The sequence below is a fragment of the Shewanella sp. 10N.286.48.B5 genome (assembly GCF_002874355.2).
Classification (GTDB): domain Bacteria; phylum Pseudomonadota; class Gammaproteobacteria; order Enterobacterales; family Shewanellaceae; genus Shewanella.
The window spans coordinates 230,686-288,356 of the sequence record NZ_MCVG02000004.1; the positions used below are offsets into that span (position 1 = coordinate 230,686).

At 42.0% G+C, this 57,671-nt stretch carries 55 protein-coding genes and 1 riboswitch (2 of these 56 only partly in view); of the genes, 15 read left to right on the top strand and 40 right to left on the bottom strand.

All coding sequences use genetic code 11. From position 1 onward, the window contains the following. Positions 1-271, bottom strand: the 5' portion of a protein-coding gene (locus BCU57_RS19945) for a DUF2937 family protein (RefSeq protein WP_102439408.1). The gene continues 269 nt to the left of window position 1, outside the view; 271 of the gene's 540 nt are visible here — the first part of the coding sequence; the start codon lies at positions 269-271; its stop codon lies beyond the left edge, outside the window. Positions 272-772: 501 nt separating this feature from the next. On the opposite strand from BCU57_RS19945, the gene BCU57_RS19950 reads away from it, so the two are divergent. Both BCU57_RS19950 and BCU57_RS19955 read left to right on the top strand, forming a co-directional pair. Then, on the top strand, positions 773-1,297 hold the full coding sequence (locus tag BCU57_RS19950; RefSeq protein ID WP_076538443.1) for a lactoylglutathione lyase family protein: 525 nt from the start codon (positions 773-775) through the stop codon (positions 1,295-1,297). A gap of 432 nt (positions 1,298-1,729) precedes the next feature. Further along, positions 1,730-3,601 carry a methyl-accepting chemotaxis protein gene (locus BCU57_RS19955; RefSeq protein ID WP_102439407.1) on the top strand — a complete coding sequence of 624 codons (1,872 nt, stop codon included), beginning with the start codon at positions 1,730-1,732 and terminating at the stop codon, positions 3,599-3,601. 85 nt (positions 3,602-3,686) lie between these two features. On the opposite strand, the gene BCU57_RS19960 is transcribed toward BCU57_RS19955, so the two are convergent. Then, the gene (locus BCU57_RS19960; RefSeq protein WP_102439406.1) at positions 3,687-4,592 is read right to left on the bottom strand and encodes a LysR family transcriptional regulator; all 906 of its coding nucleotides are present in this window, start codon (positions 4,590-4,592) and stop codon (positions 3,687-3,689) included. Between the two features lie 246 nt (positions 4,593-4,838). Here BCU57_RS19960 and BCU57_RS19965 point away from each other — a divergent pair, with 246 nt between their 5' ends. After that, on the top strand, positions 4,839-5,378 hold the full coding sequence (locus BCU57_RS19965) for an NADPH-dependent FMN reductase (RefSeq protein ID WP_102439405.1): 540 nt from the start codon (positions 4,839-4,841) through the stop codon (positions 5,376-5,378). A 7-nt stretch (positions 5,379-5,385) separates the two neighbouring features. Here BCU57_RS19965 and BCU57_RS19970 read toward each other — a convergent pair whose 3' ends face one another. From BCU57_RS19970 to BCU57_RS19980, 3 genes are all read right to left on the bottom strand, one after another. Next, positions 5,386-5,919 carry a GNAT family N-acetyltransferase gene (locus BCU57_RS19970; RefSeq protein ID WP_102439404.1) on the bottom strand — a complete coding sequence of 178 codons (534 nt, stop codon included), beginning with the start codon at positions 5,917-5,919 and terminating at the stop codon, positions 5,386-5,388. A 73-nt stretch (positions 5,920-5,992) separates the two neighbouring features. Further along, complete coding sequence (locus BCU57_RS19975) at positions 5,993-6,649, bottom strand: Bax inhibitor-1 family protein (protein ID WP_372002147.1); 657 nt, start codon at positions 6,647-6,649, stop codon at positions 5,993-5,995. Positions 6,650-6,715: 66 nt separating this feature from the next. After that, positions 6,716-7,066 carry a DUF4870 domain-containing protein gene (locus BCU57_RS19980; RefSeq protein WP_102439402.1) on the bottom strand — a complete coding sequence of 117 codons (351 nt, stop codon included), beginning with the start codon at positions 7,064-7,066 and terminating at the stop codon, positions 6,716-6,718. Between the two features lie 607 nt (positions 7,067-7,673). Here BCU57_RS19980 and BCU57_RS19985 point away from each other — a divergent pair. Then, positions 7,674-8,954, top strand: a complete 1,281-nt coding sequence (locus BCU57_RS19985; RefSeq protein ID WP_347230803.1) for a sensor histidine kinase — start codon at positions 7,674-7,676, stop codon at positions 8,952-8,954. 11 nt (positions 8,955-8,965) lie between these two features. Next, positions 8,966-9,502 carry a response regulator transcription factor gene (locus BCU57_RS19990; protein ID WP_102439401.1) on the top strand — a complete coding sequence of 179 codons (537 nt, stop codon included), beginning with the start codon at positions 8,966-8,968 and terminating at the stop codon, positions 9,500-9,502. Positions 9,503-9,577: 75 nt separating this feature from the next. Here BCU57_RS19990 and BCU57_RS19995 read toward each other — a convergent pair whose 3' ends face one another. After that, positions 9,578-9,919, bottom strand: a complete 342-nt coding sequence (locus tag BCU57_RS19995; protein ID WP_102439400.1) for a DUF4870 domain-containing protein — start codon at positions 9,917-9,919, stop codon at positions 9,578-9,580. A 578-nt stretch (positions 9,920-10,497) separates the two neighbouring features. Between BCU57_RS19995 and BCU57_RS20000 the strand changes: the two genes are divergently transcribed. Continuing rightward, complete coding sequence (locus BCU57_RS20000; protein ID WP_102439399.1) at positions 10,498-11,949, top strand: methyl-accepting chemotaxis protein; 1,452 nt, start codon at positions 10,498-10,500, stop codon at positions 11,947-11,949. 109 nt (positions 11,950-12,058) lie between these two features. Here the strand turns inward: BCU57_RS20000 and BCU57_RS20005 are convergent, their stop codons facing one another. From BCU57_RS20005 to BCU57_RS20035, 7 genes are all read right to left on the bottom strand, one after another. Beyond that, the gene (locus BCU57_RS20005; protein WP_102439445.1) at positions 12,059-13,801 is read right to left on the bottom strand and encodes a sugar phosphorylase; all 1,743 of its coding nucleotides are present in this window, start codon (positions 13,799-13,801) and stop codon (positions 12,059-12,061) included. 62 nt (positions 13,802-13,863) lie between these two features. Then, the gene (locus BCU57_RS20010; RefSeq protein WP_076538328.1) at positions 13,864-15,084 is read right to left on the bottom strand and encodes a glycosyl transferase; all 1,221 of its coding nucleotides are present in this window, start codon (positions 15,082-15,084) and stop codon (positions 13,864-13,866) included. 1 nt (position 15,085) lies between these two features. Continuing rightward, a complete protein-coding gene (locus BCU57_RS20015; RefSeq protein ID WP_102439398.1) occupies positions 15,086-15,937 on the bottom strand; it encodes an HAD-IIB family hydrolase in 852 nt (283 codons plus the stop codon). Positions 15,938-16,233: 296 nt separating this feature from the next. Beyond that, positions 16,234-18,069, bottom strand: coding sequence for a GGDEF domain-containing protein (locus BCU57_RS20020; protein ID WP_102439397.1), 1,836 nt, complete (start codon positions 18,067-18,069; stop codon positions 16,234-16,236). A gap of 383 nt (positions 18,070-18,452) precedes the next feature. Beyond that, positions 18,453-19,319 (bottom strand): hypothetical protein, encoded by an 867-nt coding sequence (locus BCU57_RS20025; RefSeq protein ID WP_347232000.1) that lies wholly within the window; start codon positions 19,317-19,319, stop codon positions 18,453-18,455. 32 nt (positions 19,320-19,351) lie between these two features. Beyond that, a complete protein-coding gene (locus tag BCU57_RS20030; protein WP_102439396.1) occupies positions 19,352-20,506 on the bottom strand; it encodes a BamA/TamA family outer membrane protein in 1,155 nt (384 codons plus the stop codon). A gap of 176 nt (positions 20,507-20,682) precedes the next feature. Then, a complete protein-coding gene (locus BCU57_RS20035) occupies positions 20,683-21,189 on the bottom strand; it encodes a VF530 family DNA-binding protein (protein ID WP_102439395.1) in 507 nt (168 codons plus the stop codon). A gap of 354 nt (positions 21,190-21,543) precedes the next feature. Between BCU57_RS20035 and BCU57_RS20040 the strand changes: the two genes are divergently transcribed. Next, on the top strand, positions 21,544-21,858 hold the full coding sequence (locus BCU57_RS20040) for a glutaredoxin family protein (protein ID WP_198589948.1): 315 nt from the start codon (positions 21,544-21,546) through the stop codon (positions 21,856-21,858). Between the two features lie 483 nt (positions 21,859-22,341). On the opposite strand, the gene BCU57_RS20045 is transcribed toward BCU57_RS20040, so the two are convergent. From BCU57_RS20045 to BCU57_RS20070, 6 genes are all read right to left on the bottom strand, one after another. Then, positions 22,342-22,692 carry a glutaredoxin domain-containing protein gene (locus tag BCU57_RS20045; RefSeq protein ID WP_102439393.1) on the bottom strand — a complete coding sequence of 117 codons (351 nt, stop codon included), beginning with the start codon at positions 22,690-22,692 and terminating at the stop codon, positions 22,342-22,344. A 29-nt stretch (positions 22,693-22,721) separates the two neighbouring features. Continuing rightward, positions 22,722-23,438 (bottom strand): Imm43 family immunity protein, encoded by a 717-nt coding sequence (locus BCU57_RS20050; protein WP_102439392.1) that lies wholly within the window; start codon positions 23,436-23,438, stop codon positions 22,722-22,724. Beyond that, the gene (locus tag BCU57_RS20055; RefSeq protein ID WP_102439391.1) at positions 23,438-23,764 is read right to left on the bottom strand and encodes an AHH domain-containing protein; all 327 of its coding nucleotides are present in this window, start codon (positions 23,762-23,764) and stop codon (positions 23,438-23,440) included. Before BCU57_RS20055 ends, BCU57_RS20050 begins: the two co-directional genes overlap by 1 nt. Then, complete coding sequence (locus BCU57_RS20060; protein ID WP_241903542.1) at positions 23,725-23,988, bottom strand: hypothetical protein; 264 nt, start codon at positions 23,986-23,988, stop codon at positions 23,725-23,727. Before BCU57_RS20060 ends, BCU57_RS20055 begins: the two co-directional genes overlap by 40 nt. Positions 23,989-24,101: 113 nt before the next feature. Beyond that, complete coding sequence (locus BCU57_RS20065) at positions 24,102-24,614, bottom strand: Tn7 transposase TnsA N-terminal domain-containing protein (RefSeq protein ID WP_241903541.1); 513 nt, start codon at positions 24,612-24,614, stop codon at positions 24,102-24,104. 247 nt (positions 24,615-24,861) lie between these two features. Beyond that, positions 24,862-25,629, bottom strand: coding sequence for a class I SAM-dependent methyltransferase (locus BCU57_RS20070; RefSeq protein ID WP_198589950.1), 768 nt, complete (start codon positions 25,627-25,629; stop codon positions 24,862-24,864). Positions 25,630-25,763: 134 nt separating this feature from the next. Between BCU57_RS20070 and BCU57_RS20075 the strand changes: the two genes are divergently transcribed. Beyond that, positions 25,764-26,606 (top strand): 23S rRNA (adenine(2030)-N(6))-methyltransferase RlmJ, encoded by an 843-nt coding sequence (locus BCU57_RS20075; protein ID WP_102439389.1) that lies wholly within the window; start codon positions 25,764-25,766, stop codon positions 26,604-26,606. Between the two features lie 91 nt (positions 26,607-26,697). Here the strand turns inward: BCU57_RS20075 and BCU57_RS20080 are convergent, their stop codons facing one another. The 3 genes from BCU57_RS20080 to BCU57_RS20090 are packed head-to-tail and all read right to left on the bottom strand — an operon-like array spanning position 26,698 to position 29,164. Next, complete coding sequence (locus BCU57_RS20080; protein ID WP_102439388.1) at positions 26,698-26,967, bottom strand: hypothetical protein; 270 nt, start codon at positions 26,965-26,967, stop codon at positions 26,698-26,700. Between the two features lie 24 nt (positions 26,968-26,991). Continuing rightward, the gene (locus BCU57_RS20085) at positions 26,992-28,398 is read right to left on the bottom strand and encodes a M28 family peptidase (protein WP_102439387.1); all 1,407 of its coding nucleotides are present in this window, start codon (positions 28,396-28,398) and stop codon (positions 26,992-26,994) included. Positions 28,399-28,423: 25 nt separating this feature from the next. After that, entirely contained in the window at positions 28,424-29,164 is a 741-nt protein-coding gene (locus tag BCU57_RS20090) for a lytic transglycosylase domain-containing protein (protein ID WP_102439443.1), read from the bottom strand. Between the two features lie 1,135 nt (positions 29,165-30,299). Between BCU57_RS20090 and BCU57_RS20095 the strand changes: the two genes are divergently transcribed. Next, positions 30,300-31,910 (top strand): AbgT family transporter, encoded by a 1,611-nt coding sequence (locus tag BCU57_RS20095; RefSeq protein ID WP_102439386.1) that lies wholly within the window; start codon positions 30,300-30,302, stop codon positions 31,908-31,910. A 488-nt stretch (positions 31,911-32,398) separates the two neighbouring features. Here the strand turns inward: BCU57_RS20095 and BCU57_RS20100 are convergent, their stop codons facing one another. Next, the gene (locus BCU57_RS20100; RefSeq protein ID WP_102439385.1) at positions 32,399-35,548 is read right to left on the bottom strand and encodes an efflux RND transporter permease subunit; all 3,150 of its coding nucleotides are present in this window, start codon (positions 35,546-35,548) and stop codon (positions 32,399-32,401) included. Between the two features lie 9 nt (positions 35,549-35,557). After that, complete coding sequence (locus tag BCU57_RS20105) at positions 35,558-36,703, bottom strand: efflux RND transporter periplasmic adaptor subunit (protein WP_102439384.1); 1,146 nt, start codon at positions 36,701-36,703, stop codon at positions 35,558-35,560. A 1,005-nt stretch (positions 36,704-37,708) separates the two neighbouring features. Here BCU57_RS20105 and BCU57_RS20110 point away from each other — a divergent pair. Continuing rightward, positions 37,709-38,320 carry a TetR/AcrR family transcriptional regulator gene (locus BCU57_RS20110; protein WP_102439383.1) on the top strand — a complete coding sequence of 204 codons (612 nt, stop codon included), beginning with the start codon at positions 37,709-37,711 and terminating at the stop codon, positions 38,318-38,320. Here the strand turns inward: BCU57_RS20110 and BCU57_RS20115 are convergent. Together BCU57_RS20115 and BCU57_RS20120 are read right to left on the bottom strand one after the other, a co-directional pair. Beyond that, the gene (locus BCU57_RS20115) at positions 38,317-39,006 is read right to left on the bottom strand and encodes a DNA-3-methyladenine glycosylase I (protein ID WP_102439382.1); all 690 of its coding nucleotides are present in this window, start codon (positions 39,004-39,006) and stop codon (positions 38,317-38,319) included. The genes BCU57_RS20110 and BCU57_RS20115 overlap by 4 nt on opposite strands. A 34-nt stretch (positions 39,007-39,040) precedes the next feature. Continuing rightward, on the bottom strand, positions 39,041-39,595 hold the full coding sequence (locus BCU57_RS20120) for a thioesterase family protein (RefSeq protein WP_102439381.1): 555 nt from the start codon (positions 39,593-39,595) through the stop codon (positions 39,041-39,043). A gap of 201 nt (positions 39,596-39,796) precedes the next feature. Next, positions 39,797-39,986: riboswitch (FMN riboswitch) on the top strand. Between the two features lie 90 nt (positions 39,987-40,076). On the opposite strand from BCU57_RS20120, the gene ribB reads away from it, so the two are divergent. Continuing rightward, entirely contained in the window at positions 40,077-40,733 is a 657-nt protein-coding gene (ribB, locus tag BCU57_RS20125; RefSeq protein ID WP_102439380.1) for a 3,4-dihydroxy-2-butanone-4-phosphate synthase, read from the top strand. A gap of 91 nt (positions 40,734-40,824) precedes the next feature. Here the strand turns inward: ribB and BCU57_RS20130 are convergent, their stop codons facing one another. From BCU57_RS20130 to prlC, 5 genes are all read right to left on the bottom strand, one after another. Further along, positions 40,825-41,685, bottom strand: coding sequence for an alpha/beta hydrolase (locus BCU57_RS20130; RefSeq protein WP_102439379.1), 861 nt, complete (start codon positions 41,683-41,685; stop codon positions 40,825-40,827). 25 nt (positions 41,686-41,710) lie between these two features. Next, positions 41,711-41,920, bottom strand: a complete 210-nt coding sequence (locus BCU57_RS20135; protein ID WP_102439378.1) for a helix-turn-helix domain-containing protein — start codon at positions 41,918-41,920, stop codon at positions 41,711-41,713. Continuing rightward, on the bottom strand, positions 41,920-42,495 hold the full coding sequence (locus BCU57_RS20140; RefSeq protein ID WP_102439377.1) for a DUF2975 domain-containing protein: 576 nt from the start codon (positions 42,493-42,495) through the stop codon (positions 41,920-41,922). The genes BCU57_RS20135 and BCU57_RS20140 overlap by 1 nt, the downstream gene beginning before the upstream one ends. A gap of 184 nt (positions 42,496-42,679) precedes the next feature. Next, positions 42,680-43,342 (bottom strand): flagellar brake protein, encoded by a 663-nt coding sequence (locus tag BCU57_RS20145; protein WP_241903540.1) that lies wholly within the window; start codon positions 43,340-43,342, stop codon positions 42,680-42,682. Between the two features lie 162 nt (positions 43,343-43,504). Beyond that, positions 43,505-45,544: an oligopeptidase A gene (gene prlC / locus BCU57_RS20150; RefSeq protein ID WP_102439376.1), complete on the bottom strand. Its 2,040-nt coding sequence runs from the start codon at positions 45,542-45,544 to the stop codon at positions 43,505-43,507. Between the two features lie 342 nt (positions 45,545-45,886). On the opposite strand from prlC, the gene BCU57_RS20155 reads away from it, so the two are divergent. The 3 genes from BCU57_RS20155 to gorA all read left to right on the top strand — a co-directional run bounded on the left by BCU57_RS20155 (position 45,887) and on the right by gorA (position 48,831). Next, positions 45,887-46,609: a hypothetical protein gene (locus BCU57_RS20155; protein WP_102439375.1), complete on the top strand. Its 723-nt coding sequence runs from the start codon at positions 45,887-45,889 to the stop codon at positions 46,607-46,609. Between the two features lie 123 nt (positions 46,610-46,732). Beyond that, entirely contained in the window at positions 46,733-47,287 is a 555-nt protein-coding gene (locus BCU57_RS20160) for a hypothetical protein (protein ID WP_102439374.1), read from the top strand. 188 nt (positions 47,288-47,475) lie between these two features. Further along, on the top strand, positions 47,476-48,831 hold the full coding sequence (gene gorA, locus BCU57_RS20165; RefSeq protein WP_102439373.1) for a glutathione-disulfide reductase: 1,356 nt from the start codon (positions 47,476-47,478) through the stop codon (positions 48,829-48,831). Positions 48,832-48,931: 100 nt separating this feature from the next. On the opposite strand, the gene BCU57_RS20170 is transcribed toward gorA, so the two are convergent. Further along, positions 48,932-49,573 carry a TetR/AcrR family transcriptional regulator gene (locus tag BCU57_RS20170; protein ID WP_102439372.1) on the bottom strand — a complete coding sequence of 214 codons (642 nt, stop codon included), beginning with the start codon at positions 49,571-49,573 and terminating at the stop codon, positions 48,932-48,934. Between the two features lie 121 nt (positions 49,574-49,694). Here BCU57_RS20170 and BCU57_RS20175 point away from each other — a divergent pair, with 121 nt between their 5' ends. After that, positions 49,695-50,561: a LysR family transcriptional regulator gene (locus BCU57_RS20175; RefSeq protein WP_102439371.1), complete on the top strand. Its 867-nt coding sequence runs from the start codon at positions 49,695-49,697 to the stop codon at positions 50,559-50,561. A gap of 103 nt (positions 50,562-50,664) precedes the next feature. Here BCU57_RS20175 and BCU57_RS20180 read toward each other — a convergent pair whose 3' ends face one another. The 8 genes from BCU57_RS20180 to BCU57_RS20215 form a co-directional block, all read right to left on the bottom strand. After that, positions 50,665-51,018 carry a cytochrome c3 family protein gene (locus tag BCU57_RS20180; protein WP_102439441.1) on the bottom strand — a complete coding sequence of 118 codons (354 nt, stop codon included), beginning with the start codon at positions 51,016-51,018 and terminating at the stop codon, positions 50,665-50,667. Positions 51,019-51,046: 28 nt separating this feature from the next. Then, positions 51,047-52,567: a flavocytochrome c gene (locus BCU57_RS20185; protein ID WP_102439370.1), complete on the bottom strand. Its 1,521-nt coding sequence runs from the start codon at positions 52,565-52,567 to the stop codon at positions 51,047-51,049. Between the two features lie 256 nt (positions 52,568-52,823). After that, complete coding sequence (locus BCU57_RS20190) at positions 52,824-53,042, bottom strand: hypothetical protein (RefSeq protein ID WP_102439369.1); 219 nt, start codon at positions 53,040-53,042, stop codon at positions 52,824-52,826. Positions 53,043-53,091: 49 nt separating this feature from the next. Further along, positions 53,092-53,850 (bottom strand): DNA-binding protein, encoded by a 759-nt coding sequence (locus BCU57_RS20195; protein ID WP_102439368.1) that lies wholly within the window; start codon positions 53,848-53,850, stop codon positions 53,092-53,094. Positions 53,851-53,895: 45 nt separating this feature from the next. Then, positions 53,896-54,441: a core component of ECF transporter gene (locus tag BCU57_RS20200; protein ID WP_102439367.1), complete on the bottom strand. Its 546-nt coding sequence runs from the start codon at positions 54,439-54,441 to the stop codon at positions 53,896-53,898. After that, entirely contained in the window at positions 54,438-55,118 is a 681-nt protein-coding gene (locus tag BCU57_RS20205; protein ID WP_102439366.1) for an energy-coupling factor transporter transmembrane component T, read from the bottom strand. The genes BCU57_RS20200 and BCU57_RS20205 overlap by 4 nt, the downstream gene beginning before the upstream one ends. Continuing rightward, positions 55,108-56,481 carry an ATP-binding cassette domain-containing protein gene (locus tag BCU57_RS20210; protein WP_102439365.1) on the bottom strand — a complete coding sequence of 458 codons (1,374 nt, stop codon included), beginning with the start codon at positions 56,479-56,481 and terminating at the stop codon, positions 55,108-55,110. The genes BCU57_RS20205 and BCU57_RS20210 overlap by 11 nt, the downstream gene beginning before the upstream one ends. Before the next feature lie 17 nt (positions 56,482-56,498). Further along, positions 56,499-57,671 carry the 3' portion of a TonB-dependent receptor plug domain-containing protein gene (locus BCU57_RS20215; protein WP_102439364.1) on the bottom strand. The gene runs 861 nt beyond the window's last position, so 1,173 of the gene's 2,034 nt are visible here — the last part of the coding sequence; its start codon lies off the right edge, out of view — the gene reads right to left on this strand; its stop codon occupies positions 56,499-56,501.

Here is a 57,671-nt window from a genome sequence, read left to right on the forward strand (position 1 = left end):
ACTGATAACGTTGATAAATGGCTTGAATACTGTCGCCACCAGCACTAAACACTTGGTCAGGGTTATGCTGATAATGGGCTATGAGCTGTTGAATATCACCAGCAAAAAATCGATCTGCATCTTGCTCAAACTCGGCTAAACTCAATTTTGCTTCTTGGGTATGAGCTTGCAATCGCTGACCATACTGATCAACAAAAGCAGGCACTTGCACCCCAAGTAATACCCCAGAAACAAATAATATTAAGCGTAAATAATCGAATACAGATTTCATAATGGGGCATGACCTTTAAATGAGTATGACGGCTAAAACACTACAGTAAGCCGTTCGCGCTTCTATGTCGCAAACAGTAAGCTAAAAACTATATCTACCAGATTAGCCACAAATAGAAAGCGCTTTATCATTAAAAGCAGTTAACAGCCGCAAGCTTACCCATGAAGGCACCTGCTCATGATCTTTATTTAACCCATAGGGTTAATACGTCACTCAAAGCAAACCAACATTACATAATTTTATTGTTTCTATAATTATTGATAATTTTTCATTAAAACCTTGTCTGTATACAATGCGCGCATCAAATTTACACCAGTTAATGAGAAATGCACTATGAGCAACCACGATGACAGCAGCAATGCTAAAAGTAACGACTTAAACCTAGGCCGCAGAAACATACTAAAAACAATGGGCGCGGGTGTTGCAGCAGCGATTGCAGCCAGCACTGCCGCCTCTGTTATGGCAGCCACTGGCACTGAGCCAACCAAGGTTGCTGGCGCAATGGGTAATGATAAATTCAATACCAATAATCCATACCCACGTACTTTTTCTCATATCGGGGTGTCAGTACCTAATCTAGAGGAAGCGGTTAAGTTTTATAGTGAAGTCCTCGGCTGGTACGTGATCATGGAGCCTACCGAAGTAAAAGAAGATGACAGTGCAATCGGGGTTATGTGTACCGACGTATTTGGCGCAGGCTGGGAACGCTTCAGAATCGCTCACATGTCTACGGGCGATCGCATTGGCCTTGAACTGTTTGAATTTAAAAATCAGCAAAACCCTGAAGATAATTTTGAATATTGGAAAACTGGTATTTTCCACTTTTCAGTTCAAGATCCAAACGTTGAAGAATTAGCGGAAAAAATTGTTGCTGCTGGCGGTAAAAAACGTATGAAAGCACCACGTTATTACTTCCCGGGTGAAAAGCCATACCGCATGATTTATATGGAAGATCCATTCGGAAATATCATCGAAATTTATAGCCACAGCTATGAACTACAATATTCTAGCGGTGCTTATAGCTAAATCGAGCTAAAAGCCAAAGCTCGGTAAAGGCTAAATCTAGGTAAAAGACATGGTTTTTACTGTATACTCAATATCGCCTCCTTTTTTGATTTTTAGCTCACCGCTAAAGCTTAGCTTAACAACAAGCCTGACTGTGACGATGAAAATCGATTACAGAAAACAGCATTTTGGTAGCTTTACTTTAAGTAAGCTTACTCGTGCTTTAAGCAATGCTCTATGGCTTTACCCATGGTTGACATTATGCAGTACAAATGAGCACCCCTAGTGACAGCAATGTTAACCATTAGATTGTGTCGATGTTTTTATAGTCAAGCAATTGCGTAACCTTGTAGCAATATCACACCTTTAGCAGCCCCATTGGCTAATTAACACCTTAATTTAGTTTAATAATACTAATGCCTGCCCACTTTTACTTTAATAACAACGACCCCTATGAAATCTTATTCATTAAAGCACAAAATACTTATACCTGTACTAATCGCATTATCGATGGTGATAACGCTGCTATCTTGGCTTAGTTACTCCAATCAAAAAACCATGCTTATGCAGACTAATCTTGAGCAAGTTCAGCGCTTAAGTGCTCAGCAAGCCCAAAGGATCAGTGAGTGGTTAGACAGCAGAAAAGATATCGTCAATGCGATGGGCGACAAAGCCAACAGCAACACACTTGATGCTTTGCTTCAGGCGAAGCAATCTGGTCGTTTTGAATCAACCTACTTCGGTAAAGCTTCAGGCGAAATGATAGATTCAGATCAAAGTATTGATTTCAGCGATTACGACCCACGTCAACGCCCTTGGTATCAGCAAGCTAACTCAGAACAACAATTAATAATAACCACGCCTTACCTTGATGCTTTTTATAATACTTTGGTTGTAACCCTTGCCACACCAACGATCAATGGTGTGGTAGCTGGGGATCTATCCATTAATGACTTGGTTAATGATGTCAAGCAAATGAAACTACCTTCGAACGGTTTTGCCATCATGATCCACCGAGACGGTACGGTTATCGCCTATAAAGACTCAAGTAAAACCATGGGCCATATCCGCGCCATTGATAACGACCTTGATTACAGCCTTTTGCAGCAAAATCGTCGCGCAAATGAACTCATGTCGATTCACTTCGCTCCTGAAGACAAAGATAAACTTATCTGGCTAGAAGCAATCCCTAATACTGACTGGGAACTTATCCTCGTACTTGACCAAGCAACCTTGGAAGCGCCACTTAAATCATTACTCCTGACCCAGCTCGGTATTGCTGCCATTATTTTACTGGTAAGCATGGTGTCTATTTCTTTGATGATGAGTCGCTTACTTGCGCCTTTATCAAAAGTGTCACAAGCATTAGCCCACATAGCTCAAGGCAATGGCGACTTAACCCAGCGTATTGAAATTGAGAGTAAAGATGAAGTAGGAACACTGGCTGAAAATTTCAACTTATTTGTACATAGTCAGCATCAGCTGATTACTCAAATCCGTCAGGTAGCTCATGAACTTGACCAAAAAGCGGATCAAAGCTTGGGCAATTCACATGAAGCAGCAAAAGAGCTACAAGTGCAGCAACAAGAAGTCACTATGGTTGCCACTGCCGTAACCCAAATGGCCAGTGCCACCAACGAAATTGCTTCAAATGCGGAAAATACTGCAGCTGCAGCGCAGCAATCAAGCACAAGTAGTTTACAAGGGCAAAGTTTGGTTGATAACACTCGCCAGTCAATCAATTTGCTGGCAGATGAAGTCACTCAAGCCACTGATGTGATTGGCGATTTAAGCCGCCATGCTCATTCAATTTCAAGTATTTTGTCGACGATTCAAGGCATTGCTGAACAAACAAACTTACTGGCATTAAATGCCGCCATTGAAGCTGCCCGTGCAGGCGAACAAGGCCGAGGCTTTGCAGTGGTGGCTGATGAGGTCAGAGTACTATCTCGACGAACCCAAGATTCAACCCAAGAGATACATCAAACTATTGAAACCTTGCAAAAAACCACTTCAAGAGCAGTAAGCTTGATGCAAACCAGTCAATCCTTAGCCGCTAACAGTGTTACCGATGTTAATGAGGCCACCAACGCGATTGGTGAGATCACCCAAGCAGTAGCGTTAATTTCAGACATGGCCAGTCAGATTGCCACTGCTGCTGAAGAGCAAACCCAAGTCACCAATGAAATCACCCAAAATACGGTAGCGATTAAAGACGTCACCGATGAAATTAGCCTTGCTGCTGCAGAAAGCTTACAGCAAGCGCAAGATTTGAAGCTGCAAGCAAAGTCGTTAAATAATTTGGTGGCAACATTCATCCTGTAACAAGCCATTTGAGGATTAACACCAATACCTATAATGCTTGGTTATAGGTATTGGTCGGCGCCAATATTGGAGGCATTGATAAGTGTTACTGACTAGGCATATGCTCCACCAGCAAGTCGATAAAGCGGCGAACTTTTGGGGATAAATGCTTACGGCTTGGATAAACCGCATATATGTCGATTTGAGGTTGAATGTAATCTTCAAACAGTATGCTGAGCTGCTGTTTTTCAAGCGCTACAGTTAAGTAAAATGAGGGTAAGCGGCAAATACCGTGATGATCGAGCACCATCGCCAGTTCCATATTTGCATTATTACAACCAATCACTTGCGCCACAGTTACCGTTTCTGAGCGACCATCAGCATGTTCAAACAGCCAGCGACCTGGCTGCTTTAAATTGCTATAGCAAATACATTGGTGCTCAGTTAACTCGCTGGGTACTTGCGGGGTTCCGTGTGTGGCAAGGTATTGCGGCGTTGCCACAACATGCGCATGAAATTGACCAATACGTTTACAGATTAAACTCGAATCAGTTAATTGTCCGGTGGCTCGAATCGCTAAATCATAGCCCTCTTGCACTAAGTCCACATGGCGATCGCTAAAATCAATGTCTAGCTTTACCTCGGGATACATGCGCATATACAAAGACAAAATGGGTTGTAAATATTGCAAGCCAAAGGTCACTGGGCAGCTAATCTTTAGAGTGCCGTTGGGGGTCATTAAGCTGCTATCGATCATATTGATTGCCGCTTGGGCATCGGCGACCATTTGCTGACATTGCTGATAAAACAGCTTGCCCTCTGCGGTTAAACTCAGCGAACGCGTGCTGCGATGCAATAATCGAGTATGAAGCCGCTGCTCTAATTTTGTGACAGTTTTACTGACATAAGAAGTGGAATGGCCGGTTTTTTCTGCCGCTAACGAAAAGCTCCCAAGCTCGATCACTTGGGTAAAAATCACCACACCATCAAATAGCTTTGTATCTTGATCCATCACGCTCGGCCATTGTTACTGCATTTGAGCCACTATAACGGCGTTATTCATTCCAATAAAGATTAAAATAGCTTAAAAAACCACTATTGCGAGTTATATGGAAACAATAAATATCCAACAACTAACTTAATCAATCCGCAAAAAAGCCGTACAGTAGCTGCATAAGTTAATAGCAAACACACTTTAGTCATCCACCGCTTTGGTTTTAGGTGTTTACAATATCAGCGATTTAAATAAGGCAATAACATGAAAATATTAGCATTTGCAGCAAGCAGTAGTCGTCATTCAATCAACAAAACCTTGGCACATTATGCCGCTAACTTAGCCGCTAACTTAGTCGATGGCGCGGAAGTAGAATTGTTAGATATTAACGATTATGAAATAGCATTATTTAGCGAAGATAGAGAAAAAGAGTTAGGCAAGCCTGCATTGGCACAAGCCTTTTTTGATAAAATCACCCAGGCAGATGCTTTAGTCATTTCTTTTGCAGAGCATAATGGCTCTTACACTGCAGCCTACAAAAACCTGTTTGACTGGACATCACGTATTGATCAAAAACTGTTTCAAAATAAACCAACGCTATTATTAGCCACCTCACCAGGCCCTGGCGGTGCTAACACGGTATTAACCGCCGCAACCACATCAGCGCCCTACTTTGCCGCTGATGTAAAAGGCACTTTGTCGGTACCCAGCTTTTATCAAAATTTTGATGTAGAAACAGGTACATTAACGAACCCAGAACTTGCCGAAAAACTCACTCAAGCCGTCAGCCAGCTCGCGAGTTAACTCTAATTCAAGATACTCGATAGCGCTGTATTATTGCCGCAGCGTTATCTTGCTGATTTTTCTCATTGCTTTGAGTATCTAATTCAATTTCAGAATCAAGCACCCCACCATTGGCGATGATCATTTTTGCCGAGGCAAGATTGTGCTTATAACAATGAATATGCAGCTCATTGATGCCTTTACCCTTTGCCAATGCGATAGTTTGCGCCAGCAATTCAACCCCTAAGCCTTTACCTCGAAAACGCGGTCGAATACCGAGTCCAATATGGCCGCCACAATAACGAATATTATCATTGAGAGTTAAGCGTAAATTGGCGACACCTAAGAGCTCATCACCCTCCACTAACCAATAAGTTTCACTGGCCACATAACCTGCAGGTAAATTCTGCCCGCGGGCAAAGTCACTGATTTTTTCGAGCATTGCGCCAAAATCACTGTGGTCAAAATCAAGCGGAAACGGGTAGCGCTCTTCATCCTCTAGCTCGGTAATATAATCAATATAGCTTTGCTGGTAGTAGCCACTTGGCTTTACGAGTTGCAACAGGCTTCTCCTTGGATGATCTGACTGACACCAACAGCGCCTTATGGCTCTGTTGGTGTCGCCTTACTCGATTTTACTTACGACCCAGAATACGCAAAATTCTAAGGAACAAGTTAATGATATCCATATACAGGGCTGCAGCACTATCAATAGCATTATCTACTGTTTTCGGAATTTGATTGGCACGGCCCCAGTCATAGCCTATGTAGCCACAAAAAATCAGCACCACAATCCAATCTAATATGCCGTGATGAATACCAAACACGTATATTTCAATCAGCTCAACGACAATCACTAACAATAAAGCAATGGTTAGCGCACCAGCGATTTTGCTAAAAAACGCCGGAAATAACGTTCCTAGACACATCATGCCGATAGTCACTAGCCCTGTAATCCGAATGGCTTCTGATACTAATGCGGCATCATATTGGCTCACCACTAAATTAATAATGAAGCCAAATGGCACCACCACAAAGTTGTAGCCAGCAAAACTAACAATGGGTTTATCAGATGAGGAAAATAGATAAACACCCAAAAAGCATGACGCAAAATACCCGATAAAAAACACCCACGAATTAATATCTGCAATTGCTTGCGGTGAAATATTTGTCACCATCCACCAATTAACGCCAAAGCCCCAGCAGAGTGTTAAGCCAATAACAAGATTATAAAAAGTGGGACTGATCAGGGTGTCGTCTGTATTGCGACGGTCAAAAACATTACTTTCCACAACAATATCCTTTCGTTGTTAATAGACGTTATTGAGCCATTAATGGCTCAATAACTGACAGCAGATTTACTTAATTAATCGCAAAGTATATGGCACGCGAAAGTTATCACCTTTTGATGTGGCAATCGCGCCCATAATGCAAAAGACCAAATGACAAACGCCCAATACCAAGGTAAATAACACCCCAATTAAAATGAAAGTAAGAATGAACGAAATGAAATAACCAATGGTGGCAGTAATTGACCAGTTCAGCGCCTCTTTAGACTGCTCTCTAAGGTATGCATCATCTTCTTTGACTAGATACAACACCAACGAGGGGATAAACCCAAAAAAGATGGTACCAATCCAGCACAACAGCGCCATATTTTTACTATCTTGTGAAATTTCATTTATCACTACGTCGGTATTTTCGCTCATTATTCATTCCTTTATAGACACCCAATGAACCCACTAAAACTGGGTGCAAGACTTTAGCGGTATTTAGTATTTAGTTCGTAGCAAATAGAAAAAGTAATAAACACTATCCAGCAGATCTGAAAGGATATGATTGATATCCATATCAGGGCTTAAAATAGTTGTCCTTTACTATCTATATTGATACTTAATGCCCAATAACAGCTTGATTAAAGCATCACAGTGGCACTCAAGGTTTAAAATATAACCACGATTGATATTAGCAAGTCAAATTAACCTTTTAAAACAGAACGATATAAACCATATTATCGCTTTATGAGTTAATAATTTCAGCCTAGGTCATCGATACTGGGTAATTGATACTGGGCATTTAATACTACTGGGCATTGGATAACAGCATCATAGTTTGGCTTTTTACTATAAAAAGCTGGCGAAAAAGATAAATATATTTCATTGATGCAAAAGGGAATACCGCCTAAAACGCTTGCTTTGCTCCTCCGCACAAAATAAACAAGATGTGATGTTAAAGTCTGCATAATTCAATTAATGTATCATCACTTATACCAAGTTATTTACCCCACTAAAAATAAAAAAGGTAAACAATAACAACGTGACCAATAATCAAATCAATAATAATAAAATCCACAATAATAACGTCGCAAAATCAGCGGCTTTAATGGGCACGCCAACAGCACAACTATCCGCATTACGGCTCATTTATTGGCTATTAAAAATAGGCTTGATCTTATTTGCGACTCAGTTATTTGGCTTAACCGCCCCACCAATGGAACTCAACTTTATTCTTGCTGTTGAAGCTGTCTATGTCGCTATTGGCTTTCGCGTTCGTTACGCCATTAACCAAAACCAATTATTGTTTGCCACCTTATTGCTAGATACCCTATTTTGGATTATATGGCTGTATTGTACTGGTGGCTCAGCTAATGCCTTTATTTCATTGCTTTTATTGCCTATCGCCATCGCTGCTGTCATGTTGCCACAATGGGCCCCTTGGTGTTTGGCGCTTATTTCTACCGCCGCCTACAGTGCGATGATTTTTACTCAACCCGATCACAGCATGCACCATGGTATGGACATGAGTTCCCACTACTTAGGCATGTGGTTTAACTTTGTTATTTCAGCATTAGTACTCACCACCACGGTGGCGTTTATTGCTAAAAAAATTCGCCAAAAAAACGCCCAATTACATTACTTGCGCGAAGCGCAAATGCGCCAAGAAAAGCTATTGGCGCTGGGCACAGTATCAGCACAAATGGCTCACCAATTGGCTACGCCACTGGCCACTTTAAGGCTATTATTAGAAGAGCTTGGCGAAGATAATCAAGCGGGTCACTTACAGCTTGAAATGAATAAGGCGCTGAATCGCTGCGAGAAAAGCCTAACAGATTTAAGGCAGGCCACCGAGTCTATTCGATCGGAAAAAATGCACTCGCAAACCGTGAATAATTTAACCAGTAGCCTGCAAGAGCAAGTTAATTTACTCATGCCTGAAATTCAGCTGTCTTTAACCCTGGCTGACAACGCTGACCGAGTAGAAATTCTCACCGATATGAGTCTATTACCGGCATTATTGGCATTAATTGAAAATGCCGCCAGAGCCAGTCAGGAAAATATTCAAACCCAAAAAGTAGCGATAAAAATCACCTTAGATAAACAAGTTGGGCTAAGCATTGGCATTTACGATTTTGGTGAAGGTATGTCTGAAAGTTTGCTGGAAAAACTTGGCCATAAAATGATTGAAAGTCCCAAAGGCTTAGGGATTGCAGTGTTATTAAGCCATGCCAGTTTTGAGCGCTTAGGCGGCAAACTAACCCTACAACCCAACCCAGAGCAAGGCATGATTGCCACTGTAACCTTACCCATAGAAAAATAGGCTTATTAGGTATGAATAACTTACTCATTATTGAAGATGATAGCGCCTTAGCCGCCGTGCTCGCCAGCCGCTTAAGCCGTCATGGATTTAACTGCGTGCAATGTAACAGTGCGGAGCAAAGCTTATTAAAAGCCCGCCAGCATGCACCGAGTCATATTTTATTAGACATGAAATTGGCCGATAAGAATGGTTTAGCGTTAATCACCCCGCTGCGCCAATACCTGCCTAACGCATTAATCGTATTACTAACAGGCTACGCCAGTATTGCCACTGCAGTTGAAGCCATCAGATTAGGTGCCGACAATTACTTAGCCAAACCCGTTGATACCCAAACCTTATTAAACGCCCTCAATGTTAGCCCCAATGAGCAAAATGAGCCGTTATTGTCTGAGCAGCCGATTTCGCCCAAGCTACTAGAGTGGGAGCATATTCAACAGGTTCTGACCGCCAATAATGGCAACATTTCTGCCACGGCAAGGCTATTGGGGATGCACAGAAGAACGCTGCAACGTAAATTACTGAAAAAGCCCATTACTGACACGCGATAAAGGCCCTAGTGGCTGCTATATACATTTTTCAGCCCCTAAAACTGTCACCATGGGATTTGACTTCAGTTTACTTAATTAATCGCAGGCTAAGGGCACGCGGAAACTGTCGCCTTTGGAGGTGGCTAAAGCGCCTATGGTACAAAAGACCAAATGACTGATAGCCAATACTAAAGTAAGCATGACTCCCATTAAGCTAAAGAAAAGCATAAACCCAATGCTATAACCAACGACACCAGTGAGAAACCAATTCAACGCCTCTTTTGATTGTGCTTGGATATAGTCATCATCTTGTTTCACAAACAACAATACCAGCGCCGGAATGAAGCCGAAAAACAAGGTGCCAACCCAACATAGTCGCGCCATATTTTTCGCATCTTGGGTAATTTCATTGATGACTAATTTCGTGTCTTGGCTCATGGATAATTCCTTTATACACATTCAATGAGCACTGTGAAGCTGGCTACATGATTGGTGTATGAGTTTAATGGTATTTAAAAAATTAAAAAAAGTGCATGAAAACAGCAATGAAGGTCTGACAGGATGTCATCGATATCCATACCTGGCTTAGAATAGTTATCCTTCACTATTTGTACTTTCACCTGTACCTGTATTTATAATTATTTTTGCGGCCTAATGACAGCTTGCGACAAAGTAGCTAATAAACTCTGTTTAAAATATAAGCAGCGCCACTGACAATAAGTCAAACTAGCAAATTTAACCCAACATAATAAAATAAACGCCCTAAATATAAGCGCTTAATTTATCTTTAAAGCTAATTGTCTCGCCAATTTTGCCCTCTGTTTTGCCTCGGATATAAACAAGATTATTATTAAACTTTTACCGCCAATTGCCGATATGTTTGTATGCGGCGGTCTTTTAACAATAAGGCAAATAACGCCAATCATTTAACACTGGGATTAGCGTCAATTTATTTTAAAGCTATTCCTTTTATATCAGTTACATACCAAGACTAAGGCTTACGCCGAGGATTTCAAATGAAACAAATTAGTTTTCGCAAAGTCGATGCCGTACTAATTAAGCTGAGCCTAAATGGTAAATTTTGGGTTATTTGTACCCTAGTCACCTTTTTTACCGCAGCTATAGCACTGACAAATTACCTTAATAGCAATAGCCAAATAAGCCAGTCATCACAGCAATTTGCCCAAACAACCATTGATGCTTACGCGAACAGTGCCAAGGCTCAAAACTTATCAGACGATGCACTTGCTGACTTTGCCCGACAAATAAATGCGTCTGTGGGTTATATGAGCGCCGCCAAACGTAGCGGCGATAACATTACCGTCAGTGCTGCGGTTGGCAATCAAGCACTTGTAACCACTATTAATGTCACCCAAATTGAAATGGCAGCAAAATCAGCTACTAAAAACATAATGATGATAGCCTTATTGAGCTTATTGCCCTTATATCTGGTTTGCTATTGGATCTCGACCTCCCTTGGTGGCGGCCTGTGGGATATGTATATTGCCATTAAGCGCCTTGCAGACGGTGATTTAAGCCAGCGACTGAATTTTTTTGGTAGCGATGATTTCAGTGTTATTGCCCGTGAAATTGATCGCAGCGCCGATAATATGAGTGAAATGGTGTCAGCCATTGCAGTTAATGCTGAAACACTAGCTGGTGCTGCGGTTGAGTTTAATCAACAGGCGCAACAAAGTGAGCAGTTAACCCAGTACCAACATGATTTTTTAGATACGGTATCAGTTGCTATGGCGCAAATGACCGCAGCCATTGAGGAAGTATCCCACAATGCCTCGAATACCTCTGAGCAGACTCAGCTCAACTCAGCCCAAGCTAATAACAGCCAGGTGCAAATTACTGAAGCCGTTACCCGTATTAGCACCTTAACAGGCAGAATTTCAGAAGCCTCAAGCTCAGTGGCTGAGTTATCTACCGCCGCCGCTAATATCGGCGCTGTGGTCACCACCATTAACAGCATTTCAGAACAAACCAACCTGTTAGCCCTAAATGCTGCTATTGAAGCGGCTCGCGCCGGTGAGCAAGGTCGAGGCTTTGCCGTGGTTGCTGATGAAGTGCGCACCTTAGCCAGTCGCACCCAGCAAGCCACTGTTGAAATTCAAACCATGATTGAGGGACTGCAGCAAGACACTAATACTCTTTCGCACATCACCACCGATATTGTGGCGCAGGCAGATAAAGGCCGTAATGCCATTGAGTCTGTCGGTAACGATGTGGATCAAATGGTTGGCTCTATTAGCCATGTGTTTGATATGAGTAGCCAAATAGCAACCTCATCAGAGGAGCAAAGTGCGGCAGCGCGAGATATTGCTGGCCAGCTAAGGGATATTCGAGGCCAAGCAGAAACCATCAAGGATAGTGCCCAGCGCTCGGTTAGTCTCGCCACCAATTTAAATGACTCTTCGAATAGCTTGGAAGGTATTTTAAAGCTTTATACTTTAGCTAAGTAACAGCACTTTAGCTAAAAAATAACGATATAAAAAGTGACCCTAAAGCAAGGTTAGCCCTTTGCTTTAGGTTGCTGATTTTAAGCAATTTATCTTTTAAGCGGTTTTTACACTAAGCCACGTTACTGATCCACACCGTTTGATAGGGCTCAAGTAACATTACTGCATTAATATCTGCAATCACCTCACCATCAATGAGATCAAACCAGGTTTCAGTGCCAATTAAATTCAGTTCAGCCAACGGCAGCTCCATCACTTGATCGGTAATATTACTGATACAAAAAATACTTTGTCGTCTATCACGGCTTTGACGCCAGAAACCAAATAACTGTAAACCTAAATGCAACGTAAACTGGGTCGCATTAGGGTTAAATGCTCGCTGCCGTGTACGAATACTAATTAGCTTAGTTAATGATGCCAGCACTTTACTGTGCTGATTATTATCATCGGCTAGTAATCTACTTAGCTCTCCATAGTCCCAGCGATGACGGTTAATAGCCCGGTTATGGGAGGTATTGGCTAGCTTTTCATAATCATTGCCAGTGCCTAACAAGCTATGAATATAAATACCTGGTATGCCCTCAAGCCCCAGCATAATCGCGTGGGCGCAGCTAAACCGAGCTAAACCAAACTCATCTTTACCTTTCACTGTGCCTTGTAAGGCGTCAATTAAAGCAATGTTCATTTCATAGGGCTTTTGCTCCCCCTCTTCAGAGGTGCGGCTAGATATTTTGCCGCCAAATGACACCATGGTTTCCACTAGGGTGTTAATTTCATCCTCATCTAATAAGCCTTCAGCAGGTCTTAGCCCTACACCATCGTGGGAGGCAATAAAGTTAAAGTAAGTGGTGCCGTCCTGCGCGGGCGGCATACTCATCTGCCAACGTTTAAGGTATAAACAACTGCCAGTGATCAAGGTATTAATCAATAACGGCGGCAATGAAAAGTTATAAATACAATGGGCTTCGTTAGCATTACCAAAATAGGTTAGGTTTTGGGTATTGGGTATGTTGGTTTCGGTGATCACCACCGCATTATGTTGCGCATGCTCAATAAGGGTGCGTAGTAATCTAATCACTTCATGAGTTTGCACTAGATTAATCGATTTAGTGCCGACGATTTTCCATAAAAACGCCACTGCATCTAAACGGAAAATATTCACGCCTGCATCAAGGTATTGTCTGATGATCTTCACAAACTCCAGCAGCACTTGCGGGTTTCTAAAGTCAAAATCCACTTGGTCATGACTAAAGGTGCACCACACATGCTGCAGACCTTTAGCGGTATCTGTGGGCCTTAGTAAATCAGATGTCCGTGGCCGCACTACCGCAGATAAATCATCCTCAGGCTTAGCGGTAAAAAAGTAATCATGACCTAGGCCCTCACCTTTAATGAAGTTTTGAAACCACGCGCTACGGCTAGAGCAGTGATTAATCACTAAATCAGACATTAATCTGCGTTTGTTGGCAATTAACTCAATATCCGACCAATCACCTAAGGCATCATTGACACTTGAGTAATCAATTACAGCAAAGCCATCATCCGAACTATAAGGAAAGAATGGCAAGATATGCACCCCATTGATGCACTCAAGATAGTTATCCATAAATTCTGCAAGAATGGATAACGGCTTTTGCCCCTCTTGAATAATGCTATCACCATAGGTGATCATGATGACATCGTGCTGCGACCAATGATTGGCATAGGGATGTGGCTCATCACAATCGACACTAATATTCATGGTGTTAATCAATTGCTCAGCAAGATCATCCACTGACACATCTAGTGTGATATCTTGATAAATACAACCTAACTGCTGAATTAGCTTTTGCTTAAGTGCACTAATGTCTGCCATTTTGACCTCTTCAAACCTGCGAGCTTGCCCTGCTCGCGGGTATCCTAAAATCTCACTCATAATTACATAAACTCTGCATTATCAGCCTCTACCGCTTCTTTGAGCTGCTCAAGCACATCAGGCATAGCGCTGATCACCCGGCTCCATGTTGGCATAAAAGGGGTTTCCATTGGGTTATCAAGAAAACGCTGCCCAGCGGTCACAATATTTTGGGCAAACATTTCTACGGCTTTTTCTTCAGTATGGATATCGGTGGTGAGCCCATTCATAAGCGCATCATTATGGTAAGTTTCCACATAATCGAGGGCGATACGATAATAGGTCGCTTTTAGGGTTCTAAAGGCTTCGGTACTAAAGGTTTCCCCTTGGGTAGCCAATTTACGATAAAACGCCTTGGTGATATCAATCGACATTTTTGATAAGCCCGCTTCCGCATTATCTAGGGATAAATCCTGATGTTTGTGATCGTAATTATCCGCAATGTCCACCTGACAAATACGGTTATGAGCATAGTTACGATGCATCTCACTCAGCACCCCAATCTCTAAGCCCCAATCACTGGGAATACGTAAATCGTTTAACACATCACGTCTAAATGAAAACTCTCCGGCTAATGGATAACGAAAGCTGTCCATATATTCTAAATAATCATTATGACCCACCACTCTTTGTAAGGCTTTAATCAATGGCGTGACCAATAGTCGAGACACGCGGCCATTAATTTTGCCGTTGGACATGCGGGCATAAAAACCTTTACTGAACTCGTAATTAAACTGTGGATTGGCCACCGGATATAACAATCTTGCCAGCAGGGATTTTTCATAGGTGACAATATCGCAATCATGCAGTGCCACTGATTCCGTTTTGCCGGACGCCAAAATATAACCCATGCAGTACCAAACGTTACGGCCTTTACCGAGCTCTTTCGGCGCAAGGCCCAACTCACTTAATTTAGCATCAAGGGCTTGCAGTCTGGGGCCGTCATTCCAAAGTACTCTATGGTGTTGTGGCAGCTGATTAAAAAAACCCAGCGCCTGTTTATATTGCTCTTTATCGGCCCTATCAAGCCCAATCACAATTTCATTTAAGTAAGGCACGTCTTTTAATTTACTAATAATTGCAGGTAAGGCTTCACCCTCTAGCTCTGAATACAGCGAAGGTAAAATCAGCCCTAACGGCCGCGTTTTAGCAAATTTAAGTAAGTCCTGCTCCATCTCTTCATGGGTACGCTGGGTCAGATTATGTAGGGTAGTCACTATGCCATTTTGGTAAAAATCAGCCATGTTATGCCTCCTCAAGCTTCAATGATGTTGAAGACTTTGGGTTTAAAAACAAAGCTTCTAGGCATTCTGCCCAGCCTTTAGGGCCGTATTGGCTACTTTGAATCGGTGTTGATGTGGTATCGATTTTTGGAAAAGTATGAGTGGGAGATTTAATTTGAATGGCAATATCAGCCGCCTCTAGCATGGCGCTGTCGTTACCACTGTCACCGAGGGCAATGGTTTGCACGTTGGTTTGATAAGCATTGGCATATTGCTGGGCTAACCAGTCCATGGCGCGGCCTTTATCTGTATGGCCGCCAACATGTAAGAAACGCCCACCTTGGAGCATATTCGCGCCTAGGCTATTCATATGGGCCATAAAGGCTTGCTTTCGAGTGTCATCACCGGTCCACAATAACGGCTCAGAGTAATGCCTTACCAAGGCCAGAGTGGCTTTTTCTGGGGTTAAATCCGTTAGCTCACAAAGCTCTTCGGCTGTCAGAGATGAAAAACCAAGGTAATCTTCTGTAAATGCTTTGGCCTCGGTTTCCAGTAAGGTTAACCAATGGCTTCTTGGCTCACAAAATTCTTTTACCCAATAATACCCTTGGGTAAAGGTGTCTTGAGGTTGAGTGTCAAAGTAACCAATGGGAATGTAGATCACTGCGCCATTTTCTGAAATAAACGGTGAGTTAAAACCAATGGTTTGCTGAAACTTTTCCATTTCGGCAAACGTTTTACTGGTATTAGGGATAATAGGAATTTGCTTTTCATTTAATCCTTCAATTACCGCTATTGCGCTGGAGAAACTGTAATCAAAGTGATCAAGTAAAGTACCGTCCATGTCTGTAAATATTAGCGGTCTTGTGGTCATATTTATTCCCTTCCATTACCTAAACAATTATTCAACTGCCTAAAAATGTTTCAGGTTACATGCCAGCTTTTGGCGCTTTGCACTAAAATGGTTAGAAACTAAACATTAGACACTGAATTTATTGATTAAATAATTTATCCGAAGGGAAAGAACACATTAAAAAAAACACAGAAATGGATCATAAATGCAGGATTTTGAAACAAACCTTGCACCATTACGGTGCAAAGAGAGCGTTAAAGGTTAGCTAATTACACTTGCTAATAGGACTGCATTAGCCAAGCTGTTTTTGGTAAGGGTTATGCGCACTCAGCAGCAAGGTGCACTTTATTTTTACCTGCATATTTAGCTCGGTACAGTGCTTCATCTGCTATTTTTGCTAAATCAAATAATGACTTAGTGCTATCAATATTATTTACCACTCCCATGCTCACCGTTAAATCAAGACTAATATCGTCAAAGTGAAACGCTCGAGATGCTATGCCGTGACGCAAACGCTCTGATATCGCAAAGGCTTGATCCATATTAGTATTGGGTAACACTATCAAAAACTCTTCACCGCCGATCCTACCTATCAAGTCACTGTTTTTTAATAAGGCTTTTACTCTTTTTGACAGCGATTTTAGCGCAAGATCGCCCACATGATGCCCATAAGTGTCATTAATGGTTTTGAAGTTATCAATATCAAACAGGATCACTGCCAAAGGTTGCTGTTTTTTTGCCGCTTTTTCAACGAGGCTCTGACCTTGGGTAAAGGTTTGGCCACGATTATAAAGCCCGGTAAGAAAGTCAATTTCTGCACGAAATTTTAACGATCGCCGCGAGAGCAATAGGAAAATAATCAAGGTTAATAACACCACAGCAGAAACAAAAAGTAGCATCAGATTAAGCTGATAAATACGCTCTTTATCTTCAACTGCTACCAAGTTTAATTCATTAATAGCAAGCCTATTCGCCAGTAATTGATTTTCAAAATTGACCAATTGGTCATTATGACCAAGCGCAGAAATGATAACGTGGTTGCTAATGACGCTTTGGTGCGCCTCCCTTTCTAAATCAATGACATCAAGCAGCGTATTAACGGCCTCAATGGGCTTAGCCTCATCCATCGCAATTATGGCATCGGCCTGTAAAATCATGCTTTGCTGGTTTTGACTAAAGTGTTTATCTTGTTTGAATGCGCGCGCCATTTCAGCCGCTTTTACTGCATCACCAATTCTTAAATAAGCTAACGCCAGATATAAGTAATTGCTGGTTTTAAAATAACTTTCTTTGGAAGTGTGGTGTAATGCAACCGCTTTTTCTAAATGCTCAATAGCAAGGGGAAAATCATTCATTCTTAGCGCCACGCGGCCGCTATTTAGATGCGCGAAAAATAATAAATCTTTGTAATCTTTAGCTTCATTGGCCAAAGTGAACTGCACCGTCAGGCTTTTCTGAGCTTTATCCCAATCCCCTAGCTTTAATGCCTCGCTAAGCATATTGTGTTGCATATTGAACATGTCTTCTTTGTCATTAATACGCTGCCAAGTCAGGTAGGCTTTTTCAAAGTTTTCATACCCTTGTTGATGTAATCCCACACGCCGATAAAGATTACCTGTCGCATTATAAATCAAAGCTTTACGGTTTAAGTTTAGCGCACTACTTTTATCAACGACTGTCAGCGCTTCGCTTAATAAATCAATGCCCTGTTGAACCGTAGTAGGCTCTGTATAACAAAAAGCATTTTGAGTTAATGTCTTAGCGAGTAATTCTGAGTTGTTATGCTGACGAGCATAATGGAGCGCGAGTGTTCTATCTTCACAGTAAACCGCAGGATCGTTAGTTTGGAGATATTTAGCAAAGGAGCGCTCTAAGTAGCTATCAATTAAGATATCAGTCACCGCCAAAGAGCTAACCAGCGCGATACCTTTATCATAACTGGCTATAGCTAATTCCAACTGGCGAGTTTTTTCGTACTGCTGGCCATAAACAAAATAATACTTTGCTTGAGATTCAGCATCAAAGTTGCTGCCTGTAAGATCAAATTGGTCTAATAACGCAATCGATTCTGCAGCAGAAAGCCCTTTAATTGATTGTTCTAATTTGAGGAAAGCATCATTGGCAACAGCACTCAAGCTTGCTAAAAAAAGCATACTGCACAGCCATGGGATAAATCTTCTCATCTACAAACAATCCATTTTTCGTTAGCTAAATAGCACTTTTGTAGTATATCGACTTAGGCGTAATATGGAATGGCTTCGCAACAAAACTCACAACTACCTACAAATTGACACAAATAGACTGACAGAACTGATACACAAGTAACTTAAACCTGATAAGCCCTAAAAAAATGCACTAGGCATAACAGCAAGAGTTAACGATGAATAGAGTCTGGGTTTACTTAGCATTGGCTAATGCTTGAGATGAATTATCTGAGTTTGCGAGAATCGTTTTGTGAGGCCGATAACAGCCATCACAAATTATTTTTTGCCATAAAAATAGTCAAAAATAACGATTTTAATGCTGTAAATTGGCGTTATTTAACAGAGCTTGGTTCGCACGATGAAGAGTAGCTGTCGAGTTCAATTAACCCTTTGAGGATAATGCCGTGATAGCGGGCTTTAATCAGTTGATAATCCATATCTGCAGCAAAATAGTAGGTGACATCTTCATCGCCAGTTTGCTCCACGGGGATCAAGGTTACCTCCCCCCAAGGTGCAAGTGTAACCGTTTGCTTTTGCTGCACATAAAACTGGTAGGGCTCGATGCCATCAGAGGCTTGCCTTACTAAGGCGAATTGCTGCCGACCTTGTAATAAATGCTCCCGAATTTGAATCGCCAAGGTATCCACATCGCGCAAAGGGAGTTCTTTTGACACATAGGTATCCACATCGCCATCAATATCGACCCGCGACTGTCGCCCTGCGTCATCAAAAGTGACTTGCATATCCCGTGAGCGAAATCCTGACACTTGTTGATGAAACTCATCCGTTAACCATTCATTAGTTGCATCAGACCAAGACAGTTCTGCCCGCTGCTGATATTGGGTGCCAATGCCTAAAATACTGGCTTCACTGTTTGACGTTACTACCGCTGATTTGCCTTGCCAATGCTCAGTTCTGGTCATTTCGCCAGTGTGTATCCCATTAAGATAAATGCTGTAATGAGCATTACGGCTGCATTGCGGGTCTGTTTCATTAGCAAGAGATTCACTAGCAAGGGCATCTTTGACGATGGCTTCATTGGCCAATGCATCACTAGCAGCTGCCGCATACAGTATGGCGAGCATCACCAATGACATAGCCACTGACTTAGATGACAGCGCCAATGACATGGCCAATGAGTTAGCCAAAGTTCGCCATCTTGTGGTGCTTATATGCAATTCAGAAATTGTGTTATTCATGCTCGCCTGTTATTGATACGTCAAACAGTAAATTAAAAAACTTCATTCACATTAAGATAGAAGTTAGTTTCATTTTCACCCACACCGACATCAAAACGCAGATTAATATTGTCTTTTATATTGAAGCGAAAACCGGTGCCATAGGATGTCATTAACTCATCAGATAATTGGCTCACTTTAGGCGCAACGCTGCCCACCGCGCCCCAAAAAACCATGCCATAACGCTGAAAAATCGGTAATCGATACTCAACTTGGCCCATCATCATTTGCTCGTCACGGTAACGCCCTTTGATATAACCGCGCATGGCGTTAGAGCCACCTAGATCTGGCAGTAAATTCCAAGGTACATCGCCATCAGTAAAGTGCCCTTGCAGTTGCCAAGCGATTAATCCTGGCGCAGACATAGAGCTTAAATCAATGTAATTGGCTAACTCGACATTGTAAGTTGAAAATGACGATGATTGATCGTTTTGATACAGGCCGGCATCCACTTGAAACAACCAACCTTTAGTGGCATTTAAACGGTAATCCCGCGAGTCGTAAATACTGGTGACGACCACGCCTGAACTAAAATTATTCGGCAATGTTTCAGTCGCATCTACGGCCATTTCAGGCTCAACTAAGGCTAAGTTTTCAGCGCTGGCATAGATAAAATCTGCGCCAACACCAATAAAGAAATTACTGGCAACTTCGGTCATCCACCGTGGTTTAAAACTATAAAGCTGCTCTTCAAACTCATGGTGATTTGCATCGATATTACCTTGCTCGATACCTTGGCCATAATAAACCGCCGCTTCGTTATGCAATTCTAATTGCAGCAATAAGCGCTGCTTTCCTTGATTGAAAAACGTCATGTTTTCCACTTCAACGCCGTAAGAATTATTCATCGATACAAATGAGTTCAGTACTAACGATGACGGCTGCTCCTCTGCCGCTGCGCCATCAGTTTTATATAACCCCACCATTAACAAACCTAAGCCAAACTTTTTCTCGGGGGTGTAATAAGCGGTGGGTAAATAGCTCATATCGATGGCTTTAGTGTCATCAAACTCACCATCGGCGCCAAAGACTGACAAAATATCATCAACCCATGTCGGCTGCATATCTTCTGGCGTTTCAAATAAAGGTTCTACTGCGACGCTTGCGTTAGAAAACGCCATAAATACTAGGAATAAAATCCGTTTCATAACAACTCTAATTAATGATGGGAATGGGGAGTTAATAAACACCTTGTATGCAGCCAATTGACTTGCCGAGTGCATTTTAACAGAGTTTGAGCAATAAAAAATGCCGCTATCGTTGCAATAATAGCGGCATTTATTATCAATGATGGGTTTTATCTCAAACCCATTAACTCAGAGAGTTACTTACCCCAAGGGTTAGTTGGGTCTTGTGATGGCGCAGGTCTTTTGGCGCCCGACTTATCTGAGCTACGATTTTGCGCATAAGCATCTTGTTGTCTTGGCTTATCGCTACCATAACGAGGACGCTGATTTTTAGCCTTCATCGCTTCGTAATTCTCAGTCGCTTTAGCGCGCTGTTCATCTAACAACTCAACCGTTAACTCTTGTGGCTTACGTGGCACGATACCATCAGCAAACCCGCGAGCTCTTGGCTTTAGTTCAAACTGTTCAGCAGTACCTTTTGGCATTTGCTTAAAACGATAAAGATAGAAAGACTCAACTCGCTCTCTAGCCCATTCGGTTTTTTTAAGAAACTTGATACTCGCTTCCATACTTGGATTAAGGTTAAAGCACTCCAACCTCAGTGCCGCATAAAGTACTTTCCAATCATAAAAATCAACCAGCTCAGTCATCATGATGTCTAAACTCAGGCCGTGAAGTGGGTTATTCTGTTGCTTTTCAATCATGTGAGACTCTAATAAAGGATAGTATTTAAAGGGAATGAAGCGGGTTTTGAACTGCTGTGCACATTATAGCGTTTTTAACTGCCTATATTGAGATATTTTTAATATTCAAGTGCGACAAAACCCCGCGTACAGCAAAAGCATGCCATATATCATCTATTCAGTTAATGAGTAACACACTGTATAAAAGCAAATTTTAAAGTCTGTAAAATTAATGCTAATATCATCAGCTTATTTTTTAACCTCTATTTTAAATATTACTCTCGAAGAGTTATCGGCTTTTACAACTTAAAATCGATGACCATGCTATGTAAAGTATGAGAGTGAGATGCATTTTTAGTTATCAAGGAAGATAATGTGAAGAAAATTTTTATTTTATGCGTTCTATTCGCCATATATCAAAATTGGCCATTATTTCCTAAGAAGTACGACCAAACTAACGAGGTGGTGTTATATGCCACTGACTGGTGTGGATATTGTGAAAAAGCGCGAGTATTCTTTGATAAAAATAATATTGCCTATACTGAATTTGATATTGAAAAGTCAGCTGAAGGTCGGCGTCGTTATGAAAATCTAGGTGGGGATAGCATTCCATTACTGGATATTAATGGCTCCATTATCAGAGGTTATAATGAAAGAAAAATGGCTCAGCAACTATATGAGAAGCGATAATTTCAATCGTAAACCCCATACTTAATCTAAGTATGGGATTTGATAAAATAGCTGTGTTGGTATCGACTACTAACTAAAATGTCGCTGCAAGTATAAGCTGACATAAGCCGCTTCTGGCTTTCAATAACTTAGCTAAAAAATATAACCATATACTGACATAAAATATAACCATAAGCTGACAAATCTTGGAACCCCTTAGTCACGATGGTCATGAGTTGTCATTTTATTACAACTAAAAGCCTATCACTTGCAAACTCATATCTGGACAATTCTGAGTTTAGTATTCTTAGCATTGGAGATATTTTATTTAGGTTCTGGTAGGGCAAAAGGCAAGACCTGACCCCGTTTTCCAAAAGGCTTAATAACCCGATAAAACAATTCGTTTGCCACTGTTGCATTTTAGTGCCTATTCCTTGAGCCATCACGCTTTATCCCTTCACTATCTTTTATGGTGTTGCCATGTTTTCCATGCAACCAAACTGTTTATTGGTTTAAAAAGCTATCTTGTACGCTCGCCAATGTCGGGCGTATTGTTAGTGATGCATTGACATCCACGACAGGTAAGTTGTAGCGCTGTGTTTCAATATTTTGCTTCTCCATTCGCGCGCGCAAACTGTCGGCAATATTCATATCATCAACATTTAAGTAATGGGGCTCAATGCCCTGTTGTTTCAAGCCTTGCAGTAGCCTTTGGGTGTGGCCACATGAGTCTCGCCCGTAAACAGCAATATAAGGCTCATTATACAAAGGAGGCAAGCTAGGCTTTGGGCCAAAGTCTTGCCAGGCTTTATAGAGGCAGAAGCCAATTAATAAGAGCAACAGTCCTTGTTTCATTATTTTTCCTATTAAGGTATTTTTTAGCGCTAACTTTTCTTGCTAACATCAGCAAACCAAGGTTTGATAGGCTTTTTCACCTTAGGTAATAAATCGCTCAGCTCATCCATAGACTCAGCTAGTACAGTATTAAACGCCTCTTGCAAGGGAACAAACCTGCCCGCTTTCATCCCTTGCTGTTCAAGCTTTTCTTTTGCTTCAGCGTTCAGCACTATGTATGAGGATAAAAAACGACAATTGGTGAATTCGAAAACATCATACTTTGTTGCAACTGCGGTAAGCGCGATATGACCTGTGGGCAATATATCTCCCTCTCTATCCAACTGAAACTCAGAGTTTTGTTCATCATAAAAAATAAACTGCGGGTCTTGTTGCACACCTTTTAACCACTCGCCACGCTCAAATGCGATATAGAAATAATCGTGCTCGGTTTGCTTGCCTTGCATATACACCGTTAAACGCTTCTTAAAGTACGGCGCTAACCTGAGACTATCGAGTATTGCCATTATCTCAGCAGACACTACGTGCCCATCAAACTGACAATAATCAAACAACAAGGGCTCTGGTTTATCAAAATTCCAAAAGATTTCATCACCGCTGATATCTTTAACGTCAAAAGGAAAGTTAAATTGACTAGCCTTGACTGGAAGCTCAATATCAGGCTCTTGGGATAAAATGCCATAAGGATAGGCTGAATAATAAGGGCTATTATTATCTTCCATTAATACAAAATACTGCTCGGTCATTAGCCTAACCCTCCACAACGATTTTTTGCAAACTCGCCATTAAACAATTCATTTTTTAGTTTCATTTGCGCTTTACGCACGGCATCCCGTGCTTGCCTTTTATCATATTTACCAGCATCAAATTTATCCTTAATTTTTTTCAGCTTGCTATTCACGACCTTAGAGTAGTTAGGATGTGATCCACTGTGAGCCGTTTGTGGCCCACCGGGCGTAATCCCTCCTGCGCTATTAGGCAACAAGATGCCATTTTCAGGCTTATTCATTCTATTGCCAAGGCCAATATTATCTAAAAATGGTTTATTACGCTTCCATTCAGCTTGAGGGATAACATGATGACCTTGCTTGCCATCACCGACTTTGCCGCCGAGTTTTCCTGCTCAATAAAACTAATTAGTTTATATTTATCGAGCGCTTTTTCTTTAAGGAATTCAGGGAAAGTATCAAGATCGCGCTTAACTAATTCTGAATCATCTAGCTTGACGTATTGAGCTGGGGTTTCAGGCTTTTTGACAGATGTAGACTCTGTAAACTCATCTTCAAAGTCCATCATGTATTACACCAAACAGATGGGTTGCAAGAAAGGTCGTCTTGATTCAAATCTGCTTTTATCAAGCTTTTATTCATTAACGAATAAAGTAAAGAACGGGTTTCACCGATTGAAAGTTAATATTCAGCCGCAACATCATCCAGTTGAATTATTCCTGACTTTCGAATCAACTGGAGCAACTCACGTTGAATATCGGTCACACCATAGATACCAGAGTATCGGTGTAATAATTTGAGATTATTTAAGATTGGATTTACACGGATTTGCTTATCTGTAACGAGAATAAGCTCAGTGCCAAATACCCGAGCAGCCTCTTTTTTAGCTACAAACTTTGCTCTAAAAACAGGGTCGAATGTCTTACTGTAAGGTTTATATTCATGAAACTTTGTCGTCCCATCAATATAGTGAAGTATCGCGTCTGGTGTATAAGGTAATCTTTTACCCTCAAAATAATAATAAAAACCTTCAGGCTGACTACCAAAAGTCTCTACTGACTCGTTATATTCATGATGGAAGCATGCATCGAACTCTAGCGAGCTTTCACACATTATTGTTTCGTTAAATTTTGCACTCGCAAACTTAAAGACATTTTTATTGGGCGAAGGCTTGCGTAAATTTCTAATGTACATGTAAAAAACATAAGAGATATATCAGTACAATAAGCGTACAGCGGTTCAATATTTTGTCAAACTTGTCAGACTATGGTTTAAAATAAACGCAAACAACTGATTAAAAACAATTTTTAACATGTGTGAAAATTACAAAACATCTTTTTATGTCAAACTATGCTTTAAATTTGTCAAACTATGGTTATATTATGTCAATGTATGGTTTCAGCAACAAAAAAATCAAACTATAGCTAAAAAATGTGAAGCCCTACTTCATTGCCGCTTTCACATACACATCAAAACGGTTTTTCTTAGTCGCAATAACCATACTCGGTTTTACTCCATCAAGATCTTCAGCGTAATCAGGGCGTTTTACTGCCACTCGCTTAGTGGCTAATGCCATTGCTGGCGCCAATAGGCCATCGGCATCAAGGTCTGCGCCCACTAATGTTTGGAATACGCGCATTTCTTTTTTTACCAAGGCTGACTTTTCGCGGTGGGGATACATGGGGTCTAAATAAACCACATCAATTTCTGTCGCGGTCGTTTTAGCAGCATCAGCTAAGGCACTAAGGCTCGATCCATGAAATAAACTCATGCGCTCACGCATCCACTCACCAATTTCAGCGTCTTCATAAGCACGGCGCAGTCCATCTTCAAGTAACGCTGCTACTACAGGATGGCGCTCAACCATAATCACTTTGCAACCTAGGCTAGCCAACACAAAAGCATCGCGGCCTAAACCTGCGGTGCCATCAACCACGGTTGGGGTTACCCCTTGTTTAAGGCCTACCGCTTTGGCGATTGATTGGCCGCGGCCGCCACCAAATTTACGACGGTGAGCAACAGCACCTGAAACAAAATCGACACTTATACCATCTAATTTAGGTTCATCACGTTTGTGCAGGCTTAAGGTGTTGTGCTCAAAACGCAATTCAAACTGCGCCTCTTTGCTCCACTCAAAACCCCAACGCTCACTGATATCAACCAGTGACGGATATTGCTGATTAAAAAAAATCGGTATTTGCAAAAGTATTTCCAGATATTTAGTAGACTCAAGGCTATTATGCCAAAAGCCCGCCAGAGTGAATACCTATACCTGCTTAGACTTAGCCCCTATAATGTAGCTATCTTGCAGCTTAGACTGCTTATTAATTTTCGGACACTCTCATGTTAAGTTACCGCCACGGTTTTCATGCTGGCAATTATGCCGATGTACTTAAGCACACTATGTTGCTGCAAGTACTTAAATTGATGCACAAAAAAGATAAGCCTATGGCCTATATCGATAGCCATGCGGGTGCAGGCGGTTACTCACTAACTGATGAGTTTTCAAAGAAAACTGGCGAATATTTAGATGGCGTAGCTAAGCTTTGGGGTAAAGATGATTTACCTGAGCCTTTGCAGCTGTATATTGACGATGTAAAACACTTCAACCAAGGTGAGGAAGAACTGTCTTTTTACCCGGGTTCACCTGCTTTTGTTGATATGAACATGCGTGAAAAAGATCGCATGGTTTTACATGAGTTACACGGTACTGATTTTGCTTCACTTGATGAACAGTTTGCTGATGACAGACATGTTCGTGTCGTTAAAGGTGACGGCTTAAAAGGTTTGATAGCTGCAGTGCCTCCTCTTGAGCGCCGCGCGGTTGCCTTGATTGACCCAAGTTATGAAATGAAAACCGATTATCAAGATGTTGCCCATGCCATTATCAAAGCACACAAACGCTTTGCTACTGGTGTTTATATGCTGTGGTATCCGGTGGTTGATAGAGCTCAAACTGAGTCCATGTTAAAAATACTGGCTGATAGTGGTATAAAAAATCAGCTGCGGATTGAACAATCAATTACCCCTGACAACAATGTATTTGGTATGACTGCAGCAGGCTTATGGGTGATAAACCCACCATGGAAGCTAGATACTACCGCGAAAGAGACATTAGATTACCTAGAGCGCTGTCTTGGCCAAAGCGGTGGTAAAACCGTGGTTAAGTTAGAAGTGCCTGAATAATTTAAACTAACTGAGCTTAAGCCGCTCTTTTAATGGTTTAAGCTCAATAAAAAAGCCCATGTCATATTTGCATGGGCATTACTCAAGTTTATCAGCTTGTATAAGGTTTCAATTCGCATTCATCATCACTTGAACGAAAAATAGAACCAAAAATTGCAGAGATAACCCCCTCTTGAACATCCTTATTTTTACTCAAAGATGCTGTAGCCCCAGGCCTAGCTTCCCGCTCTTCACGTTCTTTAGCACTATCATGCGCTCCCTGAATAAAATCACAGGTTGCATTTTGTGCCGTCATTGATGAGCACCCGCTAATACCAACTAAAATAACCGATACTAAACTAGCTATGAATATCCTTTTCATATTTATCCTCAATAAATCATAAAGTTAAAAAGCACCAGCCGCTCCAGGGAATACCACTGGACTGGTATTACCGTTGTCGCCGACACTGGCAACACCGTAGACATAATTATCTATGACCATGTTTTTCATAATAAATTCATTCACGTTACCAACATAACGACTATGACTCCATTCAGATTCTGTGGTTGAGCGCCAATAGACCCGATAACCTAATATATTCTTATTCGGTTGTGGCTGCCATTGCAGTTTGGTATCGGGTTGCATAATACCTTCGATGTTCACCCCTTTTGGCGGCTCTGGTGCCCACGCCATTGAAGCCAAACTAATGGCATTAAGTGCGGTGAGCTTGGCATTAAAGTCAAAATCCACCCCAGCAAGCACATCACCATATTCAATAGCATTTTCAGTGCGAATATCTTGATGCTGGCGATCATAATGCTCATTAGCTTCCATCACTCTAACGGCAGGCATACCTGCTTTATTAAACGGTAAATGATGGCCGCCACGGCCAAAGCGATCGAGACGATATACCAACATCACATCAAGGTTAGTCATGTATTGATCAACTAAGGATTTAATTTTTCGTGCCAGATTACGTGAAGCGGAATCATTTTCGCCACCGCTGAAATAACGCTGTTTGGCTTCCTCAGGAGTTTCTGCAATTCTGACCCCTTCAGAAAATACTCTTACAGTAGAATTGTTAATAACCCCGTTAATGCCAGCAATATTGCCAATCATGTCATTGTTCAACACCGCTTGGATTTGCCAGTCATGCTTTTTAGCATAATTAATCAGCACATCACCGCCATATAAACCTTGCTCTTCACCTGAAAGCGCCGCATAAACAATTGTGCCATTGAATTGATATTTCGACAGCACTCGCGCGGCCTCTAAAGCGCCAGCAACCCCAGAGGCATTATCATTGGCCCCCGGAGATACCGAGGTAAAATCCATCGGGTCGGTTACCCGAGAGTCAATATCACCACTCATCATTACCACGCGGTTAGGATCTGTTGTGCCTCGCTGAATCGCAAATACATTTACCACTTCAGTGGGTTCAGGAATGCGTTTACCACTAACCGTTTCGCCCACCATGACAACTTCTAAACAGCCACCACAATCAGCAGATATCCGTTCAAATTCAGCTTTAATCCAGCGCCTTGCTGCGCCAATACCTTGGGTATCAGATTGTGTTTCAGATAAGGTATGACGAGTGCCAAAGCTCACCAGCGTTTCTACATCTGTGCGTAAACGCTTAGCCTGCGGCGCTGTGGCAATATCATATAAACGCAGATCTTCTTCTGATGGCGCGAGATGACTTTGCTGGGCTGCAATCGCATTAAACCCAACAATATTAACGCTTAATAGCGATAGTACGCCAATAACTTGATAGCACTTTTTTATGGTTATTGTGTGTGTATCCCTGTTCATATCATCCTCTTAAATCTTTAGATTATTAGCTCGCTAATGCTGCTTGATAGCGTTTTAGCAAGATTTTTACCCGCTCAACATAGGCTTGAGTCTCTGGGTATGGCGGGATTCCTTGGTACTTAGTCACGGTTGTTGGGCCAGCATTATAGGCGGCGCAGGCAAGCTCAATATCATTATCAAATCGTTCAAGTAAGTACGCTAAATATTGGCTACCACCCAGAATATTCTGCCGCACGTTATAAGCATCGGTCACGCCCAACTCTTTGGCTGTGGCAGGCATTAATTGCATTAATCCAATTGCCCCCACCTTTGAGTGCGCTTTGGCATTAAATGCTGATTCCGCATGGATCACCGCCCGAATTAACGCAGGATCTAACTGAAATTGTTTGGCAGCATCCTCGACTAACTGTTTATGCTTAGAGACAAATATGGGAATACGCTGCCAATCAAGCTGCGAGTCTACTTGGCAGGCAAAGCAGTCATACAATAAAACGTCAAAGTCCTCAGTGGTGGGCACGACATTTGAAAAAGTGGTCACGCCATTTTGTTGATACTGATAGATTTTACGTTTTGGTTTTTTAGTCTGACTACCTGCGGTCAAGGTACTTTTTGCGGTTAATGCGCTTGAAACCATTGTTGGTGCTGCATTATCCGCTGACGGCTGGCGCGAAAAATACTTCTTCTTTGCAGGAGGCTGATAACGCTCTACAACAGCCGCTGATTTTATCGCAGTTTGTTCAACAATCACTTTGGGCTTTAACACCATAGCAGGTTTTGCTGGCTGCTTAAGCGCCACGACCGGAGGGTGTAATACCTGTTGTTTCTTTGGTTTAACTTGAGAGCGGGGTTTAACTTGAGAGCCAGACTCAGCATCACCCGTGTCACTTGCTAAAGGTAATACCACAATAGGCGCATGCAAGACTTGTTGACGCTTGGGCGCTTGGGCTAGGGGCGTCGGCATAGTCGCCACTTTAATCACTTTAGGCTGCACGTTAGTGCTGGTTGCAAGCTGCTTTTGAGGTTTTATGCGCTCACTTTGCGACGCAGTAATTTTATCCGCTTGCGGCGATTTTTCAGTTAATCCTAACGACGCTGCTGTGGGAGTAAGTTTCTGATTCGGTTTGCTTTGCTCAATCTGCGTTTGTGCTTTGGCAATTATTTGCGGTTTAACTGGCGCAGTCATTGTCAGTTGAATTTTAGCTTTCTGCTGTGCCTGTATTTCAAACCCAGCTCCGGTATTGGCTTGGGTAACAGTTACGGAAGCGCTGAATAAGATCAGTAAACTTACACCGCAACCGCTTATTAAGGCGTTTGCGCAACTCTGCCTGAGTAATCGCTTTATGTATGTGTTGACCGTAAAAGCCAAGTTTGAAGCTAAAATATGTAAAGGTATTTTTATCATTATTATTATCACGTTTATATTGAGCACTGACTAGCTTGCCTCATCATAGCGAAGAATCAACACCCTGTTCACTAAACATACACTCAATGCAGATGTTGTTTTTTGCACGATTTTTTACAACTCATATAGAAACCCGACAAATACCATGGTTAAAACCATTAAAAAGCTTAACTTAACAGCAAGCTTTGACGCTACCATTCAAAAAGGTAAAAAATATAGAACAAAATGATTAAAAATATTTTTTAACTCTTTTAAAACAGCATCTTAAGCAAAAACAAGAATGAGTGTTTTTTATACCAACTTACAACATCAGTACAACTAAATAGCGCTTTTTTTCGATAATTAGTTGTTATTGAGTTAGACTCAATGAAAATTTGATGTTAACTGATATTTATCAGCTTTTTCCGCCTAGATTTAAGCTTATTTTAAAATAGGTCATATAGTCTGTAGATTGGCAAAATCTCAAACTCTAATAATTAAGCCTATTTAAGGGATATTCATGAACCTTGATCCATCTAAAGCTGTGCCTAATAAGGGTACGCCTCAGGACCTCGCCTCAAGTGGCACCTTTGTCCGTTTTCTTAACATTGTCGAAAGATTAGGCAATTTATTACCTCACCCAATTACCTTATTTGCCATGTTCTGCTTAGCTGTCATTGCCATTAGTGGTATTGCGGGTTATTTCGAAATGACAGTTGCAGACCCTCGCCCTATGGGCAGCTCAGGTCGCAGTGAGGATGGCTTAATCCATGTGGTCAGCTTGATGAATGCTGAAGGTTTGCGGATGATCGTATCCAACTTAGTGACTAACTTTACCGGCTTCACCCCATTGGGCACTGTATTAGTGGCCTTACTGGGTGTCGGTATTGCTGAGCGCTCAGGGTTATTATCTGCCGCTATGCGTTTATTGGTCATGGGCACTTCAAAGCGCCTTGTTACACTAACGATTGTGTTTGCGGGTATTGTGTCCAATACCGCATCAGAGCTAGGTTATGTGGTGCTGATCCCAATGGCGGCAATGATATTTCACTCCCTTGGGCGTCATCCTTTAGCCGGATTAGCAGCCGCTTTTGCTGGGGTATCCGGCGGCTACAGCGCTAACTTACTATTAGGCACGGTCGACCCTTTACTATCAGGTATCACTGAAGCTGCGGCGCAAATGATTGACCCAGATTATATTGTTGGACCAGAGGTCAACTGGTACTTCATGTTTGTGTCGACCTTTTTAATCACTATATTAGGCGCACTGGTTACCGAAAAAATCGTTGAACCCAAACTAGGAAAATACGATGTATCTGAAGCGGCTGATGACTTATCTGAACAGAAAATGGATATTGTCACTACAGAAGAAAAACATGCCTTAAAGGTGGCGGGTTTCTCTGTATTGGTCTTATCAAGCTTATTGGCATTGACCATTATTCCTGAAGGCGCCCCACTACGAAATCCTGAAACCGGCTTAGTTTCAGGCTCACCATTTTTAAAAGGCATTGTGGCGTTTATCTTTATCGGCTTTGCTATCCCGGGCTTGGTGTACGGTAAAGTGGTCGGCAGCATGAAAAAAGACACCGACATCATTAATGCCATGTCTCACAGTATGAGTACCATGGGTATGTATATTGTGTTGGTATTTTTTGCCTCGCAGTTTGTGGCTTTCTTTAAATGGACCAATTTAGGCGCGGTATTAGCGGTAACTGGCGCGGATGCCTTGAGCAGTATTGGTTTAACTGGGCCATTAGTATTTGTACTGTTTATTATGTTGTGTGGTTTTATCAACTTAATGCTCGGTAGTGCTTCGGCGCAATGGGCAGTTACTGCGCCGATATTTGTACCTATGTTAATGCTAGTAGGCTATGCCCCTGAAACCATTCAGGCAGCGTATCGAATAGGTGATTCGGTCACTAACTTGATAACGCCAATGATGAGCTATTTCGGTCTAATTCTGGCGGTTGCAAGCCGTTATAAGAAGAATCTAGGTATCGGTACCTTGATTGCCACCATGCTGCCTTACTCAATCGTGTTCTTTATCGGTTGGACGCTGTTCTTCTTCCTATGGGTATTTGTTTTAGGCTTCCCTGTAGGTCCTGGCGCTGCAACTTATTACACGCCATAACGAATGTCGTTGTCATACCATAATGACTGAAACTGATTAGCTTATTAGCCCTGTATTTACAGGGCTTTTTATTGCGTTTTTGACAGTGACTCTTTCATGGAGGGGTATTCATTGATAGGTATTTATTGATAGGAGTATTTCATTGATGGCACTATTTCATTAATAACAGGAATTGGGTTAGTTGCATTTGCTAGCTATAACCGAGGTTCTGCAACCAAAGCATCGAACTCAACTTAACTGACTCGAGTTATTGCAATACAAGGTGCTCCCACTGATCCGGTCGTTCTTGTCATAGCGCCGTTAATCTGCGCCCATGCCATTAAGCATATCTCACTATGTTAGGTCACAGTAACGGCACACTTCTCCCTGAGTCAGCTCATCAACTTAAGCGATAGCATGGCTGATTAAAGGCAATAAGCCTTAAATAACGAGCAACAAAAAGCCCAGCATCTGCTGGGCTTTTTAAGGATAACTACAGTGATTAGCGCTTATTCAGCTGAATCACTTTTCGTTTCAGGTGGTACATAACCTTTACGCTCTTTCTTATTGAAGATTTTCTCAACCACCACGAAGAACAGTGGGATTAAGAAGATACCAATAAAGGTAGAACTCATCATGCCACCAAGTACGCCTGTACCTAGTGCATTCTTACTACCAGAACCAACACCGGTACTAATTGCTAGCGGTACAACACCTAAACCAAAGGCTAGAGATGTCATCAAGATTGGACGTAAACGTACTCGCACTGCGTGCAAAGTCGCTTCAACCAGTCCTGCACCCTTGTCATAGAAGTCTTTGGCGAATTCTACAATCAAGATGGCATTCTTGGTTGCCAGCCCTACCGTCGTCAGTAGACCTACTTGGAAAAATACATCGTTAGGTAAACCACGACCATTCATCGCCAGCAGTGCCCCGATAACCCCTAATGGCACAACTAGGATTACCGCAAATGGTACCGTCCAACTTTCATAAAGTGCTGCTAGTACAAGGAATACCACTAAAATAGATAGTGCGTATAACGCTGGTGCCTGGTTACCTGATAATCTCTCTTCATAAGATAAGCCATTCCACTCGATACCAAACCCTGGTGGTAAATCTTGCACCATTCTCTCGAAATCAAGCATTGCATCACCAGAGCTATATCCGGGCATAGTTGCACCTTGAATATTGACCGCTGGTAAACCGTTAAAGCGTTGTAATTGTGGCGAACCAAATTCCCATGAACCAGTAGTAAAGGCCGAGAAAGGTACCATTTCACCTTTTGAGTTACGCACAAACCAGGTTTCTAAATCACTTGGTTGCATACGGTATTCAGCATCACCTTGTACGTATACTTTCTTAACGCGACCACGGTCGATAAAGTCATTCACATACGAACCACCATAAGCGGTTGCTAGTACACTGTTTACATCATCGATATCCACACCTAAGGCGCGAATTTTAGCTTGATCAACATGGATTTGGTACATAGGTGCATCTTCTTGCCCATTAGGACGTACGCCCACAAGGTTCGGATTCTGCGCTGCCATACCTAATAACTGATTACGGGCTGCAATTAACGCCTCATGACCTTGACCACTACGATCTTGCAGGTACATATCAAAACCATTGGCCGTGCCTAATTCAATTACCGCTGGCGGTACAAAGGCAAACACTAAGGCGTCTTTCATCTGCATGAAACGACCCATTGCACGGTTAGACAAGGATTGAACATCTTGCCCTTCACCACCACGTTCAGCCCAGTCTTCAAGACCGACGAAAGCAATACCCATGTTTTGACCAGAGCCAGCGAAACTGAAACCTGCAACACTAAATACAGATTTAACGATATCGCCTTCTTCTTCCAAGTAATAGTCACTCACATCCTCAAGCACTTTCATGGTGCTTTCTTGAGTCGAGTTAGTTGGCAAAATTGCTTGGGTAAACAAGATGCCTTGGTCTTCATCTGGCAAGAATGCTGTTGGCATGCGCATGAAAATCCAACCAGTCGCGATAACCAGTACAAGATAGACACCCATCATGCGCACAGTACGCTTAAGGATTTTTGCTACACCCGCTTCATAGCGCGAGGTTAACTTATCAAAGTTACGGTTAAACCAGCCAAAGAACCCAGTATTAATATGGGTATGGCCTTTTGGAATTGGCTTAAGCATGGTGGCACATAATGCCGGGGTTAAAATCATCGCGATTAAAACAGACAGCGCCATTGCAGACACAATCGTAATCGAGAACTGACGATAAATAACACCAGTTGAACCTGACATAAATGCCATAGGTACGAATACTGCTGACAGGGTTAAACCAATACCCACAAGTGCGCCAGTAATTTGATCCATCGATTTGCGGGTGGCTTCAAGTGGGCTTAAGCCCTCTTCAGACATAACACGCTCGACGTTTTCCACCACAACAATCGCATCATCTACTAACAGACCAATAGCCAGTACCATAGCGAACATGGTTAAGGTGTTAATAGAGAAACCAGTCGCTGATAAAATGGCGAATGTACCAAGTAATACCACGGGTACCGCAATCGTTGGAATTAGTGTTGCTCTGAAGTTCTGCAAGAACAGATACATGATCAGGAACACTAAAATCACTGCTTCGATAAGGGTATGCACAACACCTTCAATTGATTTCTCAACAAATGGCGTAGTGTCATATGGGTAATAAATCTCTAAGCTGTCAGGGAAATAAGTTTGCAAGTCAGCAAGCATTTCACGAACATTTTTTGCGGTATCAAGCGCGTTAGCACCTGTGGCTAACTGCACACCAATACCAGCAGCGGGTTTACCGTTAAAGAATGATTCCACTGAGTAGCTTTCAGAACCCAGTGCAACGCGAGCTACGTCGCTCAGGTAAACGTTAGCACCAGAGGTGTCAGATTTGAGAATAATCCCTTTAAATTGCTCAGGAGTTTGCAAACGGCTTTGGGCAGTAATGGTCGCATTTAATTCTTGGCCAGCAATTGATGGCGCACCACCTAATTGACCCGCTGAAATCTGCGCATTTTGCTCACGAATCGCGGCCATAACATCAATACTAGTTAAGTTGTATTGCGTCAGCTTTAACGGATCAAGCCAAATACGCATTGCATATTGGGCTCCGAATAATTGCAATTCACCTACACCAGCAACACGGCTTAACGGATCTTGAATATTGGCAGCAACATAATCGGCAATATCGGTTTTATCCAGCGAACCATCTTCAGATACAAACGCTGCAACCATCAAGAAACCAGCACTTGATTTAACCACGTTAACACCCTGAGATTGCACCTCTTGCGGTAACAAGGTCATCGCAGCTTGCAGCTTATTTTGCACTTGTACTTGAGCAATATCCGGATCGGCTTCAGCATTAAAGGTTAAGGTGATTTTTGCATTACCAAAACTATCACTGCTTGAGGCAATATAACGCAGATGGTCAATACCCGTCATACGTTGTTCAATAACCTGAGTTACTGTATCTTCCATGGTCTTTGCAGACGCGCCAGGATAAAACGCGGTTATTTCAACTGTTGGCGGTGCAATACTCGGGTACTGCGCCACAGGAAGATCTTTAATTGCTAAGACCCCTGCCAACATGATTAGAATTGAGATCACCCATGCAAAAATAGGGCGATCGATAAAGAAACGAGCCATAACGTTACCCTATTTAGTTGGAGTGTTTTCGGTTAAAACTTGTGGAGCAACTTCAGCGCCAGGACGAACTTTTTGCAGACCTTCGACAATCAATTTGTCGCCAGCCTTTAAGCCTTCAGTAATACGCCATTGGTGATTAATCACCTCTGCTGTTTTCACCACGCGCGCTTCAGCTTGATTATCAGCATTAACAATCATAGCTACCGCTTCACCTTTTGTGTTACGGGTAATGGCTTTTTGCGGCACTAAAATGGCTGATGGATCTTGTCCGGCATTTAAAATCGCGCGCACATACATACCAGGCAACAACACCCCATCAGGGTTAGGGAATTCAGCACGGATAATCACCGAACCTGTTGCTTCATTGACGCTCACTTCAGAGAACTGCAATGTACCTACGTTCTCGTAAGTGCTACCGTCTTCAAGAATAAGGGTCACTTCAGCATTTTCGCTTTGCTGTAACTTGCCTTGTCTAAGTTTTGACTTAAGACGTAATAGTTGTGCACTTGATTGAGCAATATCGATATTGATTGGATCAAGTTGCTGAATTTTCGCCAGTGTATTTGATTGATTAGCAGTAACTAGTGCACCAGGAGTGACACTTGATGTGCCAATACGACCAGAGATTGGTGCACGTACTTCTGTGTATTCAAGGTTGATTTTAGCAGTATTAATTGCTGCCTCAGCAACAGTCACCTTAGCGATTGCTTCTTTGTAGGCTGCATCAGCTTCATCAAAGTCTTGGGCACTAATAGCATTAGTTTTAACCAAGGCTGCATAACGGTCTGCTGTAGCTTTCGCAGAAGCCAAGGCTGCATTCGCGCTGGCTAAATCTGCTTCTGCGCTAACTAAAGCAGCTTTGTAAGTTGCAGAGTCAATTTGATACAGTGACTGACCCGCTTCGACATCTTTACCTTCAACAAAACCACGGTTGGTGATGATGCCTGATACCTGTGGGCGTACTTCCGCTTCTAAAAAAGCACGACTACGACCTGGTAATTCAACATAAATGGCTTGAGATTGCTCAGTCACACTCATCACCCCTACTGGTGCGGGTGGTGCTTTTTGTTGGCCTTGGCCTTGTTCGGCTTGACCACAAGCGGTAATCCATAAAGCCGCAGTGATAACTGAGGCTATTTTCAGTGCTTTGCGCATGACTGCTCCTACTCCTAATGACATCATCAGTAAATTTCACCTTGTTTGAAGGGTAAATATTTGCTGGATATATATTTCAACGTTTTTCAACGTTTTAAGCTTGAAATTTTAATGGACGTTGTTATCCCATACACTTGCGAGCTCAACAACCATTACAACCAATTAAAAAATTATAAATTGTAAACAAATAATAAACTTAGATACTTTGTATACGCTTTGTTGACTTAGCTGTAGCAACAACAAAAAATACACACGAAAGTGTTACAAAAAGGTTAGCTGGCTCACTTTTAAAAGTGCGTAAATATACAACATTCTAATCAAAAAAGGTGTGCGCCTAGTATTAAATCCTGAAAAAATACCTACCTACAATATTAATTGTGGCACTTGTAGCACGAATACAGAGTTAATCAGCATATCCCGCCACCATCATGAGCCTTGTCAGGATGCTTTATACTGCTTAACCACAGCAGCGTAAGTTGTCATACGCTGACTAGACCACGATCACTAGCCTTCTGATAAAATAAACATATCCCGTCAAAGCTAACAAATATCTTAAGCGCAGATTGGTAAGCACCATCGCCATTAAAGAATAGTTTATTTTTTAGCCTTAGCTATCCCAACTTGCCTATAAATTGATATAGCGCTCAAATATACCAAGGTGAGGTAATGCACTCAGCTGAGGTTACGACGAACCTGAGCTCACCTGCTTTTTACCACCTTGTTGCGACACTAAAACGGTCAGGAATGCTTCAATCAATAAAAAGATAGTCTACTTATTGATTGAGGCATTAAAATATTTTGCCAATCTTTGAAACCAATACGACGGCTTTATTAAAATGATCATAATGCTCATTGCCATAAATGGCTGAACTAATAGCATGTAGCAGTTCAACATTCATACAGCAAATGTAAACTACACGGTGCAGTTTATTGATTCATTGTTGAAAAGTAAACTACTCAGTGTAATATACTTGCACGACTCCCAGCGAAGATTTGTAAACAGATATGACAATAACCAAGAAAACCCTCAGCCAGCAAAAGCATGAGGCCATAGTTGACGCAGCCAAGCGGATGTTCAAAAAACTAGGTGTAGCGGCGACCAGCATGGATAAACTGGCAGAAGAGGCACAAGTGTCTAAGCGCACTGTTTACAATCACTTCGCCACTAAAGAAGCCTTAGTCATGCACCTTGTAAGTGAGTTATGGTTTGAAGCCATGGCCAGCAATCAAGGGCAATATCAGCCGCAACAAGCGCTGTTTTCGCAGTTATCAGCCATCATTTTGACCGAGATTCAATTTATGAACTCTCGAGAGCATATTGATATGGCACGCGTCGCTATTGGGCACTTATTTTACAATAGTGAAGAAATGGTTCGTGAAATTGAAAAAATGAAACAGCATGAAACGGCGATATTACGCTGGATTAAAGCCGCAGCTTTAGATGGAAGGATTCAAATAGAAGATGCGATGTTTGCCAATGAACAACTGCTGCATTTAATCAAAGGCCAATGTTTTTGGCCCCAAATTTTAACCTGTAACCCACTGTTAAATGATCAACAACGGCAGCATTTAGCCGATGAAAGCGCAAAAATGTTTTTAGCCCGATATGAGGTTTAAAGCCTATTTTCACCCACACTAAGTGAAATAATGCGGCTTATTTCAGCCAAGGTGAGTCCTGACTCTTGCTGCCAGTGGTTAAAAGCCGCTTGGGATTGGCGCAATGCCGTTTGCGAGGTAAATCCGGCATCAACCACCTTAGTGGCTTTGAGATATGACTGCACATCAGTGGTTAATAAAAACGTATCCTTACCCACATTACGTAAAAAATACGGCCCAGTATTGCCACCTAAACGACTGCCTTTCTTTTTTAATACTTGCCAAAGTCCTGTGATATCTTCCGATGGCCAATTAGCAATAAACTCAGCAAAGCTGCCATGCTCAGCCGCAATTTGCTGCACCATATAGGCATTATCAACAATAGATTGGGTTTTCTTTTGATGGCGAATAAGCGTTGCGTCAGTGGCGCGCTGCTGAATTTGATCCGGTGACAGCATTAATACTTTAAACGGTTCAAAATCAAAGAAGGCTTTTTCATACGCAGGCCATTTATTCTCAACCACCCGCCACACAAAGCCACTTTGAAACACTTGCTTGCTCATGGCAGACAAAAGTTGTGCATCAGAAAATTGACCAATCTCATCCGCTTCAAGGGTCAGAGGCAATAAATGAGCTAACGCCTTACTGCCACCTTTTCGCTCACTGGCGCGGTCAAAAATATCGCTGAATTTTTCTAATTTGGCCACAAGCTAACCCCGTTAAATAAATGACTAGCGCTTATTATGCTACCTGACTCAGCTTAGGGGCAATATTCTGATCTTTTTTTACTTGCAGAAATTGTTTCCACTTAACCACTTCAGCAGTCATTACTGGCATAGCGCCGTCGTAGCCCGCTTCGGCAATTAACTTACTGATAGGCACTTGCTTACCTTTGCAAACAAACACACCACGCACATGGGCAATACAATGAACCCCACGATTAGATACAAAGCGCTGCTCAATATAGAAATATTTCTCATCCCAACCAACTATCTTGGTTTCAATGTCAAATTTCTCCAGCGGCTTAATATCTTTAATAAAGGTAAACTCAGATGCGTTTACAATGGGCAGCCATTTAAGTTTTAAAAATCGCTTCATTAAACCCATTTCAGCAATCATATAAGTACGAGCTAAATCTAAAAAGGCAGGATAGCGAGAATTAGTAAGATGCATATTGATATCGCAATCGAGCGGTAATGCGCGATATGAAATACGACTGGTACCTAAAAAATCGATGTGATTACAGTGACGAATACGCCAGACAAACAACCAAAACAGACGAAAATATAAATTCATGGGGCTACAACTCCTTTGTCAGCGGCAAAGGCTATCAGAGGTCATACCAGCGAGCAAGTTTGTTCACAAAATTATCCAGTCACCCCCTAAAACGCCCCACTCTTGATGACATTTTATATCTAAGACTGTGAGCATAAGCCCTTTTTTTATAGTCATTTTTGCCATAAAATGGCCGCGCTTAACTTTATTAAGCATCACAATTTAAATTCTCAGGGCGGGGCGCAATTCCCCACCGGCGGTAAATCGAGGCGACTAAATGCGCCAAGATGAGCCCGCGAGCGCTCGATATTTTTCGAGGTCAGCAGATCTGGTGACTTAGGCCATGTTTTCACATGAAGTACGCCTAACAGTCCAGAGCCGACGGTTATAGTCCGGATGAAAGAGAATAGAAAACACCACTACTTAGGTATGCTGGTGCATTTCGTTTGGCGTAAAGCCACTCTTCAAAGCCCTGATTCTGGTATTTTTTTAGGAGTAAACCATGAATCAGCTAACACTACTTTCGCCATTTGGTGATCCAATCGAACGTGTTGAAAAAGCCTTAGCCGCCTTACGATTAGGTAACGGTGTGTTATTACTCGATGATGAAGATCGTGAAAACGAAGGTGACATCATTTATTCAGCCGAGCACTTAACCGCAAAACAAATGGCATTAATGATCCGCGAATGCAGCGGCATTGTGTGTTTATGTTTAACGGACGAGCAAGCCAACAAACTTGAACTGCCGCCAATGGTGCAAGACAATAACAGTGCTAACCAAACTGCTTTTACGGTTTCAATTGAAGCTAAAGAAGGGGTGACTACAGGCGTTTCAGCTCAAGATCGAGTAACGACAGTAAAAACGGCTACAGCAGTAAATGCGAAAGCCAGCGACCTCGCTCGTCCGGGACATGTATTTCCACTGCGCGCGCGTGCAGGTGGCGTTATGGCTCGCCGTGGTCACACTGAAGGCACGGTTGATTTAATGCAAATGGCCGGTTTATCTCCTGCAGGTGTTTTGTGTGAAGTAACGAACGAAGACGGCACTATGGCCAAAGCGCCTGAAATTGTCGCCTTTGGTTTAAAGCACAATATGCCAGTATTGACCATTGAAGATATGGTGATGTATCGCTTGCAGCATGACTTGAAATTAGCCTAAGGCTTGTTTATAAAGAGCATCTATTTCAAAGCTCTGTTATAAATAAAATGGTAAAAAGAGACGAATATACGTCTCTTTTTAATTTTCAGCTTTATAAGTTATTCACAAACGCTTGATAGCGGCTCATCGCGTGAGCGTTATCTAGCATTCCTTGGTGGCCAGTATTTGGCACCATGATTAACGCTTTAACCTCTGACTGACTCGCATCAAATAATTTTTCAGACAACTCTGCTGGTACTTGATCATCATTCTCTGCGCCAATGACCAGTAATGGGCCTTGGTAGTATTGCGCTACCACTTGCTCATTATCTGCTTTACGGAAATCTTCAGGCATTTCGATACGGGTAAATAATAGATACCAAGGTGTTTTCTCATCAATCCAATCATCAACATTGGTGGCAGAGCCTTGTAATACTAATGCGTCGACACTATTGGTTTTTACTAATTGCGCAGCAATGAAACTGCCTAGAGAATAGCCATGCACAATGACTTTATTTGTTGGGTAATGCTGGTGTAAATAGTCAAGTTGCAACTGTGCATCGGCGATTAAATTTTCAATTCGAGGCTGACCTTCACTGGCCCCTAATCCACGACGATCAACAATGAAAATGTCGGTATTGAGTTCTGATAGTCTGGTTAATATTGATAAACTGTCAGGCTCAATTTTCATGCCGTTACCTTGAAAAAACATCAAGGTCGTATCACTTGTAGGGTTATCGATGTAAAAGCCTTTCAACCTGACTTGTTCGCTGGCATCAATACTCACTGGCGTAATGATATTGTTAGGCATGACTTGTTGTAATTGAACAACAAAATCAGTTTGATAGGCGGCTGGTTGCTCATCACTAACAATAAACGTATCTTCACTGATCCTTATGGTACAAGCGGTTGTCATCAATATCATGCAGCCAACTACGGCCCCAGAGAATATATTTTTAATCAAACTTTTCATCTCATCTTCCTTTATAAAAAACGGTCTAGGTTTCATCCTGATACAGTAAAATATCACCCGGTGAACACGCTAAATGCTGGCAAATCGCATCTAACGTCGAAAACCGGATAGCTTTAGCGCGGCCACTTCTCAGCACCGATAGATTTTGTGGCGTAATCCCAACGAGTTCAGCCAGTTCAGTTGACTTCATTTTCCGTTTTGCCAACATCACATCGAGTTCAATAATTATGGCCATTAAATTGTCAGATCTGCCTCTTGTTGTAATTCAGTCGCATGCTTCATCACCCATGCGATGCAATAAAAAACTAGCCCGAACAAGGCAAACTTAAGTTCATAACTACCAAGGCTAAAGTAAATCGGCACTGCACTACTGAGACCGCTAAAGTGCAGTACAGAAGCCACAATCATCGGGTAAAACAGGCTCAATACAATCCACCAAACAAATACCAGCGCGATATGACGTAAGCAACGGAAGTTGTTTTTTGTGAACACTAAGCCTTGCTGATAAAGGTCAAATAACTGATATAGAAAAGTATAAATAAGTAAGTAGGGTAAAATTTCGACGCTACCTAATATCACTCCAGCATGAAAACCTTCAGCATAAAGTGTCTCGGCTAGGATTTTCCACGGCGCACCAAAGTCGACAGCCAGGTAACTGTTAAACCTGCCCCACCAGTCGATCGTCATTACGTATTCGCCTTCTCGAAACTCACCAAATACCATAGTGGCGCCATAACTACTGATTTGTAGCAAGGCTAAAAATATAATAAGTAATTTAATCCATTTACTAAGTAAAACTATTCTATCCATGATTAATTTAGGGTCGGCTAAAGTTAATTAAACGTTAACAGAATTAATAATTAACAGCAACTAATTACCGTTAAACGATAATTACCTCTGTTGATTAGATAATGATAAAAATTGATTTATAAGCTGCAGTCATAAAAAAACCGACAGTAATATGTCGGCCAATTAGATGAACTCTAAATCATGCTTACAAGTCGATAAATAACTGGTTTAAAAGCTGTTTAATTTTCGGATCATTATCTTCAAACTTAATACCTACATTGACTTTGCCATTTTCAAAACGGCTATTACATACTTTGGCTGGTATGGTGATATTCGTGTCATTGGCGTTGCGAATATTGACGAAGATCTCCTTCTCATTCACTTTTAGGTTTTCATTGTCGGTCTTAAACAGAAAGCCACAACCTTTCGCAGAGATATCAGCAATGATCCCTTTGAGTTCAGAGCCGAGCTTACCTTCACTGTCTTCTCTTGCCTGTATTGAAGACGGTAAATGGGTCACAAAGCGTTGATGGGTGCGTAATTGACGATTCTCAATTTCTTTGGGATAGGTGAGAAATATGAATTTTTCAGGAAATTTAGTGATGTTTCTAATGGTGGTTTTAAATGCAAAACACTCACCTTGCTGGCCTTCCAACAAATAACGCACGACCACACCATTACCATGAGCAAAAACATCTTGATGATTATTCATCTGAAGCGGAGCTGGATGTTTGAGAATAATATACTTACCAATCTCGTAGCCCACTAACGTGGCTTTAGTTCTAAATTTAACCGGGGAGTTTATTTGTAGATCAACCAAATTACCTGGCATTAAACTAAAAAATATTTGTTCAACTTGTGCGGTCAAAATACGATTCCATTCTAATTTTTATCAGCAACATTCTAGTGCATTCACAACAATAAATTAAGCATATTTAGTGACTTAAAATGAAACTGTGTGATCTTTAAATAATAAAAAGGTGCCCTAAGGCACCCTTAACAAGTCACTATTTATCGCAAGCTTAACTCACTAGGCGTTTATACCTGAATGACGCAATAGTGCATCGGTATTAGGTTCACGACCCATAAAGCGTACAAATAAGGTCATTGGCTCTTCACTGCCACCCATTTCTAAGATGTTATTTAAGAAGCTTTTACCGGTTTCAGGGTTAAAAATACCTTCGTCTTCAAAACGAGAAAACGCATCTGCCGATAATACTTCAGCCCATTTATAGCTGTAGTAACCCGCGGCATAACCACCAGCAAAAATGTGCGCAAAACCATGTTGAAAACGATTAAATGCAGGTGGAACATTCACTGCAACTTGGCTACGAACTTCATCTAAAATCCCCTGAATATCTGCGCCTTTAGCTGCATCAAACTCATGGTGCATTCTAAAATCAAACAATGAGAACTCAAGTTGGCGTAACATCATCATCCCAGATTGAAAGTTCTTTGCTGCCAGCATTTTATCCAATAAAGCTTTTGGTAATGGCTCGCCGGTTTCAAAATGACCTGAAATTTTCGCTAATGCCTCTTCTTGCCAGCACCAGTTTTCCATAAACTGACTTGGCAGCTCTACCGCATCCCAAGGCACACCATCGATACCCGATACGCCGCCCACTTCAATTTGAGTCAGCATATGGTGAATACCATGACCAAATTCATGGAATAAGGTGGTCACTTCATCATGGGTGAATAAAGCAGGTTTACCGTCCACTGGGCCATTAAAGTTACAGGTTAAATAGGCCACAGGCTTTTGCAAACCTGTGGATGTAACGCGGCGACCACGACAGTCATCCATCCAAGCGCCGCCGCGTTTGCCGCTGCGAGCGTATAAATCTAGGTAGAAACTACCACGATGGACTTTATCAGCATCATAAATGTGGAAGAAACGCACATCATCATGCCACTTATCAAACTCATGTTGCTCTTCAATGGTTAAGCCAAACAGGCGTGACACTGTGTAGAACAAGCCTGATAGCACTGTGTTTTCAGGAAAATATGGACGTAGTAGTTCTTGAGAAACTTCGTACTTGTGGTGCTGTAATTTTTCTGCGTAGAAACTTAAATCCCACGATGCCATTTCAGTCACATCATAATGCTCTTTAGCGAAAGCTTTTAACTCAGCAAGTTCAGCTTTGGCTTGATCTTTTGAGCGTAGGGCTAATTCATTTAAAAATGACAATACTTGACTAGGATCATTGGCCATTTTAGTTGCTAAAGATTTATCAGCATAGCTGTCAAAACCCAATAGCTGGGCTAACTCATGACGCAACGCCAAGATTTCGTCCATATTGGCACTATTATCAAATTCGCCTGCATTGGGCCCTTGATCCGATGCTCGAGTCACAAATGCGCGATAGCATTCTTCACGTAATTGACGATTTTCGCTGTAGGTCATTACCGGTAAATATGAAGGGAAGTCTAGCGTAAATAACCAGCCTTGTAGCTCTTTGGCCTCTGCCATTGCTTTAGCTGCCGCAATAGCTGAATCAGGTAAACCCGCTAATTCAGTGTCATCGGTAATCAGCTTAGTCCATGCTTGGGTTGCATCAAGCAGTTGATTTGAAAAATTACTGGTAAGCTCTGATAGGCGTTTTACTATTTCGCCATAGCGCAGTTTTTGCTCATCATTTAAGCCAATACCCGATAACTCAAAGTCACGTAAACTATGGGTCAATAAGGTTTGCTGCGGGGTAGTAAGCTTTGCAAAACCGTCAGATTGTTGCAATGATTTATAAGCTTGGTATAACCCTTGGTGCTGACCCACAAAAGTGCCATATTCAGATAATAACGGTAAGCATGCATCGTGCGCTTCGCGCCATTCATCAGTGCTAACCACTGAGTTCATGTGTGATACTGGCGACCAAATTTTGCTTAATTGATCGTCCACTTCTTCAAGGGGGGCAATTAAGTTTTCCCAAGTGTAAACAGAGTTATTGCTTAGCACTTGTTCAATTTTACTTCGACAAGTTGCAATAGCCTGCTCAACTGCTGGCTGGATATGCTCCGCTTTGATTTTCGAAAACTGCGGCAGTTCAGTGTCACTTAGCAATGGGTTGCTCATCTTTGATTCCTCGGGAAGTCGATTCAATATCACCTTCACTGTTAATAGGGGTTAAAGTGGCGAATTTCAAGGGTAAGCAATCATCATAAGCAGGATAAAAGCATCATAGTGACCAACCATTGTTAACCCCTAAGTGCATTAACTAAATGCCAGCAGCGCAATTATCACTCACTAACTGAAAGCCAACACAATAACTGTGAATAAGATCTCAACCTCAGTCAGCCACTTTTTATAAACAAATATTCGACAAGTTGATCACAAATCGTACTCGTTATCATTTTTATTTGAGAAAGTTAATGTATTCTCATTAAAAATTAATTCCTTTTGAGTCTGATACTAAATATGAAACCAACATTGTCATTGTTAGCTGTATCCCTATTGAGTATTTCCCCTTTTATGTCAGCAGCGAATGCCAGTGATGTTGCTGTCGCAGTTGATTTAGGTTGGGACTCAAAATACATCTCAGAAGGGCGTAATAACCTTGAAGATGGCGGCATCTATTGGGCTGGCGCTGCCATAGAAACGGGCAATCTAACCACTTATGCAGTTGTTGGCCGTGGTGACAGTGTTCATTACACTGAATGGAACTTTGGTGTTGAATATAGTTTGCAGCTCCATGATGACTTAGAAACCTTAATCGGCTACCAACGGCTTGAGTTTTATGGTGATGAGCGCGCTAATGATAATGAATTATTTGCTGAAATTGCCTACGTCGGCGTGCCTTGGCTAATTCCTTCACTGGCTTATACCTTTGCCACCGAGGCCAGTGGTTATTTTGTTGAACTGAGTTTACATAGCCCCTGGCAAATCAGTGAACGTTTCTCTGTTACGCCCTATGTGACTCAAGGATTTGATTTTCGCTATGCCAGCCAAGACAACGATGGTGCCAATCATTTTCAGTTCGGAGTTGAAGCGGGTTATGAAATCAGCTCAGAAATTGCTATTAGCGCCCATGTTAGTCACTCGATTGCAATGGAAGATATTAAGCAGCAAGCCCGCAATGAAGGCGTCACGGGCAGTTTAGATCAAACTTATGCAGGGGTTAATTTAAGCTTTAGTTTCTAAACCTTTAGTTTCTAAACCTTTATAAAAATAGCGTAAAAAACGCCATAGATTTATGGCGAAAGTCTACCGCATATTCTAAGCTAAGCGGGTGAACCATGACTCACTTGAAGCAAAGGAATGCTTATGACCATATTGAAAGGGATTTTCCCGCTTATTTTTGTGTTTATAATTAGCCAAATAGCGCCATTATTTATGACCATTGACTCACCTCAGGCCAACGAATTTGAGCAATTAATCAGTAAACCGGCCAGCGAGAACAAGCAACCCAACCAAGCATCACTATCAATGAAGTCATTGCCGATGAATGTGGTACTTGATCATCAAGGTCAAGCAATCGAGCTACCCGCCACACAATCAGCGCTGGACTATTCTGCTGATGAGATGCTGCTAGAACCGTCGTCTACTCAGCAAGCAGTAAAGCGTGATACAAGCACCGCAAACAATAAAAAAGCCACCAGCAAAAATAAACCGCGAAGACTAGCAAAAAAGACCGCTAACGACCCCAGTTGTCGCTGGCTAGGTAATCGGATTAAACAACTGAGGGTGCAATTAAAAAGGCACTACTCAGAACATGTTGAAACTGAGCTATCTCATCGACAAACTGAGTGGGATTGCTTGCAATGCTCAACCTCAGGCCCAAGCCAAGAGCAATACTCCCAATGTCAGTATCGGCGCTAAACGAACCATAAAAACTTTTTAGCCACCGTAAAACCAATTCCCGACTTAAGCGGCCTAGGAGACTAGCTTGTGGCTGAATTCCGCCCTACAATGGCTGCAAATGAAATATTCTTATCCTAAGAAACCACTTGTTCGAGGTAAAAACCTCCAAATAACAAGCTGTAAAAATACAATTAGAGAGGGTTAACATGGCTCAACATTTTGACTATATCTGCCTAGGCGCAGGTAGTGGCGGTATCGCTTCAGCAAACCGTGCCGCACAGCGCGGCGCCAAGGTATTAGTAATTGAAGCCAAGCATGTTGGCGGTACCTGTGTAAATGTGGGTTGTGTACCTAAAAAAGTCATGTGGTACGGTGCTCATGTCGCTGAAGCCATGAACCTATATGCAAAAGATTATGGTTTTGATGTTACGGTAAATAAGTTTGACTGGAATACCTTAGTTGATAATCGCGAAGCATATATTAGCCGTATTCACGATGCCTATGGGCGCGGCTTTGCTAACAATAAAGTCACCTTAGTAAATGGTTACGGTCGCTTCATTAACAGTAACACTATTGAAGTGAACGGCGAGCAATACACCGCTGACCATATTACTATTGCCACTGGCGGCGCGCCGACTATTCCTAACATTCCTGGTGCTGAATACGGTATTGACTCTGACGGTTTCTTTGCTTTACGTGAACAACCTAAACGCGTTGCTGTTGTTGGTGCTGGTTACATTGCGGTAGAAGTTGCCGGTGTATTACACGCCCTTGGCAGCGAAACCCATTTATTAGTGCGCAAACACGCCCCGCTACGTAATTTCGACCCTATTTTAATTGAAACCTTAGTTGAAGCAATGGCAACTGATGGCCCTAAACTTCACACTCATAGTATTCCAAAATCAGTGACTAAAAATACTGATGGCAGCTTAACGTTAGAGCTTGAAAACGGTGAGTCACTCACGATTGATTGCTTAATTTGGGCCATTGGTCGCAGCCCATCAACTGGCAACATTGGTCTAGAAAATACTGATGTCACCCTAAATCCTAAAGGTTACGTGGTTACCGATGCACAGCAGAATACCACCGCAAAAGGTATTTATTGTGTTGGTGACATCATGGAAGGCGGTGTTGAACTGACGCCAGTTGCAGTTAAAGCTGGGCGCTTATTATCAGAGCGTCTATTTAACGGCATGACAGATGCCAAAATGGATTACTCGGTTATTCCTACCGTGGTATTCAGCCACCCGCCAATTGGCACTATGGGCTTAACTGAACCAGAAGCTATTGAGCAATATGGTGAAGCCAACGTTAAGGTATACAGCTCAGGCTTTACCTCTATGTACACAGCGGTTACCGCCCATCGTCAAGCTTGTAAAATGAAGCTGATTTGCGCTGGCGACACGGAAGTGGTTGTGGGGATTCACGGTATCGGTTTTGGTATGGATGAAATCTTACAAGGTTTCGGCGTAGCCATGAAAATGGGCGCAACTAAAGCTGACTTTGACGCCGTGGTAGCGATTCATCCAACTGGTGCTGAAGAGTTTGTTACCATGAGATAAGTCATCGTTCAATAATGATTTAAAGCAAAGCGAGAAGTCATTTCTCGCTTTTTTATCGCTTTTTTTAACTACAAAATCAAAATCGCTTATTTTTGACAGCTTAATGTGCAGTATGCACTTTGGTTTTCAGCCAGCTTTTAAAATCTTTTTCTGTGGGGATACGTTTTGCTGAGTGACCTAGCAATTGCGTTAACGCATAACTAAATTGATGATATAACTTAGGATCGTCATGCTGCTTATGGCCATCATCGATATTAATTACTGCGCCGCGTAAATAATTCATCACCAACTCAACCCGGTCAAAGCCTGCCACTTCACCTATTTCACGTATGGTATTTTCATTCCAGCGATAAGACTCAGCGGTCAATTTCTCATAACGTTGACGATAATAATCGCTGCAATTATTCAGTAGAGTTTCATTGGGCAGAACCCGCTCAATGACAAAATGTTGCTCAGATAAAATACTAAACAAACGCTGGCAGTGATGGAAAATAAAACGTTGATAGGGATCGGGGTACATTGCTGTATCTGACTCAATTTGCGCTAACCACTGCTCGAACTGGGCACAGCCAACTGCCACTATCAAATCAGCCTCAGTGGTGAAGTGATTGTAGATTGTCCCTTTGGATATTTGACTTGCTTTCACCAAGTGAGAACGGCATAAATCAAAGATTTTATGTCCTTTTAAGCACCTTTGAGAAACCTCAACTAAATAGTCTCCCCGCTGATCCCAACTGCTCATCCTGACCTCGGCATACTTTATGTAAATTTATTGTTTCAACTTCACATTCAAACAATAACAAGCTTTAAGGAAACCCTATACTGAGTAATACTAATACCACTATGAACAATTGTAATAGCCAATGTTAAAAGTTGAATTGTTAGAAAGTTTTATTGCGGTTGCCGAGTGTGGCAATTTATCTAAAGCTGCAGAAAAAATTTGCCGCACCCAATCAGCTTTAAGCCTACAAATCAAAAAGCTTGAAGAAAGTGTCGGTCAAACTTTGCTACTTAGAGATAACAAAGGGGTGTCACTGACTGAATCCGGTGAAACCCTACTTAATTACGCCTATAAGATGATCCAACTCAATTCACAAATATTGGATGAACTTAAAGATAATTCCAACAAACAAACTATTCGCTTTGGCGTCCCAACTGATTACATTAAACGTTATTTAAATAGTTGTTTATTAGAATTTATTCGTGAATTTACCCGCATTGAATTAGTGATCGATACCGATGTTAGCGGCAACTTATATAAGCGGCTGCAACAGGGTGAATTTGATGTGATTGTGGCCACCCACTGGCAGGCTCCCGTTAATGGTGAGTTGTTATTTGAACGCCAATTTCATTGGGTCGCAGCTAAAAATGGCAATGCCCATTTGCACAGTACCATTCCAATGGCGCTGTATCCTGAAAACTGCCCAATTCGAGCGCAAGTTTTTGCTAATCATCAATTATCGATGCGACCAATCAATGTATTGCTGTCTTCACCCTCACCTAATGCGCTGTGCATGGCGGTGGAAAATGACTTAGCCATTGCCCCTATTGCTGAATTTCGCATTAACGATAAGATGCAAATATTGGATCCTATTGAGCATGGTTTGCCGCCATTGCCGGTATTTAATGAGTCGGTGTACGTTAATCCAGAAACTCAAAGCCCTGTCACGGAGCAATTAGTCAACTTGATCAAAGCCAATGTGGTATCACTGGCATCTGCAAAGGTTTAACCCTCTCTTAAAACGTCTTTTTAAACACCTGCTACCGAAATAAAAACATAAAAAAGGAGCGATAAACGCTCCTTTTGTTTGGGGATAACACTAAGCTGTAAGCTTATTCTTTATGCTTGCCGTACTCAAAGGTGTGACAATTACTGCACAGTGGCTTTTTCGCTTTATGCTCGCTGTGACACTCTTGGCAAGGTAGCTCTTTACCATAGTGCAGATTGTTATGCGGGTTTTGCCACTTATCTTCTTCACTGCGAGAAGTTTGTTCAGCTAAATCATCTACATTGTGGCACGCTAAACACGATTCATCAGATGGATATTGCTTCATGCCTTGGTCATGGCACGCTTTACAATCTTTACCGATAACGTCTTTATGGTAGTCACGTATTTCTACTGCTTGAGCTGATAAGCTGGCGAAACTAAGCATAGCCAGTGCAAGCATAATCTTTAATGTTTTCATCAATAATTCCTCTTGTTTACTTGCTATGTTAAGCATTCATCATGCTACGAGCGGCAGTCATACCCATCACCATACATTCAGGTATCGAACAACTTCCTAAACGGCTGACCCCATGGATCCCACCACACACTTCACCTGCAGCAAATAAACCTGTTATCGCTTGTCCTGTGAAACTGTCTTTCACTTCAGCTTTAGTAGTAATTTGCACTCCACCTTGGCAGTAATGCACTTTCGGCCATAAACGCACCACAGTAAATGGTGCTTCAATGTACTTACCAGCAGCCTTGGTCATGTTCTTACCAAACTGCTTATCCTCACCAGATTTAACATATTGATTATATTCTTTAATCTGCGCTTTGAGTGCTTTAAGTGGCACATTGAAATGGGTCGCTAATTCATCAACCGACTCAAACTTCCAACCAACGTTATACTTAATCACCTTCTTGGTATTTGGATGCTTTTTAGAATCCTTATAGCTGGTGATCAGCAATGGAGGATATGGATTACCTTGCTCGTCACGACAACTTAACTCAGCATCGGCGCGTGTTTTACGGTCCGCAATTTCATTCATGAAACGCTTACCGGTTAAGCGGTTTACCGCCATTGAATGTGGGAAATTATAAATTGAGTAGTTAGACACATAGCCAAAACCCCCTTCATCAGGAGATGCCCATGGGCCAGATTGAATATGAGCTAAATGAACTGGCACCGCGCCTAAGCGGAACATTTCGTACATGCCTTCACCTGTTGCGCCGGGTGCGTTGGTACAACCCACTTCAGCAGTAAGTGTTGGATCTTGCGCCATACGTAAATTAACATTTTGAGCAAAACCACCAGTGGCCATGATCACCCCACGTTTCGCTCTCACATTAATCACTTTGCCTGGTTGGTCTTCTTCAAAGTGATAGTTTTGACGCATTTTAACGCCTAATACTTCACCTTTTTCACCGACTAAGAAGCCTTCAAACTTCGAACGGTTGTGGGTGTTAACACCTAACTCGCGGCATTTTTTAAGTAATGGCTGAGTGATCCCCGCGCCGCAACTTACGGTTGTTTGATAAGTACGAGCTACTGAGTGACCACCAAGTTGTTGTAAATACGGATGATATTCAGAACCTGCATCTAAGGTCATTTGCAGTGCTTCAACAGCATGCTCTGCTACATGACGTAACAAGGCTTCATCTGCAATACCACGACCTGCTTTCATTTGATCGGCCACCATGCGCTCAACTGAATCGTCAACGCCTTCTTGTTGCTGCATTGGCGTTCCCGGCGCAGCAAACAGACCGCCATTAATGGCGGAGTTACCACCAAAGTAGGACATCTTTTCAAAAATATGCACATCTTTGGCGCCAAGCTTTTTCGCTTCGATTGCTGCTGCTAATCCGGCAAAGCCCGAACCAATAATCACAATTTCAAATTCTTCATCCCACTTAACACCTGCAGCTTTTTCTGATACTGCCATCGCAGGAGCAACCATTGCCGCGCCAGCTGCTACGCCTAAACCCGTGATAAATTTACGGCGTCCCAATAAGTCTATTTTAGTCATCGGTCATCACCCTTTTGTTTTGATTGACACCGATATAATAGAACTGGAATCGATTCCAAAATGGGAACTAATGTTAATTAATGTTTAATAAGTTAACTTTTATGTCACTAATCAATTGTAGGTAGTATTTTCAATAGAATTGTAACCAAGGGAGAATTTTGGAATGGTTTCCAAATTGAGATTAAAACCGAAGCAATAGCCTAATATTATTTGCAATCTACGGCTTCGGTTAGAGGTTTATATTTGCTGGGAGTGTTTATTTACTGGCGTGATGTTTATGGCAATGAAAACTTTCGGGTTGCCAACGTCGATACATGCAGTTGTAGCATGAGGTCAATGTATTATCTGTATGTTCATCTTCATCATCCACCAAAAAGTCCTGACAATCTATGGCCGCTGTTCGAGCTTGCAAATAGTCTTCGACTCCAAATTTAAATAACCATAAATGACTCTGTTGAGTAAACCACTGTTGCATACTTCCTCCTCACGCATTGATGTATTCAAATCCAATTCACTGGTGCCAACTAATAAGACTTCAGTTGTTGTTTCGTGGCATTACACCAACAACCTCTTTCTTCGCTGACTAATAAGGCAAATTGAAACTGGATATAAACCGCTTTAATTTTACCCTTAAGGGTTAACTGTTCATCAGCAGTCAATATCTCGCCTTCTGTGGTGATTACGGCCTGTAAACCTGTCTGTGCAATAAATTGTTCCACTGACATAAGCAATTCATCTGAACCATCAGTTTGCAAACCGAGTTGTATATGGCCTTTAACGCGTCCATCTTGGCCACTGAGTCGCAAGCCTATCCCCGCTAAAGCACCGATCACCCCTTGGCCAGTTCCGCCATGTTCAGTCAGATCAACCCCTTGGGCATCAGCCAGTTTATAGGCTTGCTCTTTAGTTTTAACTTCTAATTTGGTCTGTTGACCAAATTCGATAAGTTTTCTGATATCAAATTCAGCCTCTAAATCGAGAATCGCCAATCCCGGATCTGCAATAGTTGCAGATTCTTGCTTGAGGTGAGTAATACAAATATCTTTTATTTTAACAAAATCTAATGATGAATGAATTTGAAAACACATTGCACTATTGTGCGATGTATAGGGAATATCCGGATGCACCAATAACTGATGCCTTGTCACTAATCGAGCGATACTCGAATTCATATTCTTAGCGGACGCAGCTGCAAGTTTTGTTGCTATTTCCTCAGCGATTTCACCAGTACCTTTGGTACAAATGTCATCGGTATCATCAATGCATATCAACCATGTTTTCATGGTAACTCCTTATCTTAAAATGCCAATACATCATCAATAGAACGATTACTTATTGTTAAGGTGGCTTCTATGCAATAAGTCATGCGCATAGAGTTGTTTTAAAACGGCTGGAACAATTAGTGCTGCCGTGACGGCAAAAACACTACCTTGTATAAAATTCAAACCAAACTTTGCCAGTGCAACTTGCCCGCTCATACCGACAAGTAAATTACCAACCCAGCCTTTGCCAGCCCAAGCAATACAACCTACCAGCGCTAAGATAATGCTCTGCCAGCGTATGCTGAACACACCAGCTATAAGTAATAACGCTAAATCCATTGCCATTGCTGGCAAGCCAAATTTAATAATAATTAACGGCCCACCTTTACCGACACTCAGCAGCATGGCAACCAGTCCAGCCAGTAAACCACAGACAGTAATACAACCCACTTTTCCCACGGCGCCATAACAAATAAGATAAAAAAACGTCATCAAAAACATAGAGTGACCACTTAACCCCAGTTTTAGACGTAACATGCTTTTTAACACCACGAGTAACGTGGCGCAAAAGCCAATAAATAAGGCATCTTGTAATTCAAATGAAGATTTCATTTATCCTCTCCTGTCGAAGGCCAATGGGTCGCTTTAGCCGCTTTGCCAAAATGACGAAGTTTAGCTGCTGTAGCCATCTGTTTTGATAACTTGAGCAACTGGATCAATACAGGTAAAAGTACGCAGTTAATCAACTCAAGCCAGTTTTTTGGGTTCCTCAATGCTTTCGCTGAAATATTTGCTCCTCGCAAGCATTGAATGGCATAAATTTCTTTCGTTTCTTGCAGCATAAAGGGCATCAAACCGATGGAGGCTGAAATAACAAAAGCCCACTTGCTAGGTAAACCCCAACACAAGACTTCACCAAGTCGCTCTGGGCGCTGAGTACTCGAAAGCCACCAGCCTGGCAACATCGCAAGAAAGACTCGAAGCACCACTATGACACCTTCAAATAATTGCGCTTGTCCATGTAAAACATAATAAAGGGGCAAGGTCACCGCGAGCTGCACCACGGCTAGTTTAAGTAGTGATGTAAGGCTATTTTTTAAATACAGCCCATTAAGTACCAACAAGAAGTCCACCAGCAGTAACCACACCAAGCCACTATCGGGTAAAAAAAAGGCGCTACTTGACAGCCCAACACTGAGCAACAAAGCTAAGGCACAATATTGAGTCGCACTGGGCATAAAGCAGCATTGTTTACTCGCCTGAGTCCCCATATTGCGTCTAGCCCACATGAGATTGCTCTAATGGGAAGCTATTACCTTTCAATTTCCCTGCCTCAATAGACCAGTAGCGATCAACTTCAAGGCATTGGATCACTCTATGGCCAGTCAACAAAATGCCACAACCTTGATCGCAGAGTTGATGCAATATAAATACTACTTTTGCTATGTGTTCGTTATCTAAACCAGCAAAAGGATCATCGAGTAACAGTACTTCAGGTTGCATACACACTAACGACGCCAGTGCGATAATATGCTGTTGCCCGTATGACAATTTATGCGGTGAGCATTGAGAAAGGTGCATTAAGTCCAATTGCTGCAATACGTTTTCAGCTCGCACTAACGGTAATTTAAAACGCTTAAGACTAAATTGCAGTTCAGCTAAAACAGTTTGCTCAAACAGTTGCCGACTAGGTCTCTGTAATAGCAAGCCCAGTCGAGCACCATAAGCACCGAGCTTTGGCTGCTTGCCTAATACCTGTATCGGTAATATTGGTATGTTGGATTGAATACCTGCGAGCGTTTTAATCAGGCTGCTTTTGCCCACGCCGTTATCGCCCACTAAGCCAACAATTTCACCACGATGCAAAGACAAGGTTCTATCACACTTAAATAAGCATTCTTGGCCTGAAAAACGAAAACGATGGGGCGCGATAGTCAGTAGGCTGTCATGATTTTGATGCCATTTTTTACGCTTAAACTTGATCACTGTTGGCGCGACTAACTCATTTGCAGCACACGTTGTCCCTTGCTCAGTTAACTTGCCATTTTCGAGTCGCCAAAAAATATCAACGACATCAGAGAAAGCACTGGGATTATGTTCAGCAATCATAATTGCCACGCCATCCGCTAGTAATGTTTTTAATACGATAATTAACTCATGTACGCCTTTCTCATCAAGCTGAGTCCACGGCTCATCTAATAACAATAAGTTTGGTTCAAAAGCCAGTTGCGCAGCAATCATCAAGCGATACTTTTGCCCTAATGAAAGCGCCTCTATCGGCGTATTTAAGCTGAAAAACAACCCTGCTCGACTCAGAGAAACCTGAACAATGTCAATCATCGAACTTGAGTCATAGCCCAAATTTTCAAGCCCAAAAGCTATTTCAGCCCCTACGGTTTGACGTAAGATTTGAACATTGGGATCCTGCATAACCAGCCCAACCATGAGTGAATCATGGCGGTAAATTTTTCCTTCATAAGGTCGCGATACCTCACCAGCAATTAAATGCAGTAAACTCGATTTACCACACCCTGTAGGCCCGCTGATGCAGTGACATTCTCCACTATTGATAACCAAATTGAGATCGTCCAAGATCTCACTTTGGTTTAATCCATAGCTAAAACTTACTCCTTCTAATGCTATGATTTTCATGTCATGACCCACAGTGACTAAAGCTGCCAGTTAATGCCGACGAACACTTGACGACCCGCTTGCGGCAATGCTTCACTCTGGTAGTAATTTTCATCGAGTAAGTTTGTTGCACGCAGATAAACCTCTAGCTGGTCATCTAAAAACGGCTGAACAAGGTTGAGATCGACGAGGGTGTAGTCTTCTAAAGCTTGCTCGACCATCACATTTTGACCCGATACTTTCTGCTTGCTGTAGTAAACCTGATCCATAATCCGCTCTATGTTGAAGTTAATTCGCATCGCGAATGGCAACACATAGTCTGCTTGAAAGCGTACTTGATGCTTTGGACGATATTCTAAGGTCTGCATTCCTTCATCAGCCTCTTTATCATCGGTATCTAAAAAGCTATATGACAAATTCATCGATAAGTCGTCAAAGCTGTTGTTCTGAAGTTGAACATCGACCCCTTTAAAACCATAACGACCCATATTTTGATATACGCTGTCTAAATCTTTAGCGATATAGTCTTTTGCATCGGTGTAATAGCCAGCCAGATTAAGCTCTGTAGCATGACCCAGTTGCTGCAACAGACCAATCTCATAATGCTGGGACGTTTCAGCATGTAAATCTTCGTTACCTGAAGATTGGGCATAAAGATTTCGCATTGAAGGAAAACGAACTTTCCGCGCAATCCCCATATTAACTCTCGTATTTTTATGTAATTGCCAGTAACCAGACAATTGACCTGAATAATCATTTTCGGACTCTGCTAATCTATCTTGATCATGGAATGAACCACCGACAGTCATGCCATAATTGTCAGCTTGATATTGATACTCCACTGCAGCGGTATACAACCAAGATGAGTCATTAAAATCATCATCACTGCTACCACTACCATCGCCGCTTCCGCCGCCGTTTCCACCACCGCTACCGCCGCCACTGCCGTCTCCACTGGTGGTAATGAGTTCTTCAGTGACATCATAAGATTCCCAGCTTTGTTTCTCGGCGATCAATGCTGTAGTCAATATGCCTGCTTGGTCAAAATTTGAGATGAACTGTACGTTACCGCCTTGAACCGTTGAGCGACCATCCTGTTTCGCTTTAATGGTTTGATAGGTTTCGTCATCATATTGAATTTCAAGTACATCACTTTGATTGTGATAACCAAAACCACGAAGCGTAAACATGTCATTGAATTTATGCGCCGC

Bases quoted from the DNA above. Each gene is read 5' to 3' on its own strand.
- BCU57_RS19950 (WP_076538443.1), top strand. From the start codon at position 773: ATGGGTAATGATAAATTCAATACCAATAATCCATACCCACGTACTTTT.
- BCU57_RS19955 (WP_102439407.1), top strand. From the start codon at position 1,730: ATGAAATCTTATTCATTAAAGCACAAAATACTTATACCTGTACTAATC.
- BCU57_RS19960 (WP_102439406.1), bottom strand. From the start codon at position 4,592: ATGGATCAAGATACAAAGCTATTTGATGGTGTGGTGATTTTTACCCAA.
- BCU57_RS19965 (WP_102439405.1), top strand. From the start codon at position 4,839: ATGAAAATATTAGCATTTGCAGCAAGCAGTAGTCGTCATTCAATCAAC.
- BCU57_RS19980 (WP_102439402.1), bottom strand. From the start codon at position 7,066: ATGAGCGAAAATACCGACGTAGTGATAAATGAAATTTCACAAGATAGT.
- BCU57_RS19990 (WP_102439401.1), top strand. From the start codon at position 8,966: ATGAATAACTTACTCATTATTGAAGATGATAGCGCCTTAGCCGCCGTG.
- BCU57_RS19995 (WP_102439400.1), bottom strand. From the start codon at position 9,919: ATGAGCCAAGACACGAAATTAGTCATCAATGAAATTACCCAAGATGCG.
- BCU57_RS20000 (WP_102439399.1), top strand. From the start codon at position 10,498: ATGAAACAAATTAGTTTTCGCAAAGTCGATGCCGTACTAATTAAGCTG.
- BCU57_RS20005 (WP_102439445.1), bottom strand. From the start codon at position 13,801: ATGGCAGACATTAGTGCACTTAAGCAAAAGCTAATTCAGCAGTTAGGT.
- BCU57_RS20010 (WP_076538328.1), bottom strand. From the start codon at position 15,084: ATGGCTGATTTTTACCAAAATGGCATAGTGACTACCCTACATAATCTG.
- BCU57_RS20015 (WP_102439398.1), bottom strand. From the start codon at position 15,937: ATGACCACAAGACCGCTAATATTTACAGACATGGACGGTACTTTACTT.
- BCU57_RS20020 (WP_102439397.1), bottom strand. From the start codon at position 18,069: ATGCTTTTTTTAGCAAGCTTGAGTGCTGTTGCCAATGATGCTTTCCTC.
- BCU57_RS20025 (WP_347232000.1), bottom strand. From the start codon at position 19,319: ATGAATAACACAATTTCTGAATTGCATATAAGCACCACAAGATGGCGA.
- BCU57_RS20030 (WP_102439396.1), bottom strand. From the start codon at position 20,506: ATGAAACGGATTTTATTCCTAGTATTTATGGCGTTTTCTAACGCAAGC.
- BCU57_RS20035 (WP_102439395.1), bottom strand. From the start codon at position 21,189: ATGATTGAAAAGCAACAGAATAACCCACTTCACGGCCTGAGTTTAGAC.
- BCU57_RS20045 (WP_102439393.1), bottom strand. From the start codon at position 22,692: ATGAAACAAGGACTGTTGCTCTTATTAATTGGCTTCTGCCTCTATAAA.
- BCU57_RS20050 (WP_102439392.1), bottom strand. From the start codon at position 23,438: ATGACCGAGCAGTATTTTGTATTAATGGAAGATAATAATAGCCCTTAT.
- BCU57_RS20060 (WP_241903542.1), bottom strand. From the start codon at position 23,988: ATGATGGACTTTGAAGATGAGTTTACAGAGTCTACATCTGTCAAAAAG.
- BCU57_RS20065 (WP_241903541.1), bottom strand. From the start codon at position 24,614: ATGTACATTAGAAATTTACGCAAGCCTTCGCCCAATAAAAATGTCTTT.
- BCU57_RS20075 (WP_102439389.1), top strand. From the start codon at position 25,764: ATGTTAAGTTACCGCCACGGTTTTCATGCTGGCAATTATGCCGATGTA.
- BCU57_RS20080 (WP_102439388.1), bottom strand. From the start codon at position 26,967: ATGAAAAGGATATTCATAGCTAGTTTAGTATCGGTTATTTTAGTTGGT.
- BCU57_RS20085 (WP_102439387.1), bottom strand. From the start codon at position 28,398: ATGAACAGGGATACACACACAATAACCATAAAAAAGTGCTATCAAGTT.
- BCU57_RS20090 (WP_102439443.1), bottom strand. From the start codon at position 29,164: ATGGTGTTAAAGCCCAAAGTGATTGTTGAACAAACTGCGATAAAATCA.
- BCU57_RS20095 (WP_102439386.1), top strand. From the start codon at position 30,300: ATGAACCTTGATCCATCTAAAGCTGTGCCTAATAAGGGTACGCCTCAG.
- BCU57_RS20100 (WP_102439385.1), bottom strand. From the start codon at position 35,548: ATGGCTCGTTTCTTTATCGATCGCCCTATTTTTGCATGGGTGATCTCA.
- BCU57_RS20105 (WP_102439384.1), bottom strand. From the start codon at position 36,703: ATGCGCAAAGCACTGAAAATAGCCTCAGTTATCACTGCGGCTTTATGG.
- BCU57_RS20110 (WP_102439383.1), top strand. From the start codon at position 37,709: ATGACAATAACCAAGAAAACCCTCAGCCAGCAAAAGCATGAGGCCATA.
- BCU57_RS20120 (WP_102439381.1), bottom strand. From the start codon at position 39,595: ATGAATTTATATTTTCGTCTGTTTTGGTTGTTTGTCTGGCGTATTCGT.
- ribB (WP_102439380.1), top strand. From the start codon at position 40,077: ATGAATCAGCTAACACTACTTTCGCCATTTGGTGATCCAATCGAACGT.
- BCU57_RS20130 (WP_102439379.1), bottom strand. From the start codon at position 41,685: ATGAAAAGTTTGATTAAAAATATATTCTCTGGGGCCGTAGTTGGCTGC.
- BCU57_RS20135 (WP_102439378.1), bottom strand. From the start codon at position 41,920: ATGGCCATAATTATTGAACTCGATGTGATGTTGGCAAAACGGAAAATG.
- BCU57_RS20140 (WP_102439377.1), bottom strand. From the start codon at position 42,495: ATGGATAGAATAGTTTTACTTAGTAAATGGATTAAATTACTTATTATA.
- prlC (WP_102439376.1), bottom strand. From the start codon at position 45,544: ATGAGCAACCCATTGCTAAGTGACACTGAACTGCCGCAGTTTTCGAAA.
- BCU57_RS20155 (WP_102439375.1), top strand. From the start codon at position 45,887: ATGAAACCAACATTGTCATTGTTAGCTGTATCCCTATTGAGTATTTCC.
- BCU57_RS20160 (WP_102439374.1), top strand. From the start codon at position 46,733: ATGACCATATTGAAAGGGATTTTCCCGCTTATTTTTGTGTTTATAATT.
- gorA (WP_102439373.1), top strand. From the start codon at position 47,476: ATGGCTCAACATTTTGACTATATCTGCCTAGGCGCAGGTAGTGGCGGT.
- BCU57_RS20170 (WP_102439372.1), bottom strand. From the start codon at position 49,573: ATGAGCAGTTGGGATCAGCGGGGAGACTATTTAGTTGAGGTTTCTCAA.
- BCU57_RS20175 (WP_102439371.1), top strand. From the start codon at position 49,695: ATGTTAAAAGTTGAATTGTTAGAAAGTTTTATTGCGGTTGCCGAGTGT.
- BCU57_RS20180 (WP_102439441.1), bottom strand. From the start codon at position 51,018: ATGAAAACATTAAAGATTATGCTTGCACTGGCTATGCTTAGTTTCGCC.
- BCU57_RS20185 (WP_102439370.1), bottom strand. From the start codon at position 52,567: ATGACTAAAATAGACTTATTGGGACGCCGTAAATTTATCACGGGTTTA.
- BCU57_RS20190 (WP_102439369.1), bottom strand. From the start codon at position 53,042: ATGCAACAGTGGTTTACTCAACAGAGTCATTTATGGTTATTTAAATTT.
- BCU57_RS20195 (WP_102439368.1), bottom strand. From the start codon at position 53,850: ATGAAAACATGGTTGATATGCATTGATGATACCGATGACATTTGTACC.
- BCU57_RS20200 (WP_102439367.1), bottom strand. From the start codon at position 54,441: ATGAAATCTTCATTTGAATTACAAGATGCCTTATTTATTGGCTTTTGC.
- BCU57_RS20205 (WP_102439366.1), bottom strand. From the start codon at position 55,118: ATGTGGGCTAGACGCAATATGGGGACTCAGGCGAGTAAACAATGCTGC.
- BCU57_RS20210 (WP_102439365.1), bottom strand. From the start codon at position 56,481: ATGAAAATCATAGCATTAGAAGGAGTAAGTTTTAGCTATGGATTAAAC.